Annotated in this window: 39 protein-coding genes and 1 pseudogene; 21 read left to right on the top strand and 19 right to left on the bottom strand. The window is 70.4% G+C overall.

From position 1 onward, the window contains the following. Positions 1-219: 219 nt before the first annotated feature. Positions 220-1,065 carry a spermidine synthase gene (locus OP79_RS38925; protein WP_033327378.1) on the top strand — a complete coding sequence of 282 codons (846 nt, stop codon included), beginning with the start codon at positions 220-222 and terminating at the stop codon, positions 1,063-1,065. 32 nt (positions 1,066-1,097) lie between these two features. Here OP79_RS38925 and OP79_RS38920 read toward each other — a convergent pair whose 3' ends face one another. From OP79_RS38920 to OP79_RS38910, 3 genes are all read right to left on the bottom strand, one after another. Further along, complete coding sequence (locus tag OP79_RS38920; RefSeq protein WP_033327377.1) at positions 1,098-2,402, bottom strand: MFS transporter; 1,305 nt, start codon at positions 2,400-2,402, stop codon at positions 1,098-1,100. A gap of 90 nt (positions 2,403-2,492) precedes the next feature. Beyond that, positions 2,493-3,527 (bottom strand): DUF8017 domain-containing protein, encoded by a 1,035-nt coding sequence (locus tag OP79_RS38915; RefSeq protein ID WP_033327376.1) that lies wholly within the window; start codon positions 3,525-3,527, stop codon positions 2,493-2,495. Positions 3,528-3,591: 64 nt separating this feature from the next. Further along, a complete protein-coding gene (locus OP79_RS38910; RefSeq protein WP_033327375.1) occupies positions 3,592-4,551 on the bottom strand; it encodes a DUF8017 domain-containing protein in 960 nt (319 codons plus the stop codon). An 87-nt stretch (positions 4,552-4,638) separates the two neighbouring features. Here OP79_RS38910 and OP79_RS38905 point away from each other — a divergent pair, with 87 nt between their 5' ends. The 3 genes from OP79_RS38905 (at position 4,639) to OP79_RS38895 (ending at position 6,820) form a co-directional block, all read left to right on the top strand. Beyond that, complete coding sequence (locus OP79_RS38905) at positions 4,639-5,076, top strand: DUF4442 domain-containing protein (RefSeq protein WP_033327374.1); 438 nt, start codon at positions 4,639-4,641, stop codon at positions 5,074-5,076. Between the two features lie 162 nt (positions 5,077-5,238). After that, positions 5,239-5,460, top strand: coding sequence for a hypothetical protein (locus OP79_RS38900; protein WP_033327373.1), 222 nt, complete (start codon positions 5,239-5,241; stop codon positions 5,458-5,460). 544 nt (positions 5,461-6,004) lie between these two features. Then, the gene (locus tag OP79_RS38895; protein ID WP_033327372.1) at positions 6,005-6,820 is read left to right on the top strand and encodes an SAM-dependent methyltransferase; all 816 of its coding nucleotides are present in this window, start codon (positions 6,005-6,007) and stop codon (positions 6,818-6,820) included. 49 nt (positions 6,821-6,869) lie between these two features. Here OP79_RS38895 and OP79_RS38890 read toward each other — a convergent pair whose 3' ends face one another. Further along, entirely contained in the window at positions 6,870-7,784 is a 915-nt protein-coding gene (locus OP79_RS38890) for a helix-turn-helix domain-containing protein (RefSeq protein WP_078492283.1), read from the bottom strand. A 188-nt stretch (positions 7,785-7,972) separates the two neighbouring features. Here OP79_RS38890 and OP79_RS38885 point away from each other — a divergent pair, with 188 nt between their 5' ends. Continuing rightward, positions 7,973-8,791, top strand: a complete 819-nt coding sequence (locus tag OP79_RS38885; RefSeq protein WP_033327371.1) for a DUF427 domain-containing protein — start codon at positions 7,973-7,975, stop codon at positions 8,789-8,791. Positions 8,792-8,882: 91 nt separating this feature from the next. Here OP79_RS38885 and OP79_RS38880 read toward each other — a convergent pair whose 3' ends face one another. Next, positions 8,883-9,413, bottom strand: coding sequence for a gamma carbonic anhydrase family protein (locus tag OP79_RS38880; protein WP_033327370.1), 531 nt, complete (start codon positions 9,411-9,413; stop codon positions 8,883-8,885). A 120-nt stretch (positions 9,414-9,533) separates the two neighbouring features. Here OP79_RS38880 and OP79_RS38875 point away from each other — a divergent pair, with 120 nt between their 5' ends. Continuing rightward, on the top strand, positions 9,534-10,325 hold the full coding sequence (locus OP79_RS38875; RefSeq protein WP_033327381.1) for an acyltransferase: 792 nt from the start codon (positions 9,534-9,536) through the stop codon (positions 10,323-10,325). On the opposite strand, the gene OP79_RS38870 is transcribed toward OP79_RS38875, so the two are convergent. After that, positions 10,322-11,173 (bottom strand): DMT family transporter, encoded by an 852-nt coding sequence (locus OP79_RS38870; RefSeq protein WP_033327368.1) that lies wholly within the window; start codon positions 11,171-11,173, stop codon positions 10,322-10,324. The two genes, OP79_RS38875 and OP79_RS38870, sit on opposite strands and share 4 nt — an antisense overlap. A 93-nt stretch (positions 11,174-11,266) precedes the next feature. On the opposite strand from OP79_RS38870, the gene OP79_RS38865 reads away from it, so the two are divergent. Both OP79_RS38865 and OP79_RS38860 read left to right on the top strand, forming a co-directional pair. Then, the gene (locus tag OP79_RS38865; protein ID WP_033327366.1) at positions 11,267-11,839 is read left to right on the top strand and encodes a helix-turn-helix domain-containing protein; all 573 of its coding nucleotides are present in this window, start codon (positions 11,267-11,269) and stop codon (positions 11,837-11,839) included. 43 nt (positions 11,840-11,882) lie between these two features. Next, positions 11,883-12,440, top strand: coding sequence for a YbaK/EbsC family protein (locus tag OP79_RS38860; protein WP_033327364.1), 558 nt, complete (start codon positions 11,883-11,885; stop codon positions 12,438-12,440). 8 nt (positions 12,441-12,448) lie between these two features. On the opposite strand, the gene OP79_RS38855 is transcribed toward OP79_RS38860, so the two are convergent. Further along, positions 12,449-13,534 (bottom strand): cation diffusion facilitator family transporter, encoded by a 1,086-nt coding sequence (locus OP79_RS38855; RefSeq protein WP_033327362.1) that lies wholly within the window; start codon positions 13,532-13,534, stop codon positions 12,449-12,451. Positions 13,535-13,596: 62 nt separating this feature from the next. Between OP79_RS38855 and OP79_RS38850 the strand changes: the two genes are divergently transcribed. Further along, positions 13,597-13,956: an ArsR/SmtB family transcription factor gene (locus OP79_RS38850; protein ID WP_033327360.1), complete on the top strand. Its 360-nt coding sequence runs from the start codon at positions 13,597-13,599 to the stop codon at positions 13,954-13,956. Positions 13,957-13,965: 9 nt separating this feature from the next. On the opposite strand, the gene OP79_RS38845 is transcribed toward OP79_RS38850, so the two are convergent. Beyond that, complete coding sequence (locus OP79_RS38845; protein WP_033327358.1) at positions 13,966-15,513, bottom strand: FAD-dependent oxidoreductase; 1,548 nt, start codon at positions 15,511-15,513, stop codon at positions 13,966-13,968. Between the two features lie 127 nt (positions 15,514-15,640). On the opposite strand from OP79_RS38845, the gene OP79_RS38840 reads away from it, so the two are divergent. The 3 genes from OP79_RS38840 to OP79_RS38830 all read left to right on the top strand — a co-directional run bounded on the left by OP79_RS38840 (position 15,641) and on the right by OP79_RS38830 (position 19,041). Next, the gene (locus OP79_RS38840) at positions 15,641-15,820 is read left to right on the top strand and encodes a hypothetical protein (RefSeq protein ID WP_033327356.1); all 180 of its coding nucleotides are present in this window, start codon (positions 15,641-15,643) and stop codon (positions 15,818-15,820) included. 100 nt (positions 15,821-15,920) lie between these two features. Then, on the top strand, positions 15,921-18,191 hold the full coding sequence (locus OP79_RS38835) for a catalase (protein ID WP_033327354.1): 2,271 nt from the start codon (positions 15,921-15,923) through the stop codon (positions 18,189-18,191). 34 nt (positions 18,192-18,225) lie between these two features. Further along, a complete protein-coding gene (locus tag OP79_RS38830; protein WP_033327351.1) occupies positions 18,226-19,041 on the top strand; it encodes a VOC family protein in 816 nt (271 codons plus the stop codon). Positions 19,042-19,065: 24 nt separating this feature from the next. Here OP79_RS38830 and OP79_RS38825 read toward each other — a convergent pair whose 3' ends face one another. Next, positions 19,066-19,473, bottom strand: a complete 408-nt coding sequence (locus tag OP79_RS38825; protein WP_033327349.1) for a CoA-binding protein — start codon at positions 19,471-19,473, stop codon at positions 19,066-19,068. A gap of 349 nt (positions 19,474-19,822) precedes the next feature. On the opposite strand from OP79_RS38825, the gene OP79_RS38820 reads away from it, so the two are divergent. Beyond that, on the top strand, positions 19,823-23,401 hold the full coding sequence (locus OP79_RS38820; protein ID WP_051745309.1) for a SpoIIE family protein phosphatase: 3,579 nt from the start codon (positions 19,823-19,825) through the stop codon (positions 23,399-23,401). A 169-nt stretch (positions 23,402-23,570) separates the two neighbouring features. Here OP79_RS38820 and OP79_RS38815 read toward each other — a convergent pair whose 3' ends face one another. After that, the gene (locus tag OP79_RS38815; protein WP_033327347.1) at positions 23,571-25,460 is read right to left on the bottom strand and encodes an ATP-binding cassette domain-containing protein; all 1,890 of its coding nucleotides are present in this window, start codon (positions 25,458-25,460) and stop codon (positions 23,571-23,573) included. A 315-nt stretch (positions 25,461-25,775) separates the two neighbouring features. On the opposite strand from OP79_RS38815, the gene OP79_RS38810 reads away from it, so the two are divergent. Then, positions 25,776-26,516: a class I SAM-dependent DNA methyltransferase gene (locus OP79_RS38810; RefSeq protein WP_033327345.1), complete on the top strand. Its 741-nt coding sequence runs from the start codon at positions 25,776-25,778 to the stop codon at positions 26,514-26,516. Between the two features lie 9 nt (positions 26,517-26,525). Here the strand turns inward: OP79_RS38810 and OP79_RS38805 are convergent, their stop codons facing one another. Then, the gene (locus OP79_RS38805; protein ID WP_063742075.1) at positions 26,526-27,491 is read right to left on the bottom strand and encodes an arginase family protein; all 966 of its coding nucleotides are present in this window, start codon (positions 27,489-27,491) and stop codon (positions 26,526-26,528) included. Positions 27,492-27,708: 217 nt separating this feature from the next. Here OP79_RS38805 and OP79_RS38800 point away from each other — a divergent pair, with 217 nt between their 5' ends. The 3 genes from OP79_RS38800 to OP79_RS38790 all read left to right on the top strand — a co-directional run bounded on the left by OP79_RS38800 (position 27,709) and on the right by OP79_RS38790 (position 29,740). After that, positions 27,709-28,497, top strand: a complete 789-nt coding sequence (locus tag OP79_RS38800; protein ID WP_211270943.1) for a hypothetical protein — start codon at positions 27,709-27,711, stop codon at positions 28,495-28,497. Continuing rightward, a complete protein-coding gene (locus OP79_RS38795) occupies positions 28,494-29,036 on the top strand; it encodes a SixA phosphatase family protein (RefSeq protein WP_033327341.1) in 543 nt (180 codons plus the stop codon). The genes OP79_RS38800 and OP79_RS38795 overlap by 4 nt, the downstream gene beginning before the upstream one ends. Positions 29,037-29,113: 77 nt before the next feature. After that, positions 29,114-29,740, top strand: a complete 627-nt coding sequence (locus OP79_RS38790) for a YigZ family protein (protein WP_033327339.1) — start codon at positions 29,114-29,116, stop codon at positions 29,738-29,740. A 593-nt stretch (positions 29,741-30,333) separates the two neighbouring features. Here the strand turns inward: OP79_RS38790 and OP79_RS38785 are convergent. From OP79_RS38785 to OP79_RS38750, 8 genes are all read right to left on the bottom strand, one after another. Beyond that, complete coding sequence (locus tag OP79_RS38785; RefSeq protein ID WP_033327337.1) at positions 30,334-33,906, bottom strand: glycoside hydrolase family 32 protein; 3,573 nt, start codon at positions 33,904-33,906, stop codon at positions 30,334-30,336. Between the two features lie 85 nt (positions 33,907-33,991). Further along, positions 33,992-35,518, bottom strand: coding sequence for a glycoside hydrolase family 32 protein (locus OP79_RS38780; RefSeq protein ID WP_033327335.1), 1,527 nt, complete (start codon positions 35,516-35,518; stop codon positions 33,992-33,994). Then, the gene (locus OP79_RS38775) at positions 35,515-36,585 is read right to left on the bottom strand and encodes an ATP-binding cassette domain-containing protein (protein ID WP_033327333.1); all 1,071 of its coding nucleotides are present in this window, start codon (positions 36,583-36,585) and stop codon (positions 35,515-35,517) included. The genes OP79_RS38780 and OP79_RS38775 overlap by 4 nt, the downstream gene beginning before the upstream one ends. Then, complete coding sequence (locus OP79_RS38770; protein ID WP_033327331.1) at positions 36,582-37,547, bottom strand: ABC transporter ATP-binding protein; 966 nt, start codon at positions 37,545-37,547, stop codon at positions 36,582-36,584. The genes OP79_RS38775 and OP79_RS38770 overlap by 4 nt, the downstream gene beginning before the upstream one ends. 3 nt (positions 37,548-37,550) lie before the next feature. Then, positions 37,551-38,471 carry an ABC transporter permease gene (locus OP79_RS38765; RefSeq protein ID WP_033327328.1) on the bottom strand — a complete coding sequence of 307 codons (921 nt, stop codon included), beginning with the start codon at positions 38,469-38,471 and terminating at the stop codon, positions 37,551-37,553. Between the two features lie 13 nt (positions 38,472-38,484). Continuing rightward, positions 38,485-39,462 carry an ABC transporter permease gene (locus tag OP79_RS38760; RefSeq protein ID WP_033327326.1) on the bottom strand — a complete coding sequence of 326 codons (978 nt, stop codon included), beginning with the start codon at positions 39,460-39,462 and terminating at the stop codon, positions 38,485-38,487. A gap of 99 nt (positions 39,463-39,561) precedes the next feature. Further along, positions 39,562-41,244, bottom strand: a complete 1,683-nt coding sequence (locus OP79_RS38755; RefSeq protein WP_033327324.1) for an ABC transporter substrate-binding protein — start codon at positions 41,242-41,244, stop codon at positions 39,562-39,564. A 75-nt stretch (positions 41,245-41,319) separates the two neighbouring features. Further along, on the bottom strand, positions 41,320-42,342 hold the full coding sequence (locus tag OP79_RS38750; protein WP_033327322.1) for a LacI family DNA-binding transcriptional regulator: 1,023 nt from the start codon (positions 42,340-42,342) through the stop codon (positions 41,320-41,322). Between the two features lie 503 nt (positions 42,343-42,845). On the opposite strand from OP79_RS38750, the gene OP79_RS38745 reads away from it, so the two are divergent. From OP79_RS38745 to OP79_RS38730, 4 genes and pseudogenes are all read left to right on the top strand, one after another. Then, positions 42,846-44,027, top strand: a complete 1,182-nt coding sequence (locus tag OP79_RS38745) for an ROK family transcriptional regulator (RefSeq protein ID WP_033327320.1) — start codon at positions 42,846-42,848, stop codon at positions 44,025-44,027. A 350-nt stretch (positions 44,028-44,377) separates the two neighbouring features. Further along, positions 44,378-45,901 (top strand): sugar ABC transporter ATP-binding protein, encoded by a 1,524-nt coding sequence (locus OP79_RS38740; protein ID WP_033327317.1) that lies wholly within the window; start codon positions 44,378-44,380, stop codon positions 45,899-45,901. Beyond that, the gene (locus tag OP79_RS38735) at positions 45,898-46,929 is read left to right on the top strand and encodes an ABC transporter permease (RefSeq protein ID WP_033327315.1); all 1,032 of its coding nucleotides are present in this window, start codon (positions 45,898-45,900) and stop codon (positions 46,927-46,929) included. The genes OP79_RS38740 and OP79_RS38735 overlap by 4 nt, the downstream gene beginning before the upstream one ends. A 102-nt stretch (positions 46,930-47,031) precedes the next feature. After that, a pseudogene (locus tag OP79_RS38730) lies at positions 47,032-47,271 on the top strand (sugar ABC transporter substrate-binding protein); the annotation flags it as partial.

Here is a 47,271-nt window from a genome sequence, read left to right as displayed (position 1 = left end):
GGAGGGGTCGTGGGCCGGTGCGTCGTATGCCCGTCGCGTAGGTTCTGTCTCGGAGGACCCGCACCGTGTACCAACACCGAGTCGTATGCCCGGCCTGCGACGGGCTGACGCACCGGCCCACGGCCCCGCACCCCCCCACCCACCCAGGGGCGCGGGGAACTGCGCGACCAGCCACGACGGCGCCGCAGCCGAAAACGAACCCAACCGCCGGAGGCACCCGTGGACGAACGGATACCTGTGACCCGCCCCGTAGACCACGGAACCGCCAAACTGCTCCCGGACATCGACCGCAAGCGCGCCTGGCTGCTGACGGTGAACGACGCCCCGCAGTCGTACGTCGACCTCGACGCACCAACGCACCTGGAGTTCGAGTACGCCCGACGGCTCGGGCACGTCCTCGACACCCTCGGGGAGCCCGGGCGCCCGCTCGACGTACTGCACCTCGGCGGCGGCGCGCTCACCCTGCCCCGGTATCTCACCGCGACCCGACCGGGCTCCCGCCAGGACGTCGTCGAGGCCGACCGAGGGCTGATCGACCTGATCAACGAGCACGTTCCCGTCCCCGACGACGCCGGCATCAGACTGCACGCCGCGGACGCCCGCACCTGGCTGGAAACCGCTGCCCCCGACTCCGCCGACGTCGTGATCGCCGACGTCTTCGGCGGCTCACGCGTCCCGGCGCACCTGACATCGGTGGCGTACGCCCGAGCCGCCGGGCGGGTCCTGCGCGGCGGCGGGGTGTATCTGGCGAACCTCGCCGACACCGCGCCGTTCGCCTTCCTGCGCTCCCAACTCGCCACGTTCTCCACGGTGTTCGAGGAACTGGCGCTGATCGCCGAGCCGGGCGTGCTGCGCGGTCGCCGGTTCGGCAACGCGATCCTCGTCGCCGCCCATCACCCCGTCGACACGGCCACCCTCGCCCGCCGTACGGCCGCCGACGCGTTCCCGGCCCGCCTCGAACACGGGGCCGCGCTGCGCGACTTCATGGGAGACGCCGAGCCCGTACGGGACGAGAACGCGGTGCCGTCACCCGAACCACCGGACGGCGCGTTCAGCATCGGCTGACGCGGTCTTCACAGCGCCCCTCACGATCCGCCTCACGATCCGTCGGCCGGGCGCTTCCAGCCGGCCGGCTCACTCGCCGTTGGCACTCCCACCACCACTTCCTTCGTACGCCGCGTCATGTTCCGTACGTCGGACACACACAGCACCCCCGCCGTCACCACGACCACCAGCACGGTGCACCCCCACAGGGCCGCCGTACGCCCGAAGGCCTCCTCCGCCGGACCCGCGAGGGCCGTGGCCAGCGGGACCATCGAGACGGAGCCGAACCAGTCGTAGGCCGAGACGCGGGAGAGCCGGTCCTCGGGGATCTCCTGGTGCAGCGCGGTCATCCAGGAAACCCCGAAGACCTCGAGGGCCACACCGCTCACGAACATCACCGCACAGAGCCCGGCAACCGACAGGGGCACCGCGAGCGCGGCCGACGGCATGGCCAGCGGGAAGACGCAGAGGGTGCCCGCGAGCAGCATGCGGCGCGGTTTCCAGCGCATCATCAGGATCGCGCCGCCGACGTTCCCGGCGCCGAACGCGCCGAGTGCCAGCCCCCACGGAGCGGCTCCGCCGAGGCTGTCCCGGGCGACCAGCGGTCCGTACACCGACTCGGCGGCGGCGACCACGGCGACCACGACGGAGAACTGCGCCACGATCGACCACAGCCAGGGCCGGCCGACGACCTCGCGCCAGCCGTCCCGGAGATCGGCGAGCAGGCCCTCGCCCGGCTCGCGCGGCGGTATGTGGCTCACGTCGAGGAAGGCCCGCAGCGACCCGGCGACCGCGAACGCCACCGCGTCCACGGCGAGCACCCAGCCGGGGCCGATCGCCGCCACCATCGCCCCACCGACGGCCGCCCCGCCGAGACCGGACCCCTGCGTCGCCAGCCGGAACAACGCGAAGGCGCGGCCGACCTGTTCGCCGCTGACGGAGGACATCAGCATGCCCTCGGCCGCGGGGCCGAAGAACGCCTGGCCGGTGCCGCCGAGCGCGGTCAGGAGCATCATCTGCCAGAGCTGCGGCTCCCCGGCGAGTACGAGGACCGCGAAGGCCGCCTGCGAAAGGCAGTTGAGGGTGTTGGCCGCGACCATCACCCGATGCCGCGGCAGCCGGTCCGCGACCGCGCCGCCGATCAGCAGGAACAGCACCAGCGGGAGAGTGCGGGCCGCCGCCACCAGGCCCACGTCGCCGCCGTCGCCACCCGCGTCGAGTACCGCGAACGCCGCCGCGATCAGGGCGCCCTGGCTGCCGAGACTCGTCACGACCGAGGCGGCGGTCAGCAGTGTGTAGTTGCGGCCCGCCCATTCGGGGCGGCGCGGGCGTTTCGGGGCGGCGGCGGGACTGGTCACTGGTGAACTATCGCGTCACCGCCCCGACTTGCCAATCGCCAATCGCGCCGAAGCCCCCAGAACCCTCAGAACCTCAGAAAGTCCGTCAAGCTACGAATTCGTGGGGGCGGCATCGGTGAGGCGTACCGTCTTGAGGATCTTCTGAACGGTCGCCTCCGGAATCTCCTCGTCGACGCCCTTGGCGCCGTAAAGGTTCCAGGTGACGAAATCGCCCGCGCCGTTCTTGAACGCGAAGGTGATGGCCTTGCCGTCGGAGGCGCACTTTCCGTTCTGCGGCGTGTTCTTCGAATACGCCGTGGCGACGCTTCCCTCCAGGCCCGAAGTCGTCTTGAAAGGCTTCGGCTTGGTGAACGTGATGCTCTTCTTGTCGGGCTGCGTAAAGCCGCCGAAGATCCACCACGGGACCCGGGTCTCGGCCGCCTGAGCCGTGCTCGTGGCGCCGTTCTCACCACGCGTTCCGGCGGTGGCGAGAGCGGTGTCCTCCTCGCGGCCGTCCTTGTCGGAGTCGTCCGAGCACCACTTGGACTTGAGATAGGCGGGAGCCGTGACGGTGGTCCGGTCCGTCTTGCCCTTCTCTTCCCATTCGAAGCCGACGCTGGTGCCCGCGCTCTCGATTTCCCAGTCGGCGGGCACATCGAACTCGGTGCCGAACCGCGGGTTCACCACGACCTTCCAGCCGGGAACGGTCGGCTTCTCGCTCTCGGTGCCGCGCGGGTTCTCCCCACCACCGGATGCGGGCGCGCTCGGCTTCTTCGACGCGGGAGCCGTGGCGGCCGGGCTCTTCTTCTCGGAGTCGTTCGCCGTGTCGTCCTTGTCGCCGCCCAGGACCAGAAATCCGGTGACACCGGCCGCGACGACGACGGCGGAGGCCGCGACGATCGCGACGACCTTCGTCTTGTTGTTGCCACCGCCGCCCTGCGGCGGCTGGGGAGCGCCCAGCGGATCCGCTGGCGTGGGCGTACCCCAGCCCGGCTGGCCGGGCGGCTGCGCATAGGGGTTGGGCTGCTGCTGATATCCGGGCTGCTGATACGGATTCGGCTGCTGGTACCCCGGCTGCTGATAGGGATTCTGATTCGGATCCTGCGGGTTCTGCTCGCCCCCGGGCGGCTGCTGTCCTGGCCACATGGGCGCCCACCCTAGCGGCGTGGGGACACGTTTTTGTCACTGACACTCGTCAGCGCTGTACCGGTCAGGACCCCGACGGGTCCGTGTACAGCCGCACGGTGCTGAGGATTTTCTTCACCGTTGCGTCCGGTACCTCACCGGACACGCCTTTTGCGCCGTGGAACGACCAGGAGACGAAGTCGCCGTCGGCGTTCTTGAAGCCGAACACGGTCGACTTGCCGTCGCTGTCACATTTACCCGACTTCTTCACACTCGTGGACCACGCGGTGCCCACACTGCCCGTGATGCCGGACTTCGTCGTGTACGACTCCACGGCATTGGAGTCGATGTTCGTCTTCTCCGGTTGCGTATACGCCCCGTAGACCCAGGCATTCGAGTCGGCGCGAGCGATCTCCTCGGTGCTCTTTGCGCCGTTGTTGCCCCGGGTGCCCGCGCCTGCCAGCGGCGTGTAGTCCTCGCTGCCGTCCTTGTCCTCGTCCGTCCCGCACCACTTCGACTCGAGGAATGCCGGAGCCGCGAAGGCGGCCAGGGGCTTCTCCTCGGGATCGTCGTCCTCGGTGACGTACGAGACCCAGTCGGGGGACTCGAGCGCCCAGTCGGCAGGCACGTCGAAGGCGATGCCCGTCTTGGGGTTCACCACGGCCTTCCAGCCCGCGATCGTCGGCTGTTCGCCGTCCGAGCCGCGCGGATTTCCCGAACTGGTGGGCTGCGTACTGGACTTGGCGGGATCCGGCTCGGCCTTGTCTTCCTTGTCGCCGCCGAGCAGGACGAATCCTGTCACGCCCGAGGCGACCACGACGGCCGCCGCCGCGACGATCGCGATGAGCTTCGTCTTGTTGCTGCCACCGCCGCCCTGAGGGGGCTGAGGAGCGCCCGACGGGACGGTGGGGGTCGTCCACTGGCCCTGCTGATACGGGTTCGGCTGCTGATAGCCAGGCTGTTGGTACGGGCTCGGCTGCTGATAGCCGGGCTGCTGGTACGGATTGGGCTGCCCGCCGGTCGGCGGCTGCTCTCCTGGCCACATGGGCGGTCACGATACTGCGATCACATCGTCGGCTTATGGCCAGGGATGCTACTCGCGGGTAACGTGTCGGCTATGAGCGCAGACCAGATGTCGATCGGCGAGATGCTCGCCGCCACGGTGCCGATGGTCCGGACCCTGAACCTCGAGTACCTCGAGACCACACCGGAGAAGGCCGTCCTCGCCCTGCCCGACCAGGGCGAGTTCCACAACCACGTCGGCGGGCCGCACGCCGGAGCGATGTTCACGCTGGGCGAGTCGGCGAGCGGGGCAGTCGTCCTCGCCGCCTTCGGGGACCAGCTCACACGCGCCGTACCGCTCGCTGTCAGCGCGGAGATCGCGTACAAGAAGCTTGCGCGCGGGCCCGTCACGGCCACCGCGACGCTCGGCCGTCCCATCGCCGACGTCGTCGCCGAGCTCGACGACGGCAAGCGCCCCGAGTTCCCGGTGGCCGTCGCCATCCAGCGGGAGGACGGTGCCGTCACCGGAGAGATGACGGTCGTCTGGACACTTCGCCCGAACAACTGAGCCCGTTCGAGGCCTGGTTGCCGAGTCCTGGCAGCTTCCCGGGTACGAAACTGCCGACGGCGGGCGGTGATTCGTACCGGGGGAGCCCGCACGATGGGAAGTGTGGAGGGTGCGCGCTTCCGGGTCCCTGGAATGCGAGGTCGGCTGTGAACGGAGGCTGTGATGGTGCTCGTGGTGATCGTCGGGGTCGCTCTGTTCGGGCTCGTCGCCTGGGCGACGGTCGTGCTGATCCGTCGGGACAGGCGACGCCTCGAAACGACCGCGGACGCCCACCGAATCGAGTCGGCCGCCACACAGGGCATCCGCGACGCCCGCCGCCGGGCCCGCGCACTCGACCGGATCGGCGGCGCCGGCGGGATCAGCCGCCTGGACGTGCGTGAGTAGAAAGTCCCACCCTTCCCGGACCAATGGGACCCACGCTCACTGTGGCCGCCCCACACTCCTTACGAGGAACTGACGCCGCAACCAGCGCTGTTGCCTCTCCCGTCACACAGGCCACTATGGTTCTTCACGTCACCGGCCCATCGGTGGCGGCGAGGCCCGGGACCGGGCGTGAGCCAACAGGGACGGCTCGCGAACGAAGGTCACCAGGGCCACCGGCTTGCCTCTTTCGCCCCCTCGGCGACGAGGCCGGCATCGCCGCGGTGTTAAGAAAGCGGCCACTGCGGCGCTGGGCAGGCGCCCCGGGTCCTCTCCGGGGCGCCCGCACGGTCGCGTACGGCGGGATGTCGGACCCGTACACCCGCTGTCCCGTGATGCGCGGGAATCCAGCCAATGATCTGCGAAACATGGGCAGTTGGCGGCCCGTGCTTACCCGTGCCGAGCCGTGAGGAATAACGTGGGCGGCAACGGCTGGTATTCGCCTATGTGCCTATGCACCTCTTCGACGGGGTTGCGTTCCCCGCACCGACTACTCACAGGAGCGTCCATGACTGATGAGCCGAACATCTCCGACCCGGAGGCGCTCTCCAAGATCGACACCACTGTGCCGCAGTCGGCCCGCATCTGGAACTACTGGCTGGGCGGCAAGGACAACTACGAGGTCGACCGCGTAGCCGGTGACGCGTTCCGTGAGATCTTCCCCGGGATCGAGACCGGAGCCCGTGCCGCCCGGTACTTCCTGGCCCGCGCCGTCAGGCATCTGGCCGCCGAGGAGGGCATCCGGCAGTTCCTGGACATCGGCACCGGTCTGCCCAACGTGGACAACACCCACGAGATCGCCCAACGGGTCGCCCCCGAATGCAAGATCGTCTACGTCGACAACGACCCCTTGGTGCTCGCACACGCCCGCGCGCTGCTCACCAGCACCCCCGAGGGCGTCACCAACTATGTGGACGCCGACCTGCGCGAGCCGGCCACCATCGTGCGGGAGGCCGGGAAGACGCTGGACTTCGATCAGCCGATCGCTCTCATGTTGATGGGCATCCTGGGTCACATCGAGGACTACGACGAGGCCCGCTCGATCGTGCGGCAACTGGTGGACGCCCTGCCTCCGGGCAGTTACCTGGTGCAGTACGACAGCACCAACACCAGCGAGGAGTACGTCACGGCGATCCAGCAGTACAACGAGGGCGGTTCGATCCCGTACATCCTGCGCAGCCCCGAGCAGATCGCGCGCTACTTCGACGGTCTGGAACTGATCGAACCCGGTGTCGCGTCGTGTTCGCGCTGGCGCCCCGACACCAGCGCCTGGGGCCTCCCGGCGGAGGTGCACCAGTACGGCGGCGTCGCCCTCAAACGCTGAAGCCCGCCGGCCGCGCGGCCTGCCGGTCCGCGTCCGAAGGTTCCGAAGGTCAGGTCTCCTGGAGGATCCGGTGCAGGATCGTGGGCGTCGCCTCGGGTGACTGGGCCTGCACCACCAGGCGGTTCATGACGCCCCAGTAGTACTCGATCTCGGCCGGCTTGTCGGGATAGAGGGCACTGGCGAGCTGCTCGAGACAGACCACGTCGGGCAACTGGCCGCCGGGCAGCCGCAGGATGGTGACCGGACCGCCGGACGCGGCATGCCCGCCGGCCCGGAACGGCATGATCTGGACGGTGACCTGCGGGAGTTGAGAGACCTCGATGAGGTGCTGGAGCTGGGCGCGCATCGTGCTCCCGCCGCCCACCGCACGACGCAGCGCCGCCTCGTCGATCACGGCCCAGAGCTGGGACGCCTGCTCCCGGTGCAGGATCCGCCGGCGAGTCATCAGCAGGGTGACCCGCCGGTCCAGCTCGTCCGCGGAGGCGTCCGGATGGGCGAGGCGGAGGGCGGCGCGGGCGTAGTCGGGGGTCTGCAGCAAGGCGGGAACACGCTGGACCTCGAAGCTGCGGATGAGCGTGGCCGCCTGTTCGACTCCCAGGTAGGCCTGCATCCAGCTGGGCACCACGTCGCTGTAGGCCTGCCACCAGCCGGGGGTGTTGGCCTCTTCGGCCAGAGCCAGCAAGGTGGCGCGTTCGGCCTGGTCCGTGACTCCGTACAGCGTGAGCAGATCGGCCACGTCACGCAGCTTGCACCCGTGACGGCCGCACTCCAGCCGGCTGATCTTGGACTGTGAGGCGCGGATGACGTGGCCCGCGGTCTCACGGGAGATCTGCTGTTCCTCCCGCAGTTGGCGCAGCCGCGTACCCAGCACGAGGCGCGGCACCATGGGCCCGGCCGACCCGGCAGACGGGCCGTTCAGGAATTCGCTGTCGGACGGTGAATGTGCGGCCTCTGTGGTGCCCATGGGCATGCTCCCTGCGGTGAACGCAACTCTGCACGCGTGAAAACGCTGAGGTTAGCCATGGTAAGGGCTGACCGGTACCTGATCTTCGACTTGACGCAACCCAACGGATCAACGACCCAAGGGGAACCGTTCGGCTCTATATGACCGGTTTTCTTGCCCTCGGCGGGGGCGTCGGCGAGCATGGGTCAATGAGTGTGTTGTTCACCATGCGATCCGTACGGACCACCCCGGAGGGCTTCCTGTGGGAGCCCAGCGAACGCTGGGTCCGTGGCCGCAAGGGCGATGTCACCGTCGTCGACAGCCACCACCCCGTACTCGTCTGGGAGCCGGACCGGCCCGTCCCGCTGTACGCGTTCCCCCGCGACGAGGTCCGCGAGGACCTGCTCCGGCCGGCGAAGAACCCCCGGACGGGCAAGCACTCCGGATCGCAGATCTTCTACGACCTCGAAGTCGACGGCGAACTGCTGGAGAACGCGGCCTGGACCTACCCCGCCGACGACCTGGTCGGCCACATCGCCTTCGAGTGGTCCGAGCGCGGTGGCCGGGGGCTGGACCACTGGTACGAGGAGGAGGAAGAGATCTTCATCCACCCCAAGGACCCGCACCACCGGGTGGACGCTCTCGCGAGCAGCCGTCACGTCCAGGTCGAGATCGACGGCAGGGTCGTCGCCGACACCCGCCGTCCGGTCCTGCTCTTCGAGACCGGCCTGCCGGTGCGGTACTACATCCCGCGCGAGGACGTCCGCCTCGATCTCTTCGGCTCCACCGGCCACAGCACGGGCTGCCCCTACAAGGGCACCGCCGAGTACTGGTCGCTGCGGGGCGATCTCGACGTCCCCGGGAACATCGTCTGGAGCTATCCGGACCCGTTGCCCACGGTGCCCGCCATCAAGGGACTCCTCGCCTTCTACAACGAGGCGGTCGACATCACCGTGGACGGCGAACGTATCGAGCGGCCCGTCACCCCGTTCACCGAGACGCTCTCGACGCGACCGTCAACGAGCTGACTTCTCCCGCTTTCGGCTTCGCTCGAGCCGGGGCCCGTCGTGGGCGCGACCAGCCACAACGGACCCGCAGACCGCTGACAGCCGACAGTCGTTACTTCTCGTGCGCTTCGCGGTGCGTCTGCGCCAGCTCCGTGTAAACCGCCGCGTTCAGCACAATCCCCTCGCGCTCCTCCGCTGTCAGTTCCCGCCGCACCTTCGCCGGTACGCCCGCGACGAGCGACCCCGGCGGCACCCGCATCCCCTGCGGCACCAAGGCCTGCGCGGCGACCAAGGATCCCGCCCCGATCACCGCGCCGTTCAGCACGGTGGCACCCATCCCGATCAAACAGTCATCCTCGACCGTGGCACCGTGCACCACGGCGTTGTGCCCGATCGAGACGCGTTCTCCGACGGTGATGGGGAAGCCGGGGTCGACGTGGAGTGTGCAGTTGTCCTGCACGTTGCTGCCCGCGCCGATGGCGATCGGTTCGGACTCGGCACGCAGCACCGCGCCGTACCAGACGCTCGCGCCCGCGTGCAGCGTCACATCGCCGAGCACCACGGACGTGGGGGCGGCGAACGCCTCCTGATCCACCTTCGGATCCTTGCCGCCCACGCTCGCGATCAGCGCCTTGTGCGTCATCGTCAACTCCTCGTCTCGTCGCTACCGGCACCGTAAGCCATCGGTCCGGACAGCCGGGTGGGGCGAAGATCACAGGTGTACGGCCTCTTGGGTGCGACGCCCGCTGAGTACGGTGAGCGGGTGCCCAGAAGCAGGAACACGTTCTCGTCATGGCGGCGCCGCCTCGTCCAGCGCGCCGTGCATGCGGGCTGGGCCTGGGTGCAGCGCACGGGATCCGTGAGCGCCGAGAGCCCGGGACGGTTCCGCTTCGGCGCGATGGGAACAGGTACCAGACTCGCCTTCCCGCTCGGCACGGTCTTCGGTGAGCCGTGGATCCATCTCGGCGCCCACTGCATCGTCGCCGAACAGGTCACGCTGACCGCCGGGTTGATGCCCGATCTCGATCTCGGGCCCGATCCCATTCTGCGCATCGGCGACGGTGTCGTGCTGGGCCGCGGCAGCCACGTCATCGCCGACACGACGGTCACGATCGGCAGCGACTGCTACTTCGGGCCCTATGTGTACGTGACGTCCACGAACCACTCCTACGACGATCCCCACGAGCCGATCGGCAAGCAGTGGCCGCGGATGGAGGCGGTGGAGATCGGCTCCGGCTGCTGGATCGGGACGGGTGCGGTGATCCTGCCCGGCGCGCGGATCGGGCGGAACGTCGTGGTGGCGGCCGGTGCGGTGGTCCGCGGCGTGGTGCCCGACCACGCGGTGGTGGCCGGGGCTCCGGCGCGCGTCGTACGGCGCTGGTCGCCGGGCGACGGCTGGCAGCCGCCCCTGCGTACGCCGGCACCGGTGCCGATCCCCGAAGGCGTCACCCCGGACCAGCTGCTGGCCCTGACCGAACTCGACGCCGAGAGCGCGGCCCGCCTCGCCGCGCTGGGCGCGGAGGGCGCCGTCGACGACGTACGCGCCGACTCCTAACCGGTGGCCAGCAGTACGGTGCCGACGAGGGCCAGGCCCGCGCCCGCCGCCTGGACGCCGCGCAGGCGTTCGCTGAGGATGCCGCGGGCGGCCAGGGCCGTGACCACCGGGTAGAGCGAGGCGAGTACGGCCGCCACGGTGACCGGGCCTGTCTGGGCGGCCAGTGAGTATGTGCCGTTGGCCGCGACATCGGCGAGGCCGACGAAGGCGAGGGCCGGGAGCGCGGCCGGCGAGACCTTCGGGGGAGCCTCGGTGCCGCGGCGGACGGCGGCGTACAGGGCTGTGCCGCCCGCGAAGACGTTCGTCACGCGCTGGACGAACAGGGCGAGGAAGAGGCCCGTGAGGTTGGTCGAGGCCTCGGCGATCAGGGCCATCACCGCGCCGAAGCCGAACGCCGCGAGCAGGGTGAGCAGGACGGCCTGCCGCTGCACCGGGGCGCCCTTGAACTGCGGGCCCCCGGCGAGCACGACGCCCACGACGGCGACCGCGATTCCCGCGAACTGCAACAGCCCCGGCCGCTCGCCGAGGACGAGACCCACCCCCACCGGGACGGCGACGCCGAGCGAGCCGAGCGGCGAGACGACGCCCATCGGGCCCAGGGCGAGCGCCTTGTAGAAGGCCAGCATCGCGACCGGCCCGACGAGCCCGGCCGCCACCGCAAACCACAGCTGCGGACCCGCCTCGCTCCAGGCGCCCGTCGCCACGACGATCGCGCCGAGCACGACGGTGGCGATCGACTGAGAGGCGACCACCACGGTCAGGGCCGGCATACGTCGTGTCAGCAGCCCGCCGCCGAAGTCGGCCAGCCCCCACAGAAGGCTGGTGGCCAGAGCGAAGAGTGCTGTCACGGGATGCCTCGCAGTACAGTGCAGTGAACGAACAGGTGCACCACACCGTAGTGCAAAGTATTGAACTCTGTCATTCATAATATTGGACGTGATGTGTCGGACCTCAACCTGCTGACCCAGTCCCTGGCGCGCAACGTCAAGCGCTGGCGCAGCGAGCGCGGCTTCACCCTGGAGACGCTCGCCGCTCGCGCCGGGGTCAGCCGCGGCATGCTCATCCAGATCGAGCAGGCGCGCACCAACCCCAGCCTCGGCACCGTCGTCAAGATCGGCGACGCCCTCGGCATCAGCATCACCACGCTGCTCGACTACGAGCAGGGGCCGAAGGTCCGCATCGTCCCGGCCGAGCAGGCCGTACGGCTCTGGCACACCGACGCCGGCAGCTACAACCGGCTCCTCGCGGGCACCGAGGCGCCCGGCCCGCTGGAGATGTGGGACTGGCTGCTGATGCCGGGCGAGGGCAGCTCTTCGGACGCGCACCCGACCGGCACGGTCGAACTCATCCATGTCACGGCGGGCGAGCTGGCGCTCACCGTCGACGGCACGGAGCACCGGGTCCCCGCGGGCGCGAGCGTCTCCTTCGAGGCCAACGTCCCCCATACGTACGCCAATTCGGGCGACGTACCGCTGGAGATGGTCATGACGGTGTCGGTACCGGGCGTGCACTGAGACACCCGTCGAAGGCCGCCGGTCCTCCTGTTAGCGTGCGGTCATGCGCGCACCGATCGGACACTTCGACAACGCCACGCCCGCGCCCGACTGCCTCGACGAACTGACCCGCCCGGTCGCCGACGCCGTACGCCACTGGCGCGGCAACGTTCCCGCCGAGCAGATCGTGTACGTCGACACCGAACCGGACTGGGCCGACACCGCCACGTTCCTCGAGCACTACGGTCCGGAGCTCCTCGACCAGTCCGCCAACTGCGTGGTCGTCGCGGGCAAGCGGGGCGGGGAGAGCACGCTCGCCGCCTGCGTCGTGCTCTCCGGCACCCGGGTCGATGTGAACGGCGTGGTCCGGCGTCAACTGGGCGCGCGCAAGGCGTCGTTCGCGTCGATGGACACGGCTACCGGCGAGACCGGGATGGAGTACGGCGGGATCACGCCGATCGGGTTGCCTGGCGACTGGCCGGTCCTTGTGGACTCGGCCGTGGTCGATCTGCCGTACGTCCTGGTCGGCAGTGGCCGTCGGCGCGGGAAGCTGCTGGTGCCGGGGAAGGCGTTCGCGGAGCTTCCCAGCGCCGTGGTGCTGGAAGGGCTCGGCGTCGCCTGATGTGCAGGTCACGCCGTGTGGTGGGCCAGGGCAAGGTGGGGATCCGTCTCGCCGGGCGCGGGTGACGGGTCGGCGTGGACCAGGGCCGCGGTGAGCCCGGGAACGGCGTGCAGCAGGGCGTGCTCGGCCTCGACGGCCACGCGGTGCGCCTGACGTACGGTCACGTCACCGTCCACGACCACCGCCACCTCGGCCCGCAGCCGGTGGCCGATCCAGCGCAGCCGCAGCTCGCCGACGGACTGCACGCCCGGCACCTCCCGCAGCGCCCGCTCGGCCCGGTCCACCAGCGCCGGGTCGATCGCGTCCAGCACCCGGCGGAAGACCTCGCGTGCGGCGTCGCGCAGGACCAGCAGCAGGGCCACCGTGATCGCCAACCCGACGATGGGGTCGGCCAGTTTCCAGCCGAGCGCCGCGCCGCCCGCGCCCAGCAGGACGGCGAGTGAGGTGAAGCCGTCGGTGCGCGCGTGCAGGCCGTCCGCGACGAGCGCGGCCGAGCCGATCGCGCGGCCGACGCGGATGCGGTAGCGGGCCACCCACTCGTTGCCCGCGAAGCCGATGACGGCCGCGGCGGCGACGACCGGAATGTGCGTGACCGGGCGCGGATCGAGCAGCCGGTCGATCGCCGTCCAGCCCGCGAAGACCGCGGAGGCGGCGATCGTCAGCACGATCACGAGGCCCGCCAGGTCCTCGGCCCGGCCGTAGCCGTACGTGAACCGTCGCGTGGCCGCGCGCCGGCCCAGCACGAAGGCGATCCCCAGGGGTACGGCGGTGAGCGCGTCGGCGGCGTTGTGCACGGTGTCGCCCAGCAGCGCGACCGAACCGGAGATCACGACGACGCCCGCCTGCGCCGCGGCGGTCACGCCGAGCACGGCCAGTGAGACCCACAGGGCCCGGATGCCGCGGGCGGAGGACTCCAGGGCGGCGTCGACCTTGTCGGCGCTCTCGTGGGAGTGGGGGGTGAGGAGGTGGCTCAGCCGGTGGAGCAGATGGGAGAGGCGCCCGCGATGCCCGTGCTCGTGCCCTTTGTGCTCGTGCCCGTGATGTTCGTGATGCCCGTGCTCAGAATGGCCGTGGCCGTGGTGCTCGACGCTCACAAGGGTCCCCTTTCCGTATGCGGGAGTGGACTCGGCGAGGCCCACGGAGCCATTATGTGCGTATGAGCGCACGCATGCACCTATCACCTGCGCAGGATGCGCATCCGCGTACCCCCGGCGAGGAGCAGTTCGCCCTCGCCGCCGAAGTCCTGGCCCTCCTCGGCGACCGCACCCGGCTCGCCCTGCTGCACGCCCTCGCCGACGACGAGGCCGACGTCACGACGCTCACGGAGCGGTGCGGCGCCGCCCGGCCGGCGGTCAGCCAGCATCTGGCGCGACTGCGTCTCGCGGGCCTGGTGAACACCCGCAAGGAGGGCCGCCGGGTCATCTACTCCCTGCGGGACGGCCATCTGCGCCGGGTCGTGGACGAGGCGCTCAACCTGGCCGACCACCGGCTGAGCGGCCGACCCGCCCACGACTAGGGCCGCTCGTCAGTCCTCCGGCGGCTCTTCTTCGTGCACGTCTCGCTGCTCCAGGGCATGCGTCGCCGGGCCCTGCACCACCCGGCCGTCCGTGTCGAAGCGCGAGCCGTGGCACGGGCACTCCCAGGCGCGCTCCGCCGCGTTGAACGCGACCAGGCACCCCATGTGCGTACACCTCGCGGACACGGCGTGCAGGCGACCGTCCTCGTCGCGGTAGACCGCGCAGCGCTGTCCGCCGTGTCGGACGACGGCGCCGGTGCCGGGCGCGATGTCGGCCAGGGTGTCGGCGTGCGACGGTGGGAGGCGGTCGCCGACGAAGTGCCGGGCCACCGTCGCCTGGTGCCTGAGGAAGGCCGGGGCCTCACGGAGTACGGAACGCAGGCGCCGCGGATCGTACAGCTCGGCCCACGGCGGGCGGTTGTCGGTGATCAGTCCGGTCAGCAGTCGGCCGGCCATGATGCCGCCGCTGAGTCCCCAGCCGCCGAAGCCGGTCGCCACGTACGCGTGGCGGGACAGCGGGGGCAGTGGGCCGACGAGCGGCACGGTGTCGGTGGAGTCGTTGTCCTGCGTGGCCCACCGGTAGGTGGGCGTGAGGCCCGGGAAGTGCTCCTCGGCCCAGTCGGTGAGGCGTGCGAACCGTTTGTCGGTGTCGCCGGTGCCGGGGGTGAAGTGCTCGCCGGTGACGATCAGCAGCCGTCGGCCGTCCTCGTACGGGGCGGTGCGGACCGAGCGGGTGTCCTCCTCGGGCGTGATGTACATGCCGTCGGGATCCCGGTCCGCGGAGATCGGCGCGGCCACGACGAGTTCGCGGCGCGGGGAGAGCCGGGTGAACAGCAGCGCCCGGTCGAAGACCGGATAGTGAGTGGCGATCACGACATGGCCGGCGGTCACCCGCGCCCCGGTCTCGGTCGTCAGACGGCAGGCATCGCCCGTCTCGAGGCCGAGGACCCGGGTGCGCTCGTGGAGGAGGGCGCCCCGGGCCCGTAGATCCTCGGCGAGGGCGAGGAGGTACTTGCGCGGGTGGAACTGGGCTTGATGCGCGACGCGGACCGCCCCGGCCACGGAGTAGGGAAGACCCGTCTCGGTCACGAACTCCGCGTCAAGGCCGGCCTCCCGGGCAGCCTGAGCCTCGGCGCGGATCTCGTCGGCCCGGCGCTCGTCCCGGGTGTAGGTGAACGCGCTCCTGCGCTCCCAGTCGCAGTCGATGCGCAGCTCGTCGACGACGGCCGCGGCGTGCTCGATCGCCTCGGTCTGCGAGCGTGCGTACAGGTGCGCCGCCTCAGGGCCACGGGTCCGGCGCAGCCGGTCGTAGATCAGCGTGTGCTGGACGGAGAGCTTCGCGGTGGTGTGGCCGGTGACGCCCGCGGCGACACGGTCGGCCTCCAGGACCGCGACGCCGCGCCCGGCGCGGGCCAGCTCCCAGGCCGTGCTGAGTCCGGCGATGCCCGCGCCGACCACGGCCACGTCGACGGTCACATCCGTGTCGAGCGGTGGATACGTCTCGCCGGGTGCCGTGTCCATCCAGTACGAGCCCCGGATGTCTGCTTTCTCGGTCATAAGCTCCGAGTCCCCTCGAGCCGCGGGCCGAAGCGTCCGCCCGGCCCGGGCGCGGAACGCACCGCCCGTTTGGAACGCGGGCGCCGGGTACTCGGAGCCACGAGCGGAAGACGTAGGAGGTGCCCTCATGGAACCCGGCACCAGCGCGGACATCGAGTCGGCCGGCGTCGAGCCGGTGATCGCGGAGCGCAGGACCGAAGACGGTGCGCGCGCTGTTCTTTCAGTTCGCCGCGAGGCCCGCAGGGAACAGCGGGGTGAGCAGGAGCCCGCGGGCCTTCAGAGCAACATCATCCTGGGCGAGGACTGATCGCTCCGCGCGGCCCGGGTCGGCGAAGGCGGGCTGGTTCAAGGGTTCGGTCGGGGGTACCCAGGCGGCGCAGAACACTCCCCGACCTCTTGGAAGTGCGATGAGCGACAAGAACCCGCTGAAGGCCGCAGCGCACAAGGCAGGCGACGTACTGCGCGAAGACGGCCCGGCGGACGGCGTCCCCGGCAAGCCCGGAGCACACACGCCGTCAGTCGCCGAACCGACCGAACCCCACGCACCCCTCCCGCCCAAACCCGACCAGAGCGCACCCGAAACGGTCAGCCCCACGGGACGACCGACGGGCGCAGATCAGTCCACCAACGCCCAGGGTGACGCCTACCTGACGACGGCCCAGGGAGCCAGGCTCTACGACACCGACCACTCACTGAAGGCCGGTGAGCGCGGGCCCGTTCTGCTGCAGGACCACCATCTGCGGGAGAAGATCACCCACTTCGACCACGAGCGCATCCCCGAGCGGGTCGTGCACGCGCGCGGGGCCGCCGCGCACGGTGTCTTCCGGAGCTATGGCACCGCCGCGAAGGTCACCAAGGCGGCCTTCCTGACCGGCGAGGCCGAGACCCCGGTGTTCGTACGGTTCTCCACGGTGCTCGGCTCGCGCGGCTCCTCGGACACGGTGCGCGACACGCGGGGCTTCGCGACGAAGTTCTACACCGGCGAGGGCACCTTCGACCTGGTCGGGAACAACATCCCGGTCTTCTTCATTCAGGACGCGGTCAAGTTCCCGGACATCATCCACGCCGGAAAGCCGCACCCCGACCGGGAGATCCCCCAAGCGCAGAGCGCCCACGACACGTTCTGGGACTTCGTCACGCTGCACACCGAGGCCACCCACCACACGCTGTGGAACATGTCCGACCGGGCCATCCCGCGCTCGTTCCGCACGATGGAGGGCTTCGGCGTCCACACCTTCCGGCTGGTCAACGCCGAGGGCGCCACCACGCTGGTGAAGTTCCACTGGAAGCCGAAGCTCGGCGTGCACTCCCTGGTGTGGGAGGAGGCGCAGCTCATCAACGGCATCGACCCGGACTTCCACCGGCGCGACCTCGCCGACGCCATCGAGGCCGGTGCCTACCCGCAGTGGGAACTGGGCATCCAGACCTTCCCGGACAACGCCGAGCAGACCTTCGAGGGCATCGACCTGCTCGACCCGACGAAGATCGTCCCGGAGGAACTGGCGCCCGTGCAGCCGGTGGGCCTGCTGACCCTGAACGCCAACCCGTCGAACTTCTTCGCCGAGACCGAGCAGGTCGCCTTCCACCCCGGCCACCTCGTGCCCGGCATCGACATCACCGACGACCCGCTGCTGGCCGGCCGGCTCTTCTCCTACCTGGACACCCAGATCTCCCGCCTGGGCGGGCCGAACTTCGCGCAGCTCCCCGTCAACCGCACCCACGCCCCCGTCAACGACATGCACCGGGACGGCATGCACCAGACGGCCGTCCACACCGGAGCGGCGCCCTACCGGCCCAACTCCCTCGACGGAGGCTGCCCGTTCCTCGCGGGCGCCGACACCGGCGCGTACATCGAGACGCCCGTGGAGGTGCCGACAGGCCGGAAGCAACGTGAGGCCCCGGCCTCCTTCTCGGACCACTTCAGCCAGCCCCGGCTCTTCTGGCGCAGCATGTCCCCGGTGGAGCGCGAGCACATCATCGCGGCGTACACCTTCGAGCTGGGCAAGTGCTACGAGCAGGCCGTCAAGGAGCGCGGGCTCCAGGTGCTCGCCAACATCGACCCCGAACTGTGCGGGCAGGTCGCCACCGGTCTCGGCCTGCCCGCACCCGAGGCCACCGTCCCCCTGACGGCCGTCGACCCCAGCCCCGCCCTCTCACAGCTGGGCCGCACCTGGCCGCTGGACGGGCGCGTCATCGGCATCGTCACCGACGAACGCGGCGACCTCGACGGCGTACGCACCGTGCGCCGGGCGGTCCTGGACGCGGGCATGGTCCCGCTGGTGATCGCCCCGGCCGGCGGCAAGCTCGACGCGGAGGGCGAGCCCGTCCAGGTGCAGCGCACCTTCGCGACCGCCCGGTCCGTGGAGTACGACGCCATCGTGCTGGCGGGTGCTCCGGGCCCCGGGAGCGACGCCTACGGAGCGCGGGACGCCAAGGCGGGGGATGCTGGTACGGAAGCAGCCACGGATCCGCGGGTGCTTCTGATGCTGTCGGAGGCCTACCGGCACGGGAAGGCCATCGGCGGCTGGGCGGGCGCCGAAACCGCCCTCGATGCCGCGGGCGTCCCGGCCGGTGCGCCGGGCGTCGTGACCGCGGACAGCGGCACGAGCGCCCTGGAACAGATCACCCGGCTGCTGGGCGAGCACCGCGTCTGGGAGCGATTCGGCACCGGCGGCTGAGCACATCGGTCAGGGAAGCCAGGACGGTACTGCCATGAACCGTGACACCACAGTTCAAGACGATGTCATCTCCAGCGAGTCCGTGTTCGGCGCCCCGTGCTGGGTCAGCCTGACGGCACGCGACGAAGCCGCCGCGGAGGACTACTACCACGCGGTGTTCGGCTGGAAGTTCCGCTCGTTCGCGCTGGGCGACCGGTTCCGCATCGCGTACGCGAACGATGTGCCGGTCGCGGGCATCTCGGCCGTGGCCTCCATGTGGCAGATGGCAGTCGCCTGGACCCCCTACTTCGCCGTGTCCAGCGCCGACGAGGCCGTGGCCCGGGGGCAGGAACGCGGCGGCACGACAGCGGTCGGCCCGATCGCGTTCCCGCCGGGCCGGGCCGCTCTCCTCGCGGACCGCGACGGAGCGGTCTTCGGCATCTGGGAGGGCCGTCTCATCTCCGGCTGGGAGTCCTGGCGCCGGGCCGCCCCCGCCTTCGTACGCCTGCACACCCGCGACGCCTTCGACGCCGCCATGTTCTACGGGGAGGTCCTCGAGTGGGCCTCCCCGAAACCCGGCTGCTGCGAGGTCCACTACGAGGCGGACGAGGTCGTCCTGCGCAGCGAGGGCGAGATCGTGGCCCGGATCCACTCCGGCGCCGTGGAGGCGGCGCCCGACCCCACGATCCGGCCGCACTGGCAGATCCACTTCGCGGTCCCCGACGTCGAGGCCTGCGTCGGCGCCGCGCGGGCCCACGGCGGCACCGTCGTCCGGGTCGGCACGTCGCACACGGAGACGCCTCCGACGGAGGCGGTGCTCCGGGACCCCGACGGGGCGCAGTTCACGGTGACGTCGCGCAAGGACCGCTGAGGACCGGCCTGCGGTTCGCGGATCTCAGCCGAGCTTCGGGATCTCGATGGCAGGGCAGCGGTCCATGACCATGTCGAGGCCCACCGCGCGAGTCCGCTCGTACGCCGCCTCGTCGATGACGCCCAGCTGGAACCAGACGGCCTTGGCGCCGATGGCGGCGGCTTCGTCGGCGACGGGACCGGCCAGGTCACTGTTGACGAACACATCGACGACGTCCACGTCGAAGGGGATCTCCGACAGCGACGCGTACCCCTTCTCCCCATGGACCGTCTCCGCCTTCGGATGCACCGGGACGATGCGCTTGCCGTAGCGCTTGAGGACGCCGGCGACTCCGTAGGCCGCCCGGCGCTCGTTCGTCGACAGCCCGACGACCGCCCAGGTGTCACCGAGCTCGGTGAGGATCTTGCGGACCGTTGCTGAGTCGCCGTACACGTTCGGCCTCCTTGGGGCTTCCTGCGGTGCCTGCTCTGGCAGGCAACAGCGGGCGGGGAACGATGATTCCCGCCCGCTCGGCGAGCCCGGGTCCGGCCTCACTCGGGCGGCAGGCCCGCAGGGACTGCGAGTCGATGATCACCGCCGTCGGCGTGCGGTTGCAGGCGTACACTGCTGGGCAAATAGCCTTTTAACTGTTTAACTTTCCAATTCGGGCAGAAATGTAGCCAGAACCGTCGGATCCTCGGATCCGGCGTCCGATCTGCCCGGGAGGTCCGCAGCGAGTGGCCGTCGGCAGCCTTGGGAGGGCGCGGGCGGATCACATAGGCGCCAGGAGGAAGATTTCTCGATGACCCGGCCCGATGACCCGCGTACCGCGGCGGCCCGGGTGTTCGCCGAAGGCGGCGCGTTCGGCGAGCTTCTGGCAGGGATCGACTGGGCGGCGACGCCGCTCGGGCCCCCCGTCTCCTGGCCGGGGGCCCTGGTGGACACCCTGCGCCTCATGCTCACCTCGGAGCATGCGATGGCTCTGTACTGGGGGGCTGAATTCGCCACGCTGTACAACCAGGGCTCCACACCCATTGTCGGCGCCAAACACCCCTGGGCGCTCGGCAGGCCCTACAAGGAGGTGTTTCCCGAGGTCTGGGCCCACCCCGTGAGCTCCCACTTCCACTATGTGACCGGTACCCGCAAGCCCCTGCTGGTCCCGAATGAGCTGCTCATCATGGAGCGCCACGGCTTTTTGGAGCAGTGCTACTTCGACTCCGCCTTCCAGCCCGTGCTGCTGGACGACGGCACTGTCGGCGGCGTGCTGCAGATCCTCACCGAGACCACCGGCCGGGTACTGGGCGAGCGCCGGCTGCGCCTGCTGAGCGAGACCGGCACGCGCACGGCCGGGCTGCCCACCCCGGACGAGGTTGCCCGCGTGGTCGCCGAGGTGGCGGGCTCCTACCCCGAGGAGATCCCGTTTCTGGGCCTGTACCTGGCCTCCGAGCCGGGGATGCAGCGGCCGGCGGCCTCCGCCGGGCTCCAGTCGGCGCCCGAGACCGGCTCGCTGAGTGCGGCCGACGGGTCGGAGGCGGCGGCCCGGCTGGCTCAGGTGGTCGCCGACGGTGCCCCGGCCACGCTGCCGGCCGCCGCGTTCACCGGCGGCGGCACGGCCGGGCAGCACGCCGCGGCCACCCGGATCCCGGTCGAGGAGGCGCTGGCCCTGCCGCTGCACGGCGCGGGCCAGGTGGAGGGCGTCCTGGTGGTGGGCCTCAACCCCTGCTTCCCCCCGGCCGGGGCCTACCACGACTTCCTGGAGGTGCTCGCCTCCGCCGTGGCCGGGGCGCTGTCGGCCGCGCTCGCACACGAGTCGGCCGCGCTCGCGCACGAAGAGCAGCGCCGACGGGCGGAGGCGCTGGCCGAGCTGGACCGGGCCAAGACCACCTTCTTCGCCAACGTCAGCCACGAGTTCCGCACCCCGCTCACCCTGCTCCTGGGCCCGCTCCAGCAGGCCCTGGCGGACGAGGACCGGCCCGAGCGGCGCGAGCAGCTGGAGCTGGCCGAGCGCGGCGCCCTGCGCCTGCTGAAGCAGGTCAACACCCTCCTGGACGTCGCCAGGGCCGAGGCCGGGCAGATGCGCCCGGCCCTCGAACCGGTCGACCTCGCCGGTGCCACGGCCGAGCTGGCCGGGGTGTTCCGCTCCGCCTTCGAGGCGGCCGGGCTGACGCTGGAGGTGGACTGCCCGCCGCTGCCCGAGCCGGTGCCCCTGGACCGGGAGATGTGGGAGAAGATCATCCTCAATCTGCTCAGCAACGCCCTGAAGTTCACCTTCACCGGCGGCGCCCGGGTGGAGATGGCCGCGGCCGGCGACCGGGCCCGGCTGACCGTGACCGACACCGGCACCGGCATCCCCGCGGACGAGCTGCCGCGCCTGTTCGAGCGCTTCTACCGGGTCCGCGGCGCCCGCTCCCGCTCCCACGAGGGCAGCGGCCTCGGCCTGGTGCTGGTGAAGGACCTGGTGGAAGCACACGGCGGCACCGTCGGCGTGGACAGCCGGCTCGGCCAGGGCACCACCGTCACCGTGGACCTCCCCTTCGCCGCCCGCCAGCCCCGCCCGGCCCCGCCCGCGGCCGGCGCCGGATCCCCCGGGGAGACCCCCAGGGAAGGCGGAGGCGGCCGGCCCGGCCGCTCCGCGGCCTACGTGGACGAGGCGCTGGGCTGGCTGGCGGCCGACCCCGACCCCGCCGCGGCCACCTCTGCCCCCGCCGCGGCACGCACCCCGCAGGCCCCCGCGACCCACGATGCCCCCCACGGCCCCGGCCCGCACGAAACCGACCGCCCCCACCGGGCCCGCCTGCTGGTCGTCGACGACAACGCCGACATGCGCGCCTACCTCACCCAGCTCCTGCAGCCCGACTACGACGTGCTGCTCGCCGCCGACGGCCGGGCCGCCGTGGAGACGGCCCTGGCACAGCCGGTGGAACTGGTGCTCAGCGACGTGATGATGCCCCGCATGGACGGCTTCGAGCTGGTCCGGGCGCTGCGCGCCGACCCGCGCACAGCCCGCCTGCCCATCGTCCTGCTCACCGCCCGCGCCGGCGAGGAGGAATCCGTGCAGGGCCGGCACGCCGGCGCCGACGACTACCTGGCCAAACCCTTCTCCGCGCGCCAGCTGCTGGCGCGCGTCCGCACCGGGTTGGAACTGTCCCGGCTGCGCGAACAGGGCCTGACCGAGACCCGCAACCAGCTGGCCGTGCTGGCCTCCCTGGCCGAAGCGGGCCTGCGGCTGGCCAACACCCTCGACCCGGACCAGATACTGCAGACCGCCGGCCAGATCCTGCTGCCCGACTTCGCCGACCAGATCAGCATCCACCTCACCGCCGCGGCACCCGCCCCGGCGCAGTCGCCCCCGGCATACATCGCCGGCGCCCCCCTCCTCGACCGCGAGGCCCTGACCACCGCCGCCGCCCACGCGATCGACGACACCACCCCAGCCCCAGCCGGCTCGCACCCAGTCCCAGCCGACCCGCACCCGGCGCCCGCCGCCGTGCTGGCCCTGCCGCTGCACGCCCACGACCAGACGCTGGGGGCCCTGGTACTGGTCCGGCACACCGGCGGGTACTCCGCGGTCGAACACAAGTATCTGGAGAACCTCGCCCACCGCCTGGCCCTGGCCTACGACAACGCCACCCGGTACCACAACGAGCGCCGCCTCGCCCTGACCCTGCAGCGTGCCCTGCTGCCCCACCGCCTGCCCCAGGTGCCCGGCGTGCGCCTGGCCACCCAATACCGGGCCAGCAACCGCGGCGCCGAGGTCGGTGGCGACTGGTATGACGTGCTCGCCCTGCCCGACGGCGCCGTGGGGCTGGCCATCGGCGACGTCATGGGCCACGACGTGGAAGCCGCCACCGTGATGGGCCAACTCCGCTCGGCCCTGCACAGCCTCGCGCTGGAGGGCGCCGGCCCGGCCCAGGTGCTGACCAGGCTGGACGCCTACCTGCAGTCGCTCGCCACCGACCGCTTCGCCACCTGCCTGTACGCGGTCTACGACCCCCACCGGCACCGCCTGCGCTACGCCGCCAGCGGGCACCTGCCGCCCCTGCTGGTAGCCGCCGACACCGCCTACCTGGAGCTGCCCCCGGCGCTGCCGCTGGGACTGGGCAGCATCCCGGTCGACCGTGAGGTGGCGTTCTCGCCCGGCACCAGCCTGCTGCTGTACACCGACGGCCTGGTGGAGAACCGGGCGCTGTCCCTGGACGACGGCCTGGCGTCCCTGCGCCAGACCTGCGACGCGCTGCCCGCCGCCGCCCGCACCGACCCCCAGCAGATCACCGAACGGGCCCTGGAGCTGCTGAACACCCCCGACCGGGTCGACGACGACGCCGCCCTGCTCGCCGCCACCGCCGAACCGTCGCGTCGGACCATCGCGTCGAACCGGTGACCCGCAGGCTGAGGGAAGTGCCGTACAACCGGCCGCTGTTGCTCGTAGTCGTTGCCGGTCGGTCCGAGGAAGCTGCGAATTCGCTGATCCACTGCTGACGAACTGTCTTCATCGCTCATGGAGTCGCGGATCCCGGACGTCATGTCGAGGGCACTACATGTCGAGGGCGCTATCGGTCCTGGGAGAGTGCGAGGAGTTCGGCGAAGGTGCCGCCCGCATGGACGAGTTCGTCGTATCCGCCCTGTTCGGTGATGCGGCCCTGGTCCATCACCACGATGTGGTCGGCGACCTTCGTGTTCTCGAGCCGGTGGGTGACGACGATCGTGATGCGGTCGCCGGCGATGGCCTTGATCTCCTCGAAGATCGCGTGCTCGCCGCGGGGATCCATCTGCGAGGTCGGCTCGTCGAGGATCAACAGAGACGGGCGCCGGTACAGAGCCCGGGAGCAGGCCAGCCGCTGCCACTGTCCTCCGGACAGTTCGGCCCCGCCGAACACCTCGCGGGCGAGGAGCGTGTCGAGGCCATGGGGCAGATCCTCGACGGCTTCGCGCATACCGACCGCGTCGAGCGCCTGCCACACCTCTCCGTCGTCGAAGGTCCGCGGCTGGCCCAGCGTCACGTTCTCCCGCACCCGCAGCGGCCACTGGGCGAAGATCTGCGGGACCAGACCCGTGCGGTTCCAGACCGTGGCCTCGGCGATGCGGGCGAGGTCCGAGCCGTTCCAGGTCACACGGCCCTTGTCCGCGAGGTAGATCCCGGTGATCAGGCGGGTCAGCGTGCTCTTGCCGGAACCGTTCACCCCGACGACGGCGAGGATCTCCCCGCGCCGCAGGGTCAGGGAGACACGGTCGACGGCCGGCTTGTCCTTCCCCGGATACTGGTACGTGACCTCGTCCAGCCGGATCTCCTCCACGGGCGCGCTCACGGCGAGTTCGCCGCGGTCCGGCGCCCGCGCCTCGGCGTCGTCGAGGAAGGCCTGCATATCGCTCAGGTACAGGCTGGTGTGGAACACGGCGGCCCCGTTGATGATCACCTGGGACAGCGCCGCCAGCGTCGTCTGGACCGCGACGACAGCCGTCGCGGCGAGGGCGAGCGCGACCCGTCCGGTCACGGCGAGCCAGGCGAGAACCGCCCAGGTGGCGACCAGGAACACCCCGCCGACCACCGATGACACCAAGGCGATCCGCAGCGTCCGGGGAGCGGCGGTCAGCGTGCGCCCGTCGACCCGCTCCGACAGGGACCGGTACCAGTACAGCAGGTAGTCCGTCATCCCGTTGGCGCGGACCTCGTCGGCGTACTTCGGTGTCGTCGACCACCACCGCATCATGCCGCGGACGTTGCGGTCGGCGACGTTGGCGTAGTGGATCTCGTAGTCGACCCGGGCGCTCAGCACCGCGCCGACGCCGGCCGGGAGCACGGCAAGCAGGAGCAGGGGCAGCATCAGGGGGTTCAGGACCGACAGGACGCCGCTTGCCGTGACCATCTTGACCAGGGCCGACATAAAGCGCTGGGCGTCGGAGACCATGACGTGGGTGCGCATCACGCCCATCTCCGCTGCCTCCTGCCGGTCCGCGAATCCGTCCACGGCGTAGGCCGCCGCCTCCACTCGACAGACCGCCTCGACCAGCGCGGTGTCCGTCACGGTCGTCAGCCTGGGGGTGATGCGACGCTCGGCGTAGGTGGCCACGGCAGCCGAACCGCGTGTGAGTGCGCTGGCACCGGCCACGACGAGGAGAGCCGGCAGAGCCGCGTGCAGCCGGTCGGCGACGGAACCGCCGCCGAGGACGGGGCGCATGGCACTGGCCGTCGCGGCCAGCAGCACCGCGGCGGCCACGCCGGTGACCAGCTGGCAGATCAGCAGGAGGACGACGGCCCGTCGGTCGACGTCCCACGACATCCTGGCGATGCGGCGCAGCACGGAGGGCAGCTGCCCACAGAGCTTGCGGAAGGAGACCTCGCCGAGCGGGTTGATGGAGTACTGGCCCGTGTAGGTGATCTCGGCGGGCGGCGGCGGAGGCGGAGTGACGGCTTGCGTGTCCTGGGTGTCGGCTGAGGTCAACTGGACTCTCCTGCAAGGTCGTTGTGAACGGATCGGCGCGGGCGAACGCCAATGGAGTCAACGACGCGGGAGGTGTGTCGAACACACGTGTTTGAGACGGTGTGGATTCCGTACGGGAGCACGGAAAGCGTCAGGTGCGGGGTGCATCCACCCTTGGGGCGTGCGGTCGGCCCTGGGCGGAACAATGGCCGAAACGCCGAGGCCGATACGTATGTGTCGGACGGGGTTTTCGCCGAGCACCGAGCGGTGCGCGACCCTGCCCCAGGGCTGAAAAATCGCGGGCGTCGGACGGGCCGTGGGCGGTACGTTCCCCGAATGCATGATGAGGACGGCTACTTCGGGGAGAAGGTGGCGGCCGGCTACGACGAGTCGGCGGCGGACATGTTCCGTCCGGAGGCGGTGGATCCGGCGGTCGGCCTGCTGGCCGGGCTCGCCGGCGACGGCCGGGCGCTCGAACTCGGCGTCGGCACCGGCCGGATCGCGCTGCCGCTGGCCAGGCGCGGAATCCCGGTGCATGGCATCGACATGTCGCGGGCCATGGTGGCCCGGCTGCGCGCCAAGCCCGGCGGCGACAGCGTCGGCGTGACGATCGGCGACTTCGCCACGACGCGGGTGGAGGGCACGTTCGCGGTCGCCTACCTCGTCTTCAACACGATCAACAATCTGACGACGCAGGACGCCCAGGTGGCCTGCTTCCAGAACGCCGCCGCCCATCTGCGGCCCGGCGGCTGCTTCGTCATAGAGGTGGGCGTGCCGGAGCTGCGCCGGCTGCCGCCGGGGCAGAACGCCGTGCCGTTCCGCATCAGCCCCACACAGTGGGCGTTCGACATCTACGACGTCGCCACCCAGGCGATGAGTTCGAACTACGTCACCATCGTCGACGGACGTGCCGAGCACGAGTACTACCCGTTCCGGTACGTGTGGCCCTCGGAACTGGACCTGATGGCGCGGCTCGCCGGACTGCGGCTGCGCGACCGCTGGGAGGACTGGGACCGGGCGCCGTTCACCAGCGAGAGCCGCCGGCATGTCTCGGTCTGGGAGAAGCCCGCCGACTGACGGCCGGCCTCAGGGGGCGGTGCGCCGCGCCGACAGCCCCCGGCACAGGCACTCGGTGAGGCGGACGGCGATGCTGCCGTCGGGGTCGAGGCGGGGGTTGAAGATCGTGACGTCGAAACCGACGGCTCGCTCGCCGGCCAGCGCGGTCCGCAGCACGCTCTCCAGTTCCGACCAGGTCAGTCCGCCGGGGATGCGGTAGTCGACGGCGGGCATCACCGCGTCGTCCAGTACGTCGACGTCGAGATGGACCCAGTACCCGCCGCTCCCGCCCCGGGTGAGCCGTTCGACCGCCTGGCGCGCGGCGGCGTCGGCGCCGAGAGCCCGTACCGCATCGAGGTCGAACGCGTGCAGCCCCGACGGCAGCGGCTGCATCCCGGCCGCGGTGGACTCCTCGGTGTCGCGGAAGCCGAGGGCGACGACGTCCTCGTCCCTCAGCAGCGGACCACGGCCCTCCAGGTCGGTCAGCAGGCCGGGCCCGCGGCCCGTGGCCAGGGCGAGTTCCATCGAGGCCACCTCGCCCGTCGGCTCCGCGGACGGCTGGTAGAAGTCGGTATGGCCGTCGAGGAACAGCAGGCCGTAGCGTCCCCGGCGGCGCAGGGCGAGGAGATTGCCGAGCAGGATGCTGCAGTCGCCGCCGAGGACCACGGGGAAGCCGCCCCGGTCCAGTACGCCGCCCACGGCGTCGGCCAGCTCCACGGAGTACCGCGCGATGCCGACCGGGTTGAGCACCCCGGTGTCGGCGTCCCGCCTCGGGTCGTACGCCGCCGCCTCGACCCTCCCCCACTCTCGGCTTCTCCCCCACTCTCGAATTCGCTCGAGCGGGGGAACCCCCATGAGCGGGGGGACCCCCATGGCCACCACCGCCCCGAGGCGGTCGAGCAGCCCGGCATCGCGCAGGGCTTCCGGCAGATCCTGTACCCCGGACGGCCGCAGCCCGAGCACGGACGGCGCCTCGATGACCATCAACTCCCGCACGCCCGAACCCCTTTGTCCGCCGGCCTGCCTCAGGGCGTCGGATGTCGAGCACCGCCGCCACAGCACCCATAGTGCCGCAGAACGGACACTCTCTCCTGTGCCGCCGCAGACCAGTTGCGGCTCGGACCGACCGCTCACAGCCGCGTCCGCCACCACCCCGATACCGAATGAAGCACGTCTCCCTGCGCCCGGCCTCCCGCGGGCCTACGCTCACCCCGTGCTCCGTATCACCGACGCCCGAACGGGCGAGTCCGCCGACGCCGCCCCCGCCCGCCGCGGCCTGACCCGCGTCGAGGCCCATGTACCGCGTGCCGACACCACCGGCCTGCGGGTGCTCCTGGTCGCCGACCTCCTCGTACGCGCCCTGGAACTCAACGGGACGCCCGTCTGGACGGTGCTGACCGCCCCTGAGGGGCACGCGGAACTCCGGGAACGCGCATCGGCCCTCGGCATCCGGCCGTTCGAGGATCCCCGCGCCGGGGAACCGCCGCTGGGTGAGGCACAGGTGCTCCATGTTGTCGCCGGTCCCGCCACTCCCGAAGGGCCGGGCGGCCAGGACGACGAGGTGCCGGACGGCGTACACGTCGAGGTCGCCCCGGTGCACGACGAGATCCCGGCCGATGACGAGAGCGGTCCGGTTCATGAGGGCGTTGAGGGGAGCGACCCCTCGGCCCTGCGTCTCGCGCTGCTCGCGCGGCCCCGCCGCGATCCCCTCCGGCTCGACGCGGCCGGCCTGGCCGACGCCGAGAAGGTCCTCACGCACTGGCGGGGAGCCGTCGCCACCTGGGCCACGCATCCCTCCAGCCCCATCCCCGATCCCGTACGCCAGCAGCTGCGCGCCGCCTGGGAGGACGACCTGGACGTGCCCGCCGTGCTCGACGTACTGCGCCGGGTGGCGACATCCCAGACCGTTCCGGACGGGGCCCGCTTCGAGACGTACGCCTACGCCGACCGTCTCCTCGGGCTCGAACTCACCCGTGACATCGGCCGCGGAACCCCGTCATGAACGCCCCTGCCGGAGCGCCCCCGCAGCGCCGCCTGATCGTCCTACGGCACGCCAAGTCGGCCTGGCCGGACGGCGTCGCCGACCACGAAAGACCGCTCGCACCGCGTGGCCGCCGTGACGCCCCGGCCGCCGGGCGCGCGCTTGCCGCTGCCGACTGGCTGCCCGACCTGGCGCTCTGCTCCACCGCCGTACGCGCCCGCCGGACCTGGGAACTGGCCGCGGCCGAATGGACCACACCTCCTCCCGTACGCCACGATCCGCGGCTGTACGCGGCCGACGTACCCGAGTTGCTGGCAGCGGTGCGCGAAGTGTCCGACGACGTCAGGACGTTGCTGCTGATCGGACACAACCCCGGGCTCGAGGAACTGGTGCTCACCCTGGCCGGGGACAGTCTCGACGACGCGCTGGACGAGGTCCGCACGAAGTTCCCGACGTCGGCGATCGCGGTCCTCACCTGGTACGGCGACACCTGGTCCTCCCTCGGCCCCGGCATGACGCTGCTCACCGACGTGACCGTGCCGCGGGGCAAGAAGGGCTGATCTCCGCACCGGGTGGCGGCCCGACGGGACGTACGCGCGCGTGCAGCACCTTCGCGCGGGGCGCATACGCTGGCCCGATGCAGGACGAGTACCGCACGGTGGCCCGCGCAGGCGTGCACGAGACCGAAGTCAACCGCTCCCGCTTCCTGTGCGCGCTCGCCCCGGCGGCCACCGAACAGGAGGCCCAGGAGTTCATCGCGGCCATCCGCAAGGAGCACGCGGACGCCACGCACAACTGCTACGCGTACGTCATCGGCGCCGACGCCTCCGTACAGAAGGCGAGCGACGACGGCGAACCGGGCGGCACAGCCGGCGTCCCCATGCTCCAGATGCTGCTGCGCCGCGACCTGCGGTACGTCGTCACCGTCGTCACCCGCTACTACGGCGGCGTCAAGCTCGGCGCGGGCGGGCTCATCCGGGCGTACGGGGGAGCGGTGGGCGAGGCCCTCGACACCCTCGGCACGATCACACGTAAACGCTTCCGTCTCGCCACCGTCACGGTCGACCACCAGCGGGCGGGCAAGGTGCAGAACGACCTGCGGTCGACGGGGCGTGAGGTACGCGACGTCCACTATGGAGAGGCTGTCACCATCGAGATCGCCCTCCCGGACGCGGACGTGGAGACGTTCCGGGCGTGGCTGGCCGATGCCACGGCGGGGACGGCGGGGTTCGAACTCGGGGGAGAGGCGTACGGGGACGCCTGATGCGGATGGCACTGTGGCCGCCCGAAGGGGCCGATACGGCAGTAGCCGCCCGTGATGTCCGACCCGGCCGTTAGTCTCGGGGATCATGAGGTTGCTGCACAAATTTTTGGGGCGCCTTTACCGTAAGTGCGCTGATTCGGCAAAGGTACAGGTCAGATGGCCGTCGTTCCGTCAATGAAGGGCTCGTCGGTGGTGCCGATGCTGGTTCGGTGCTGACCTGTGGGCACCCCTCGTCATCCCTAGAGAACGGTCCTGCCTGTGGTCGGTGGGTGCGCTGCGGAAGCTCCTTCGATTCGTCTGGCGGTCACAAGCAGTTACTGCCGACGGCGGGACAAAAAGCCGTCGGCAGTCGCCGCCACCTGTTGTGTGCGTCGTTCCGTGACCGCCAGATCGTGCTGGTTCGCCAACCGCCAGATCACTGGTCCGGACACAGATGCATGGCCAGGGCGGAACCGTCCGTGGTTGCCGCGGGAGACGACCAAGGCACGGGGCATGGGAGACACAAGAGTGCCTTCCGGTTCACAGAGGCTCCGCCCCGGAACTCGGGGGTGGAGCGTCTACGGCTCACCGCTTCAGATCGGCTTGACCTGCGGTCACAGCTCCTGTACGTACGTGTCCTGGTACGCCGCCCTCCCCCCGAACACGTTGAGGCCGATGTGCCCGCTCGTGTACGTCGTGTCCGTCACGTCGATGATCCGGGTGCCGTTGAGGAACACCTGGATGCGGTCGCCCTCGGCGAGGATACGGACCGAGTAGGTCGTGCCGCGGCGGATCAGGGCCGGGACGCGGGCGAGGGCGGCGCCGTCGTCGAAGTGGCCGTCGGTCTTGGCGACCAGGCGGATCACACGCAGGTCGGGGTCGATGTTGAGGCAGTAGGCGTCGGTGCCGTCGGAGGAGGCGCGCCAGAGGAGGGAGAGGGCGCCGCCGGTGTCCGAGTCGGGGCCGCCGAGCCGGACCAGGGTGGTGAGGTCCACGTCCGTCGCCGTGCGCGCCGATATGGCGTTGGAGTCCTTGTCGAAGGTTCCGGCGCGGCCCGCGCTGTCCGTCGCCCAGTGACCGGCAGGGAGGACTGTCAACTTGCCCAGATCTGAGCGGAATTCACCGCCTGTCGGGGGTGCCACCGGCGGATTCACCCGGTCCACGAGGCGGTAGACGCTGTCCAGCTTGTGCACCTTGAGTGACTCTATGTGTGCGGTGCCGCCCTTGGTGTAGAAGGCCATGCCGTCGGCGTCCGTGTCGGGGAAGACCAGGCTGGTCACCGCAGCCTGTCCGTCCGCGCCGAATGCCTCGACCGATGACGAGTCGACGTACACGCGCAGGGTCACGCGGCCCTCGGTCGCTTTCATCGGCGCGGTCGTGCGGCCCGCGAAGTACTGGGTGAAGTCGCTCAGGCCCGAGGCCGACCGGTCCGCAAACAGCTGGTTCGCCTCTGCGTCGTATCCGACCGTCGTGTACTGGTCGTTGCCGGCCCGGAGCCGGAAGCCGATCTCCGTGGCGGTGCCGAGGGTGATCTCGGCCTCGATCTCGTAGGCGATGCCCGTGACGCCCGCGAGGGCGTTCGCGGAACCCGGGCTGACGGAGAGGTCCTTGCAGGTCGTCGTAGACGTACGCAGGGCGGACAGCTCCGTGACCGGGCGCTGCACCAGGCGTACGCCGTCGGCGGTGTCCGTGAGGGTCAGTTCGCGGGAGATGCTCAGTTGGCCGTTCCAGGCGCCGGTCGGGGCGCTGAACGGGTAGTCCCAGTTGCTCATCCAGCCGAGCCAGACTCGGCGGTTGTCGGGCAGGCCGTAGAAGGACATGGCGGCGTAGTAGTCGCGGCCGGAGTCGGCGCGCAGGACTGTGCCGGCCTTCTGGTCGGGGGTGAAGGACGTGCCGTTCCACTCACCCGTGAAGTACTGGGCGGCCGAGCCGTTCGTGGCACGTACGGCGCCCGTGCTCAGGGTGAGGACCCACTTCACCTTGCCCTTGTCGCCGTCGACCGGGAGCGGGAAGAAGTCGGGGCACTCCCAGACACCCGGCGTGACCCAGTCGCCGAAGCCGAAAGAGCTGGCCTGGGTCCAAGTGAGGAGGTCGGTGGAGGTGAAGAAACGGACGTGGTCGCCGCCGGAGACCACCATCAGCCACTGGTCGTGGGCCTCGTCGCGGATCACCTTCGGGTCGCGGAAGGTCCAGCCGGCGTCGGGACCGCCTGGGTTCTGCACGGCCGGGGTCGAGCCGCCGTGCAGCTTCCATGAGCGGCCCTTGTCCTTGCTGTACGCGATGCGCACGCTGGCGTTCCCGCCCGGCTTGTCCGGGTGGTGGCTCGTGTAGTACGCGATCAGGCCCGAGCCGCCGTCGAAGAGACCGGAGGTGTCGTCGGCGTCCACGACCGCGCAACCGGTCCAGCAGTGGCCGTACGCGTTCCAGGGCAGGGCGATCGGCAGGGCCTGCCAGTGGACGAGGTCGGTACTGACCGCGTGCGCCCAGCGGCCCTCGTCCTGGTGGAAGAGGTGGTACTCGCCGTCGTGGTACAGCAGGCCGCAGGGGTCGCTGGTGGAGCCGGTGAGCTGGGAGTAGTGATACGTGGGGCGGTACGGCTCGGTGAAGTAGTCGGCGGTGCTGTGGACTTCGACATTCTGGAAGTACGACGTCCCGTGCGCGGCGGTGGTGCCGACCGCGCCGCCCGTGGTGCGGGACACGCGGGTCCTCAGGGCCCGTACGCCGTCCACGTACACCTCGATCGTCCTGCCCGTCGCGCGGGCCTCGACGCGGTACGTGCCGCCGGACGTGATGCGCCGGACCGGACCGGAGGCGGACGCGAGGCGGGCGCCGGAGGAGCGGTCCAGCAGGACGACGGCGTTGCGGCCGGGTTCCAGGCGGGCTTCGTAGCCGCCGGAGCCGTTCGCGGACGCGCGCAGGACGAGGCCGGCCGAGGAGGAGCGGTCGGCGGGTGTGATGTCGGCCCTCGCCACCAGGTCGCCCTCGGTGAAGGGTGCCGTGCGCAGGCCGTTCTCGCCGCGGATGCCGCGCAGGTCTGGGGTCCAGGTGCCGGAGCGGGTTGTCCAGCCCTGGAGGCCGGTGGCGAGGTCGGCGGCGGCGATGTTCTCGAAGGACACCGCGCCGGACGATGCCGTGACGGCGAGTCGGCCCTGCGTGTGGGTGGAGTCCTGGGCGGTGATGACTGGGCTGTAGCCGTCGGGGGAGAGGAAGTTGGTCTGCCAGTGCACGCGCAGTTCGTCGCCCTCGGCTTCGACGCGGAGGCGGTAGACCGTGTCGGCCTTGATGGTGGTCGCGTACGTGCCGAGAGTGACGTTCCCGTCGACGCGATAGAGCCTCAACTTGCCCTGGCCTGGGTCGACTTGGATGCCATAGCCGCGCGTGGCCCTGGCGTCGGTACGCACCAACAGCGAGGCGAGCGCGGAGGCGTCGTGCAGGAGCAGGTCGGCCTGGAACGCGGTGTCGTACGCCTGGGTCGTGGTGACGGCGCGGGCGGTGGCTCCCGGGGACGGGGCCGCTCGCCAGCCGAGCGGACTCGCGTTCCAGGTGCCGCCGCTCGTGGTCCAGCCGGTGAGGTTGGTGGTGACCGTCGAGAGGGAGGGCGGGCCGAAGGTGACGGTGCCGCCCTGGGCGAGCAGGCCCACCGAGCCGGTGTCGTGGCGGTGGTCCTCAGTGTGGAGGAGCCGTTTGCCATCGACATACACCGTCAACTCAGGTCCGTCGACGGCCACTTCGAGGCCGCAGGGTCTCCCGGTCCGCGCGCCCGGCAGTGGTGCGGTGGCGAGTGTGTCGCCTCTCGCCAGATCGTAGAGCCGTATGCGGGCACGGCCGGGGTCGAGGGCGACCGCGTATCCGGTCGAGCCGTCGAGGGCGGCCCGGAACACCAACGCGCCTACGGAGGAGGCGGATTGGGGCGTGACGCGGGCCGTGTACGTGCCGTTGGTCGCGAGTTGCTGCTCGGACAGGGCGAGGGCGGGCTCGCGACTGCCGGCGGTCGCCTTCTGGCCGCCTTCGGAGGTGCGGGTCCAGGTGCCGGTGACGGGGTTGGGGTCGGGGATCGGGGTGGGGGCGGGGGTTGCTCCGGCGGCGCTCGGGGCGGCGGCCTGTGCCGCGGACATGATGCCTCCGAGAGGCAGCAGGGTGGCGGCGGTGCCTCCTGCGAGCAGGAGGGTACGGCGGGACACGCTCATGGCGGCTCCTGAGGGAGAGCGGGGAAGGGTGGGCCACGGCCCGGGGGGACGTTCACACCCCGGGCCGTGGTCGTGTGTAAGACCGTCACGGCCACAGCGGCCGGGGTCCGTCGGTGAAGGCCGACGCCATCTGCCAGGCGTCGAACCGCTCCAGGATCACGTCGCCGTCGGCGCCGATGCCGACGCCTACGGCCTCGTCGGGGCGGGTGGGGTAGATGCGGGCAGCCAGCGGGCGCCCGTTCGCGAAGATCTCCAGTGCGGAGTGGTCGACGAGGACGCGCAGGTCCACACGGCCGTCGGCGTCCAACGGCAGCTCTCCGTACCGGGGTTCGGTGTCGACCGTCGGGTCGAGGCTGCTGGTCTCGCGGTGCAGGCGGAGGGTGCCGCGCGCTCCGACGTACGCCCTGCTGACCTCCACGACCGTCCGCTCCGCGCCATCCGGTGTCTCGCGGACCACGAGCCGGGCGGTGGCGCCGAGGGCGAGACGCAGGGTCGTCTCGATGTCCAGCTGGTCTCCGCGCACGGCGTGCAGCCGGGTGTACAGCTCGGTCAGCGGGCCCGCCGCCACCTCCACGCGCTCCCGCCGCAGCACGGCCAGTTCCGGCACCGGGGCCTGGTGCAGACGGCCGTCCGCGCCGAGCGTGACGACCCTCGGTACGGACATCGCACCGCACCAGCCGGCCTGCGCGTTCGCCTCGTCGGTCCGGCCTTCCTGGAGCCAGCCGAACATGATGCGGCGGCCGTGCTCGTCGCGGGTGGACTGGGGGGCGTAGAAGTAGCGTCCGCCGTAGTCGAGGCGTTGGAGGGCGGTCGGGGTGAAAGTGTCGCTCTGGTAGCGGCCGGTCCAGTACAGGGGGTGGTGGGTGGTGCCCTCGTCCCAGGCGGAGAAGACGAGTACGTCCGTCCCGCCGAGGCGGAACAGGTCGACGCACTCCCACAGCGTGCCGGTCCAGTCGAGTTCGCCCTGGTTCTGCGAGGCATCGCCGGTCAGCAGGGGGCCGACGTAGCGCCAGCTGCGCAGGTCGTCCGACTCGTACAGGAAGGCCGTTCCGCCGACGCCCCGGATGCCCGAGCCGACCAGCTGTCGCCACACCGCGTCGTCACCGGAGCCCTCCCGCCATACGCAGTGGTCGCGGAAGGCGGTGGTGTCGATGCCCTCGGGCGGGGCGGTGATGACCGGGTTGGCCCGGTCCTTGGTCCAGTACCTCAGGTCTGCCGATCCCCTTGCCACACAAGGGAGTTCACGGTCTCCGTGCCTGCCCGAGTAGACGAGCGTGGGCACTCCGCCGTCGTCGACGAGGACGCCGGACCAGCAGCCGTCGCGGTCGGGGCCGTCGGGGCCGGGGACGAGGGCGACCGGCTCGTCGGTCCAGTGGACGAGGTCGGTGCTGGTGGCGTGGCCCCAGTGGATGCGGTGGTGCGCAGGGGAGAGCGGATTGTACTGGTAGAAGAGGTGGTAGGCGCCGTTCCAGTGGGTCAGGCCGTTGGGGTCGTTGAGCCAGCCGCCGGGTGAGGTGAAGTGGTAGCGGGGGCGGTGGGGGTCGCGTTGGGCGCGCTCGGCCAGCCCCTCGGCGGTGGGAGTGCCGGAGGGGAGGGTGAGGTCGTGGGTCATGCGGCGGTGGTCTCCGCTTTCTCAGTGGCGTCGGTGGTGTCGGTGGCCTCGCCGGTCGGCTGGTCGGTGGCCTTGAGGACGCGGCGGGCGATGTCGGAGGCGGGTGCGCGCAGGTGGCAGCGCACCCAGTGGGGTTGCCCCTCGTTCTCGCCGACGATGTGGCGGACGGGCTCGGTGCGGCTGCACGTGCCGTCGTTGCCGTATGGGCAGGACGTGGGGTTGAGGATCGCCTCGCGGAGCTTGGCGCGCTCGACGGGGTCGTGGCTCCCGGCCCGTTCGGGGTCGGGTACGGCGGACAGCAGCAGGCGGGTGTAGGGGTGGGCGGGGGCGTCCATCACCGCCAACGCGTCGCCGCCCTCGACGAGTTCGCCGGCGAACATGACCATGGTGGTGTCCGCGAGGTAGCGCGCGGAGCCCAGGTCGTGCGTGATGTAGAGCATGGCGATGTCCCGCTCGTCGCGCAGGCGCCGCATCAGGTTGAGCACGCCCACGCGCACCGAGACGTCCAGCATCGAGGTCGGTTCGTCGGCGAGGATCAGCCGGGGCTCCACCGCCAGCGCACGGGCGATCGCGACGCGCTGGCGCTGGCCGCCGGAGAGTTCGTGCGGGTAGGACTGGAGCATGTCCTCGGTCAGGCCGACCGTCGTCAGCAGCTCGCACAGCGCCTCGCGGGTGGCGGGGTGGCCGTGCAGGACCAGGGCGCGGGTGAGGAAGTGCTCGATGCGGTGGACGGGGTTGAGCGAGCCGAAGGGGTCCTGGAACACCATCTGGACCTTGTGGCGGTACGTCCGTGACGCTCGGCGCCGCTCGGTGCGCAGCACATTTTCGCCGTCCAGCAACACCTCACCGGAGGTGGGTTGTTCGAGGCGGGCGAGGCAGCGGGCGATGGTGGACTTGCCGCTACCGGACTCTCCGACCAGGGCGGTGATGCGGCCGGCAGGGAGGTCGAAGGAGACGTCGTTGACGGCGCGGACGCGGCGTCGGGAGAAGACGGTGCCGACTTGGAAGTCCTTGGTCAGGTCCCGTACGGAGAGGAGGGGTGTGGTCGATTTGGTCGGTTCGGTCATCGGGAGGCTCCTTCCGGACTGCGGGCCGTACTACGGGCCACCCAGCGGCCGGGCGCGACCTTGCGCAGGTCGGGGATGTTCATGGAGCAGTCCGAGCGGTCTTCGGGACAGCGGACGTGGAAGCCGCAGCTGTCGGCGGTACGCGGGGCGTCGAAGAGGCCGGTGAGCTGGCGGCGCGGGCCGGTCAGCGGCGGGAAGGCGTTCATCAGCGCCTCGGTGTACGGGTGGAGCGGCCCCGCGAACAGGTCCTTGGCGTCGGCGAGTTCGACGATCCGTCCGCCGTACATCACGCCCATGCGGTCCGACAGCTCGACCATCAGGGACATGTCGTGGGTGATGAAGAGGATGGAGAAGCCCAGCTCGCGCTGAAGGCCGCGGATCTGCGCCATGATCTCCTGCTGCACGACCACGTCGAGCGCGGTGGTCGGTTCGTCCATGATCAGCAGCCTGGGCCTCAGGGCCACGGCCATGGCGATGACGACGCGCTGACGCATGCCGCCAGAGAGCTGGTGCGGGTACGCCTTCAGCCGCCCCGGGTCGATGCCCACCAGCTCCAGCAGCTCGCCCGCCCGCTCCCGCGCCACCCGCTTCTTCATCCGCTCATGCGTGGTGAAGATGTCGACGATCTGCTCGCCGATGGTCAGGACGGGGTTGAGGGAGTTCATCGCCGACTGGAAGACCATGGCGATCTGCCGCCACCGAAAGGCGCGCAACTCCCGTGCGTCCAGGGCGAGGACGTCTCCGCCCTCGAAGCGGATGCTGCCTGCGGTGATCTCGGCCGGGGGCTTCAGCAGGCGCATCACCGCGTTGGCGATGGTCGACTTGCCGCAGCCGGACTCGCCGGCGAGGCCGAAGACCTCTCCGGCGCCGATGGAGAAGGAGACGTCGTCGGCGCCCACGACGGTGCGTCCGTCGCCGCGGTATTCAACGCGGAGGCCATTCACCTCAAGTACGGGTTCCATGGCTCAGCCCCTCCTCTCACGGCGGGCGCGGCGGTTGCGCAGCCGCGGATTGGTGATCTCGTCGACCGCGTAGTTGACCAACGCGAGTGCGAAGGCGACGAGGGCGATGCACAGTCCGGAGGGGACGAAGGCCCACCATGTGCCGGTCATCAACGCGCCGTCGTTGCTGGCCCAGTAGAGATTGGTGCCCCAGCTGACGACGCTGCTGTCGCCGAGGCCGAGGAACTCCAGGCCGGCCTGGGCGCCGATGCCGAAGATCACGCAGCCGAGTAGCGTGGTCATCACCACGGACGCCATGTTGGGCAGGATCTCGCGGAACATGATCCGCAGCGGGCGCTCTCCGGTGACGACGGCGGCGGCCACGAAGTCCTTGCCTCGGATCGACTTGGCCTGTGCGCGCAGTACCCGGGCGGATCCCGCCCAGCCGGTGACGACCAGCACGAGGATGACGGTGGAGGTCCCGGGCGGCAGGAACGCAGCCAGGATGATGAGCAGCGGCAGTCCGGGCAGCAGCAGGAAGACGTTGGTGACCAGGGTCAGCGCGTCGTCCACGATGCGGCCGAAGTAGGCGGACGCGAGGCCGACGAGGATGGCGACCCCGGTCGCCGCGAGCCCCACGGTGAACCCGACGAAGAGGGAGCTGCGCGCGCCCCACAGGGTGAGGGCGAGTACGTCCTGTCCCTTGGCGGTGGTACCGAGCCAGTGGGCGGCCGAAGGGGCCTGGCTTCCCGTGGAGTTGATGAGTGATGGGTCGCCCGGCGCGAGGACGGGAGCGAGCAGGGCGAGGAGCGCGAAGAGGGCGAGCAGGATCAGCCCCGTCAACGCCTTCTTGCTGTCGATGAGTTGGCGCAGCAGTCCGCGGCGGCGGGAAGGGCGCGCGGGGGCTGTCGGCGTGGTGGCCGGCGCGATCTCGATGGCGGTCATGTCGGCAACCTCCTCAGCGGACGCGGACGCGCGGGTCGAGGCGGACGTAGACGAGGTCGACGAGGAAGTTCGCGAACAGCACCGCCGCCGTGAGCGTCAGGAAGATGCCCTGCATCAGCGGGTAGTCCAGGCCCTGGACGGCCATCAGCAGTTGGTAGCCGATGCCGGGGTAGGCGAACACGACCTCGGTGAGCAGCGCGCCGCCGACGACGAAGCCCAGCGCCATGCCGAAGTTGGTGACGGAGGGGAGCAGCGCGTTGCGGGCGGCGTAGCGGAACATGATCCGCGAGGGCCTGAGCCCCTTGGCCTCGGCCATCGTGATGTAGTCCTCGGCCGCCGTGGCGATCATGGTGTTGCGCATGCCGAGCATCCAGCCCCCGATGGAGACCAGCACGATGGTCAGCGCGGGCAGCACCAGGTGGGTGGCGACGTTCGAGAGGAACTCGCCGTTGAAGCCGGGGGTCAGGCCGACGTCGTAGGCGTGCCGCAGCGGAAACCAGCCCAGGGTCACCCCGAACAGGTACAGCGCGCCCATCGCCAGCCAGAAGTACGGGAACGAGCCGATGAAGATCAGCAGGGGCGGGAAGGCGGAGTCGAGGACGCCGCCACGCCGCCAGGCGGCGACGATGCCGAGCAGGTTGCCGGCCACGGCGGCGATGACGAGGGCGACACCGCCGAGCAGCAGGGTCCAGCCGATCTGCGAGCCGATCACGTCGGAGACCGGGGTCGGGAAGCGGGTGATGGAGATGCCGAGGTCGCCGGTGAAGACGCTCTTGACGTAGGAGACGTACTGCTCCCAGAGGGGGCGGTCGTCCAGGCCGAAGAGTTTTCGCAACTGGGCTATCTGGTCGGGCTGCATCGAGCCCTGGGCCTGCGCGAACATCCGGGAGACCGGGTCGCCCGGCATGAAGCGCGGGAGAACGAAGTTCAGGGTGACGGAGGCCCAGAAGGCGAGCAGATAGAACCCCAGGTTGCGCAGGATCAGACGCACGGGTCGTGCTCCCTGTCGGTGGGGGTGAACGGGGATGCGGTGCGCGGGGGCGGCCGCCGGGTCGGGGAGGAGGGCGGCCGCCGGTCCGCGCGGGCGGCGTCAGCCCTTGACGGGCTTCAGCGACGTGAGCACGAGGATCGTGCTGCCGTTGCGGTTGCCGAGGGTGGCGTACGGGTTCTTCTCGGTGGGCCAGCCGGTGAAGCGGGCGTCCGTGTACGCGCCCCACTCGGGGCCGGTGAACAGCGGGACGACGGGAGCGTCCTCGTTGTACAGCTCCTGCAGGTCGTTCATCTGCTCGCGCTGCGCACTCTCGTCCGTGGCGGCGGCGAAGGCGTCGATGAGCTTGTCGGCCTTCTTGTCGCCGAAGCGATGGTAGTTCTCGGTGGCCTGCTTGCCGACCGGCTGCAACATCTTGGTCGACATCACGCCGCGGTAGTACTCGTACGGTGTGGCGCCGTTGTTGCTCCACACGATGCCGCTGTCGAAGGTGCCGGTGTTGTACGACGACTGGACGGCCGACCAGTCGGGCGTCTTCACGGTGGCGGTGATGCCGACCTTCGCGAGGTCCTGCTTGATGATGTTGGCGACCGAGATCCAGTCGGTGGAGGCGGAGCCGACGGAGATGTCGAGCGTGAAGTTCTTGCCGTTCTTGAGCTTCCGCTTGCCGCCGCTCTCCTTGTAGCCGGCCGTGTCGAGGGCCTTCGCCGCCGCGTCGGTGTCGTGCTTGGTCCAGGTGCAGGAAGCGGCGAGGGAGGTGTCGCGCCAGTCGTCGTACGTGCGGGCCAGACCCGTGCAGTCGGCGGGTTCGGCGTAGCCGTTCATCGCGACCTTGGCGATCTGGTCGCGGTCGACGGCCATGCTGAGCGCCTTGCGCACGGCCGGGTCGTCGAAGGGCGCCTTGGTGGTGTTCAGCTGCCAGTTGATCATGGCACCGGCGGGCGGGAACCAGTAGTGGTTGTGCTTCTTGTTCTTGGCGACGAAGGACTTTTCGATGTCCGGGATGAACGACTGCGTCCAGTCCACCTCGCCGTTGGTGAAGGCGACGTTGGCGCTGTCGTTGCCGGAGAAGGCGAGCATCTGGATTCCGGCGATCTGCTGCTTGGCGGGCTGCCAGTAGTCGGGGTTCTTGCGCAGCTCGTACGACTGGGCCTGGAACTTCTCGATCTGGGTGTACGGGCCGGTGCCGACCGGATCGGGGTTGGTGTACTTCGCCGGGTCCTTCACCTTGGACCAGATGTGCTTCGGCAGGATGTAGTGGCTGCCGATCTCGAAGAAGGCGGGCGAGAAGGGCTTACTGAAGGAGAACGTCACCGTCTGGGCGTCGACCGCGGTGACCTTGTCCAGGTAGTCGTAGCCGCCCAGCACCTTCTTCTGGAGATCGAAGGTGTACACGACGTCATCGGCGGTCAGCGGCTTGCCGTCCGACCACTTCACGCCCTCGCGCAGCGTGAAGGTGAGGGACTTGCCGTCCTTGGCCTGCTCCCACTTGGTGGCCAGCCACGGGGTGTCCTTGGAGTCCGCCATGCTGTGGACCACCAGCGGCTCGTAGACGGCCTCTTTGGTCATGGGGGCGGCCTGCGGGGAGAGCGGGTTGAAGTTGCGCGTGAACGTCGCCAGGTCCTCGCGCGGGATGGTGAGTAGCTGATTGCCGGAGGTGTCACCGGCGCCGGAAGCGCCTGAGCCACCCGTACAGGCGGACAGGACGAGGGCTGCGGCGGCGGTCGCGGTGACCGCTCTCAGGACGGCCCGTGGCCGCCGTGAAGGTATGCGGGAGGGTGCCATAATGGAGACTCTTTTCCTCTCTTCAACACACAGGGCGAAGGCGGGGATGGGATTACTCGGCGGGCTGATTAGCGGTCAGACCGACGAGCGTTCGAGCAGCGGGCAGTCGATCGTCACCCGGTGGGTGTCGAGCGGCTGCCCCGCTGCGAGAGCGGCGAGCATGTCGACGCCCTTGGTGCCCATGGCTTCGAAGGGCAGGGCGAGCGTCGTCAGTTTCGGCCGCAGATAGGCGGCGATGAGTTCCTGGTTGTCGAACCCCACCACGGCCACGTCGTGCGGGATGCGCAGCCCACGTTCCTTGATCGCGTCGTACGCGCCCATCGCCATCCGGTCGTTTCCGCAGAACAGCGCGGTCGGCCGGTCGGCGGCAGGGCGGTCCAGCAGTTCGCAGGCGGCGGTGTAGGCGCCGTCGGCGGTGGCCCAGCCGGGGATGACGAGGGAGGAGTCGGGGGTGATCCCGGCCTCGCGCAGGGCACGTTCGTACCCCTCGCGCCTGCCGATGGCGGCCGGGATCGCCGGGTCGAGGTTGATGAACCCGATGCGAGTGTGACCGGCGTCGAGGAGCCGGCGGGTGGCGCGGTGTCCGCCCGACTCCTCGTCGGGCAGGATGCACGGCAACTCCCCTTCCGCGTCATAGCAGTTGACGAGCACCGTCGGCACCTCACGGGCGACTTTCGGCAGAGTGACGGCCCGGTGCCAGGTCGTGGCGTACAGCAGACCCTCCACGCGGTGCTCCAGCATCTGGTCGAGCGCGGCGGCCTCCTGGGCGGGGTCGCCCTCGCTCGCGGCGATCAGCAGGAACCTCCGGTCGCCCCAGGCGCGGCTCTGCGCTCCCGTGATCACCTCGGCCGCGAAGGGGCCGGTCACGATCTCGGTGATCAGCCCGAACCACCCGCTGCGGTTCGCGGCCAGCGCCCGCGCCCCGGCGTTGGGCCGGTAGCCGAGCTCGTCTATCGCCGCCAGGATCCGCCGACGGGTCTCCTCGGGGATGGCGGCACCGGGCTTGTCGTTGAGGACGAAGGAGACCGTGGTCCGCGAGACGCCCGCGTGGCGGGCCACGTCGCTCATGGTCACGCGACGCGTCTTGTTCGTGGCCACTTTCAGTTCCCTTCGGCCGCACGGAGGCGAGACAGCGCCTCCGGTTTCGCGCTTTAATAACGCGCGTTACTTCCGTGTGGCAGGGAAGTTACGTCCGTCTTGAGTGGCATGTCAATACCTGTGCAATGGGCTGTAACTGGCCACCGGCCCGGTGTCGGGCAGCCCTGCGGCCTTCCAGGTGGGGCAAGCAGTCGCCATGGCCCGACCCCGGGCCCCCAGCAGTGTCACCGTCCTCGGCGAGTGTGTCGCCGACGCCCTCATTGACCGTTCCTGCAGGCCGAGCGGGGGTGGGTCCAGTCGTCAGGACTCGCGGCTTGGGGGTGGTCGCCCATCCGGGCTTTGTCCTGTGTGTGGAGAAAGTTGTGCTGGATCGTGCGTAAGTCCTTCCCGCTCCGGAAAATCGCTGCTACGTTCCTCCCCGAAAGCCTGACGGCTCAGCTGACGGAACCAGGCGTCCGGGCCCCCGGCCGTGGGCGAGGGGAGGGGAGGGGTTCGTGAGACGAATGACTGCTCGGCCTGAGAACGCGCATCAGGCGCGGCTGCTTCGTTTACTGCGTGACAACGGGTCCAACTCCCGCGCCCAGCTGGGTGATCTGGTGGACCTGTCCCGTTCGAAGCTGGCTGTCGAGGTGGACCGGCTGCTGGAGACGGGGCTGGTCGTCGCGGACGGGCTTGCCCCCTCGCGGGGCGGCCGGCGTTCGCACAACATCCGGCTCTCGCCGACGCTGCGTTTCCTCGGTGTCGACATCGGTGCCACGTCGGTCGATGTCGCCGTGACGAACGCGGAGTTGGAGGTCCTGGGGCATCTGAACCATCCGATGGATGTCCGGGATGGGCCGGTGGCGGTCTTCGAGCAGGTGCTGTCGATGGCTGCCAAGCTGAACGCCTCCGGTGTCGCGGAGGGCTTCGACGGTGCCGGGATCGGGGTCCCGGGGCCGGTCCGCTTTCCGGAAGGTGTGCCGGTCGCGCCTCCGATCATGCCGGGCTGGGACGGGTTCCCGGTGCGGGAGGCGCTCAGTCAGGAACTGGGTTGTCCGGTCATGGTCGACAACGACGTGAACCTGATGGCGATGGGGGAGCAGCACGCGGGCGTCGCGCGCTCCGTGGGCGACTTCCTGTGCGTCAAGATCGGGACCGGCATCGGCTGCGGCATCGTCGTCGGCGGTGAGGTCTACCGGGGGACGACCGGCAGTGCCGGCGACATCGGTCATATTCAGGTGGAACCGGGAGGTCGCGCGTGTGCGTGTGGCAACCGGGGCTGTCTGGAAGCCCACTTCAGCGGTGCCGCGTTGGCCGGTGACGCGGAGCAGGCCGCGCGTGAGGGCCGGTCGGTACAGCTCGCTGCCCGGCTGGAGACAGCCGGGCGTCTGACGGCCGAGGATGTGTCGGCTGCCGCGGCAGCAGGGGACGCGGTGGCTTTGGAGCTGATTCGGGAGGGCGGGAAGCGTCTGGGGCAGGTCATCGCCGGGCTTGTCAGTTTCTTCAATCCGGGGCTGGTGGTGATCGGCGGCGGTGTGACCGGGCTCGGGCACACGTTGCTGGCCAGTGTTCGGACCCAGGTCTACCGGCAGTCGTTGCCGCTGGCCACGCGCAACCTGCCGATTGTGCTGGGTGAGTTGGGACCGGCCGCAGGAGCCATCGGCGCGACCCGGCTCATCAGCGACCACGTTTTCTCACCGGCCTGACCGCTGCCCGACCCCGCCGGCAACGGACTACCACTCGCGCCACTACAACCAAGCGTCACTGCAACCTCATCGGCGATCCCGCACACCCATTGCGCCCTGGCAACCCCACGGCGCACTCGCAACACCCGTAGAGCCACCGCAACACCCACCGCGCCGCCGTTACCACCGCATGAAGCGTCGGCGGTTGCCACCACTGCATGGTTGCCGGGCCACCAGGCCTGCCCTGCCCTTTCTCAGCCCCTACGCCCCAGCGCACACGACGCCAGGGGCTCTCCAGAGCCGCCCACGTACCTGCACCACCTTGCCCAGTCCTGCCTGCTCACGTCCCGCATCCGCCGAGGGGATTCCTCATGGCATCACCACCACCCCTGCTCACCATGTCCGGTATCACCAAGTCGTTCCCGGGTGTTCGCGCCCTGGACGGTGTGGACCTCGAGGTTCAGGCCGGCAAAGTCCACTGCCTCCTCGGCCAGAACGGCGCCGGCAAGTCCACTTTGATCAAAGTGCTCGCCGGAGCCCACCAGCCCGACAGCGGTGAGATCACTTGGCGGGGTGAGCCCGTGTCCCTGGGGTCGCCGATCGCCGCCATGCGTCTCGGCATCGCCACCATCTACCAGGAACTCGACCTGATCGAGGGGCTGTCTGTCGCGGAGAACGTCTTCCTCGGACACGAACCCACCTCCGCCGGGTTCGTGGTACGCGGCTCAGCCGCCCGTACGGCGACCGCGGAGTTGCTGCAACGTCTTGGGCACTCGGAGATCGACCCTGCGCGGCTCGTCGGTGACCTGTCCGCGGCGCAGCAGCAGATCGTCTCGATGGCCCGCGCCCTGTCCCACGAGGTGCGGTTGATCGTGATGGACGAGCCGTCGGCGGCGCTCGACCCCGAAGAGGTGGACAACCTTTTCAGGATCGTGGGCGATCTGACGGCTGATGGCGTCGCCGTCATCTACATCTCTCACCGTCTTGAGGAGATCCGGCGCATCGGCGACCGGGTCACGGTCCTGAAGGAGGGCCGGTCGGTCGCGGGCGGTCTGCCTGCCAAGTCGACGCCGACCCATGAGGTCGTGGCCCTGATGACCGGGCGGAATGTGGAGTACGTCTTCCCCGAGCGCCCCGGGGCGGAGTTCGCCGCGGGGAGGGAACCGGTGCTGAAGGTCGAAGGGCTGACCCGGCGAGGGGAGTTCGCGCCCGTCGATCTGGAGCTGCGGCCCGGAGAGATCGTCGGTCTGGCGGGGCTCGTCGGGTCCGGGCGCAGCGAGATCCTGGAGACGATCTACGGGGCTCGCAAGCCCGACGGCGGCCGGGTTCTCGTCGACGGCACGCCCCTGCGCCCCGGAAGTGTCCGCGCTGCCGTCCGCGCCGGCATCGGCCTCGCGCCCGAGGAGCGCAAGGCGCAGGGCCTGCTGATGCTGGAGTCCGTCAGCAGCAACGTCTCGGTCTCCACCCTGTCCCGGTTCGCCCGCGCGGGCTGGATCGACCGGCGTGCCGAGCGCGCCGCGGCGCACCAGGCGGTTCGGGAACTGTCCCTGCGGCCCGACAATCCCGATGCCGCGATCAGGACGCTGTCCGGCGGCAACCAGCAGAAGGCGGTGCTCGCGCGCTGGCTGTTGCGAGGCTGCAAGGTCCTGCTGCTGGACGAGCCGACCAGGGGCGTCGACATCGGCGCTCGGGCGGAGCTTTACGCAGTGATTCGCCGGCTGGCCGACGAGGGCCTGGCCGTACTTCTCGTGTCCAGTGAGGTGCCCGAGGTTCTGGGTCTCGCCGACCGGGTGCTGGTGCTCCGTGAAGGCAGCGTCGTGCACACGGCGGACTCCCGGGAGCTCGACGAGCACCGTGTACTTGATCTTGTAATGGAAGGGAGCCCGACGCCATGACGCAGCCGGCCACTGCGGCGCAGAAGGAAGCGCCGACGTCCGCCGCCAAGTCCGCGGGAGACAAGGAGAGTTCGCGCCGACCCGGTCTGCGGTGGGACGTACGCACTCTGTCCCTGCTCGGAGTCCTCGCCGTCCTCGTCGCGGTCGGTGGGATCACCGCACCGGACGAGTTCCTGGCGACGAACAATCTGCAGCTCGTCCTCACCCAGGCGTCGGTGATCGGCGTCGTCACCGTCGGCATGACGTTCGTCATCACCAGCGGCGGGATCGACCTGTCGGTCGGCGCGATCGTGGCGCTCGCCTCGGTGTGGGCGACAACCGTGGCCACGCAGGAGTTCGGCTTCGCGGGCATCCTCTTCACCGCGGTGATCGTCGGTGTGGGCTGCGGTCTCGTGAACGGCGTGCTGATCGCCTACGGCAGGATGGTGCCGTTCATCGCGACGCTGGCCATGCTTGCCTCCGCCCGCGGTCTGGCGCTGCAGATCACGGACGGCAGCACCCAGATCGTGACCGTCGAATCAGTGCTCGATCTCGGTGCCAGGGACGCCTACATCCTCGGCATCCCGCCCCTTGTTCTGATCTTCGCCGCGGTCACCGTCATCGGCTGGCTGCTGCTCAACCGCACCACCTTCGGCCGTCGCACCGTCGCGGTCGGCGGCAACGCGGAAGCGGCACGCCTCGCCGGCATCGACGTCCGCCGCCAGCGCCTGTACCTGTACCTGCTGTCCGGACTGTGCTGCGGTATCGCCGCGTTCATGCTGATCGTGCTCGCCGGCTCGGGTCAGAACACCAACGGCAACCTCTACGAGCTGGACGCCATCGCCGCGGCGATCATCGGCGGCACCCTGCTCAGCGGCGGTCGCGGCACCGTCGTTGGCTCCGTCCTCGGTGTTCTGGTCTTCACCACGATCACCAACATCTTCGCTCTGAACAACCTCGAGACCGCTGTCCAGCAGATCGCGAAGGGCGCCATCATCGTCGCCGCCGTCCTGGTCCAGCGCCGCTCGCTGCACGGCGGCGACACCTGACACCGTGCAGCACACCGCCGGACGGCGGACCCTGACACCGCCGTCCGGCACCCCCACATCCTCCATCTGACGCACACCGCCCAGTCGAAGGGTCGATCCGCCATGGCAAAAACCCCCGCCACCAGCCGCAGAGCACTGCTGTTCGGCACCGCAGCCGTTTCCACCGGCGCGCTGCTGACGGCCTGCACCAGCAATGAGCCCAAGAACCAGGAAAAGGCCGCGGACAACGCCGCCCCGGTCGCGGACGACAAGCCGGGCAAGGCCGTCACCATCGGCTTCGCCGGCCCCCAGGCCGACCACGGCTGGCTGAACGCCATCAACGACAACGCCAAGAACCGGGCC

It is taken from the genome of Streptomyces yerevanensis (assembly GCF_000716805.1).
Classification (GTDB): domain Bacteria; phylum Actinomycetota; class Actinomycetes; order Streptomycetales; family Streptomycetaceae; genus Streptomyces; species Streptomyces flaveus.
Note: the sequence above shows the minus strand (reverse complement) of the source record. Positions and strands in the feature narration are given on the sequence as shown.

What these genes read in the sequence shown, in the direction of transcription:
- OP79_RS38915 (WP_033327376.1), bottom strand. Translation starts at nt 3,527, where the DNA reads ATGTGGCCAGGACAGCAGCCGCCCGGGGGCGAGCAGAACCCGCAGGAT.
- OP79_RS38910 (WP_033327375.1), bottom strand. Translation starts at nt 4,551, where the DNA reads ATGTGGCCAGGAGAGCAGCCGCCGACCGGCGGGCAGCCCAATCCGTAC.
- OP79_RS38905 (WP_033327374.1), top strand. Translation starts at nt 4,639, where the DNA reads ATGTCGATCGGCGAGATGCTCGCCGCCACGGTGCCGATGGTCCGGACC.
- OP79_RS38900 (WP_033327373.1), top strand. Translation starts at nt 5,239, where the DNA reads ATGGTGCTCGTGGTGATCGTCGGGGTCGCTCTGTTCGGGCTCGTCGCC.
- OP79_RS38895 (WP_033327372.1), top strand. Translation starts at nt 6,005, where the DNA reads ATGACTGATGAGCCGAACATCTCCGACCCGGAGGCGCTCTCCAAGATC.
- OP79_RS38890 (WP_078492283.1), bottom strand. Translation starts at nt 7,784, where the DNA reads ATGGGCACCACAGAGGCCGCACATTCACCGTCCGACAGCGAATTCCTG.
- OP79_RS38885 (WP_033327371.1), top strand. Translation starts at nt 7,973, where the DNA reads ATGAGTGTGTTGTTCACCATGCGATCCGTACGGACCACCCCGGAGGGC.
- OP79_RS38880 (WP_033327370.1), bottom strand. Translation starts at nt 9,413, where the DNA reads ATGACGCACAAGGCGCTGATCGCGAGCGTGGGCGGCAAGGATCCGAAG.
- OP79_RS38860 (WP_033327364.1), top strand. Translation starts at nt 11,883, where the DNA reads ATGCGCGCACCGATCGGACACTTCGACAACGCCACGCCCGCGCCCGAC.
- OP79_RS38850 (WP_033327360.1), top strand. Translation starts at nt 13,597, where the DNA reads ATGAGCGCACGCATGCACCTATCACCTGCGCAGGATGCGCATCCGCGT.
- OP79_RS38845 (WP_033327358.1), bottom strand. Translation starts at nt 15,513, where the DNA reads ATGACCGAGAAAGCAGACATCCGGGGCTCGTACTGGATGGACACGGCA.
- OP79_RS38840 (WP_033327356.1), top strand. Translation starts at nt 15,641, where the DNA reads ATGGAACCCGGCACCAGCGCGGACATCGAGTCGGCCGGCGTCGAGCCG.
- OP79_RS38835 (WP_033327354.1), top strand. Translation starts at nt 15,921, where the DNA reads ATGAGCGACAAGAACCCGCTGAAGGCCGCAGCGCACAAGGCAGGCGAC.
- OP79_RS38830 (WP_033327351.1), top strand. Translation starts at nt 18,226, where the DNA reads ATGAACCGTGACACCACAGTTCAAGACGATGTCATCTCCAGCGAGTCC.
- OP79_RS38820 (WP_051745309.1), top strand. Translation starts at nt 19,823, where the DNA reads ATGACCCGGCCCGATGACCCGCGTACCGCGGCGGCCCGGGTGTTCGCC.
- OP79_RS38810 (WP_033327345.1), top strand. Translation starts at nt 25,776, where the DNA reads ATGCATGATGAGGACGGCTACTTCGGGGAGAAGGTGGCGGCCGGCTAC.
- OP79_RS38795 (WP_033327341.1), top strand. Translation starts at nt 28,494, where the DNA reads ATGAACGCCCCTGCCGGAGCGCCCCCGCAGCGCCGCCTGATCGTCCTA.
- OP79_RS38790 (WP_033327339.1), top strand. Translation starts at nt 29,114, where the DNA reads ATGCAGGACGAGTACCGCACGGTGGCCCGCGCAGGCGTGCACGAGACC.
- OP79_RS38785 (WP_033327337.1), bottom strand. Translation starts at nt 33,906, where the DNA reads ATGAGCGTGTCCCGCCGTACCCTCCTGCTCGCAGGAGGCACCGCCGCC.
- OP79_RS38780 (WP_033327335.1), bottom strand. Translation starts at nt 35,518, where the DNA reads ATGACCCACGACCTCACCCTCCCCTCCGGCACTCCCACCGCCGAGGGG.
- OP79_RS38775 (WP_033327333.1), bottom strand. Translation starts at nt 36,585, where the DNA reads ATGACCGAACCGACCAAATCGACCACACCCCTCCTCTCCGTACGGGAC.
- OP79_RS38770 (WP_033327331.1), bottom strand. Translation starts at nt 37,547, where the DNA reads ATGGAACCCGTACTTGAGGTGAATGGCCTCCGCGTTGAATACCGCGGC.
- OP79_RS38765 (WP_033327328.1), bottom strand. Translation starts at nt 38,471, where the DNA reads ATGACCGCCATCGAGATCGCGCCGGCCACCACGCCGACAGCCCCCGCG.
- OP79_RS38755 (WP_033327324.1), bottom strand. Translation starts at nt 41,244, where the DNA reads ATGGCACCCTCCCGCATACCTTCACGGCGGCCACGGGCCGTCCTGAGA.
- OP79_RS38745 (WP_033327320.1), top strand. Translation starts at nt 42,846, where the DNA reads ATGACTGCTCGGCCTGAGAACGCGCATCAGGCGCGGCTGCTTCGTTTA.
- OP79_RS38740 (WP_033327317.1), top strand. Translation starts at nt 44,378, where the DNA reads ATGGCATCACCACCACCCCTGCTCACCATGTCCGGTATCACCAAGTCG.
- OP79_RS38735 (WP_033327315.1), top strand. Translation starts at nt 45,898, where the DNA reads ATGACGCAGCCGGCCACTGCGGCGCAGAAGGAAGCGCCGACGTCCGCC.